This is a genomic window from Streptomyces sp. NPDC039430, assembly GCF_055639435.1.
The window spans coordinates 114,449-158,650 of sequence record NZ_JBVKAK010000018.1 but is presented as its reverse complement, the minus strand read 5'-3'; the positions used below and the strand labels follow the sequence as shown (position 1 = coordinate 158,650).

The following is a 44,202-nucleotide window of genomic DNA, read 5'->3' as shown; positions in this document are numbered from 1 at the left end:
GAGCTTGCGCGCTTCCGGACGGGGGGCCCTCCCCCCCCCCCCCCCACCCCCCTTCCAAAACCCAGGGGAGGCCCCCGCGCCACCGGTTGCCCCGGCCCCACTTCCGCTGGGTTCCGCCCGTGGCTCAGGCGGTGCTGTTACGGGGCGACTGGCGCGGTGCGCCGCCGGTGCGCGCCGCGGACGCGGAGCTGGTGCGCGCCGCGGACGCGGAGCCGCCGGAGGAGCGGCGGCCCTGGCCCGCCCGGCCACGGCCGCGGCTCTGCGAGGGACCGCGCTTGGCCCGCTCGGTGACCGGTGCGGTGATGGTGACCGGGACCCCCGAGGGCGCCTGGGCGCCCGTGATGCGGCTGAGTTCGGCCTCGCCCGAGCGGACCTGGGCGGTCTGCGGCGTGATGCCCGCGTCGGCCATCAGCCGGCTCATCTCGCGCCGCTGGTTCGGCAGGACGAGCGTGACGACACTGCCGGACTCGCCGGCCCGCGCGGTGCGTCCGCCGCGGTGCAGATAGTCCTTGTGGTCGCTGGGCGGGTCGACGTTGACGACGAGGTCGAGGTTGTCGATGTGAATGCCGCGGGCCGCGACATTGGTGGCCACCAGCACCGTGACATGGCCCGTCTTGAACTGCGCGAGGGTGCGGGTGCGCTGCGGCTGGGACTTGCCGCCGTGCAGCGCGGCGGCGCGTACGCCGCTGTTCAGCAGGTGCTCGGTGAGCCGGTCGACGGCGTGCTTGGTGTCCAGGAACATCAGCACCCGGCCGTCGCGCGCCGCGATCTCGGTCGTGGTGGCGTACTTGTCGGCGCCGTGCACGTGGAGTACGTGGTGCTCCATCGTGGTGACCGCGCCCGCGGACGGGTCGACGGAGTGGACCACCGGGTCGTGCAGGTAGCGGCGGACCAGGAGGTCGACGTTGCGGTCGAGGGTGGCGGAGAACAGCAGCCGCTGGCCCTCGGTGCGTACCTGGTCGAGCAGCGCGGTGACCTGCGGCATGAATCCCATGTCGGCCATCTGGTCGGCCTCGTCGAGCACCGTGATGGCGACCCGGTCCAGCCGGCAGTCGCCGCGGTCGATGAGGTCCTTGAGCCGTCCCGGGGTGGCGACGACGATCTCCGTACCACCGCGCAGCGCGCTGGACTGCCGGCCGATCGACATACCGCCGACGACCGTGGCCAGCCGCAGCTTCAACGACCGGGCGTACGGGGCGAGCGCGTCGGTGACCTGCTGGGCCAGCTCCCGCGTGGGGACGAGGATCAGGGCGAGCGGCTGCTTGGGCTGGGCGCGCTGTCCGGCGGTACGGGCCAGCAGCGCCAGGCCGAAGGCGAGGGTCTTGCCGGAGCCGGTACGTCCCCGGCCGAGAACGTCCCGGCCGGCCAGCGAGTTGGGCAGGGTGGCCGCCTGGATCGGGAACGGCACGCTGACCCCCAGACCGCTGAGCGTCTTGAGCAGCTCGGCCGGCATGTCCAGGTCGGCGAAGGCCGCGACGGGGGGCAGGGCCGGGGTGAGGGTGACGGGGAGGGCGAACTCGCCCTTCAGCGCGGCGGGGCGCCGCCCGTAGCCGCCACCGGAACGGCCCGGGGCGCCGGAGCGTCCCTGGGAACCCGAACGGCTGGCGGCACCCGAGCCGAAGCGGCTGCCCCGGCCGGAGCCCGCGGAGCCGCCCGCGCGGGTACGGGAGTAACGGTCGTTCGTGCGTGCTGCGCGGTTCATTCAGAACCTTTCTCGATGGGCACGTATCGAGAATTCTCGGCAGGAAAACCGCACGAAGAATCGCAAGAACGAGCCGATTACATACAGAGACCAGAGCCGCGCCGGGGCGTAGAACAGCCGGAACCGTGCGTCGCGTTCCGCACACCACCAGGGCAAGCGGAACAGGCTCTGTCGAAACGTGGAATCTTACGGGAAGACCACGGGAAAAATATAAAAACAACGAGCTGGGGCCCGCATTTCTAGGTGCGGACCCCAGCTACGTCATGAATTCAGCGTCAGGCGGGAACGATGTTCTCCGCCTGCGGGCCCTTCTGGCCCTGCGTGACGTCGAAGTTCACCTTCTGGCCTTCCTGCAGCTCACGGAAGCCCTGGGCGGCGATGTTCGAGTAGTGGGCGAAGACGTCGGCGCCGCCGCCATCCTGCTCGATGAAGCCGAAACCCTTTTCCGCGTTGAACCACTTGACGGTGCCACTGGCCATGTTGATCTCCTTCGGGGCATTTAGCCCGGAGGGCCGCACTGTGCGGACCCCACGTCGCCGCGATGATTACCCCGTCCGGAGAAATCCCGGAAATACAAAAGCGCACCCACCGGCACATAAAGCCGGTAAGAGCACTTGAAGTCTTTGGGAACCACAACTGCAACTGAGATCAACAGTAGCACGGCGCGAGCGGCCGGGTACGGCAGGCAATATCACTCCGTCCGCCGTGCCACAAATCTTCATCACGCATCCAGCCAATTTCTGCATCAGCGACCACAGATATTCAGGGGCCGCGGGCTCCGCCCGGACCGGCCGGGTGCACCGCAGCCCGTTCTGCCCGGCCGGCGGAGGCGGGGACGCCTGGCGGGAAATCCGGTGACGCGTACCGTGGGACGCGTGTGCTGGAGCGCGACAGCCGATCTCGTGGTGGGCGCCGGTATCACCGTGGTCGGCGTGGCCTGCGTGGCGCGGGTCCGCAGGGTCCGGGATCTGCCGCTCGCCGCACTGCCGTTGCTGCTGGGGGCGCATCAGATCATCGAATCGGTCGTGTGGCGCTCCGGCGGCGGCGCGGGCCCTGCCACCGTCGCCTGGGTCGTGATCGCCCTGCCGGTACTGGCGGTGTGGGTGCCGTTCGCCGTCCTGCTCGCCGCGCCGCCCCGGGCGCGGCGCCGGCTGGTGATTCCGGCCGTGATCGGGCTCGGCACCGCCGCGGTGCTGTCGTACTACCTCCTCCACCGGACGGCGAGGGCCGAGATCCGCGGCCACACCATGGGGTTCGCGCTCGACCTTCCGCACGTCCCGCTGCTGGTGCTGGCCTATGCCCTGGCCACCGTCGGGGCGCTGCTCATCGGCGGTGATCCGACGGTGCGGCTGCTCGGCGTGGTCGTCGCGTACGCGGCGGTGCTGTGCGTGACGCTCTGGCGGCTGGAGTTCATCTCCACCTGGTGCGGTCTCGCGGCGGTGGCGTCCGCCCTGGTCCTGGTGTGGGCGCGGCGCCTCCCGGCGGCGCCCCGGCCACGGACGGGGTGAGGTACGAACAAACAGCCGCCCTCGCCCACGCGGCGCCTCACCCCCACGCCCTGCCATCGGTCCCTAGCATGAACGGGAGCGGCTCCGGCGGCCGCCGCGTGGCCCGGGTCTCGGGAGGGGACGTCATGAGCAGCGGTACGCCCGACCCGTCCCTGACGGCCCGTACACCCCGCTTCACCGCCGACTTCTCCTCCACCGAGCAGTGGGTCGCGGGGCGCTCCTGGGCCTATCCCGGCGGCGGGCCGACCAACCCGGGGGACAACAAGCTCGATCATCTCGTGCCCGACGCGGAGTACAGCCGCGGCGGCACCTTCCGGGCGACGCTCCGTTCCGACGGCTACTGGAACACCGGGCTGCTCACCACGGAGGGCAGCCCCGGGGAGTTCACCGTCCGCACCGGAGACGTACTGGAGACGCGCGTGCGGCTGCCCACCGAGATCGGCGCGTGGCCCGCGATCTGGACCTGGCTGGACGGCGGGAACGAGATCGACGTCTTCGAGTACCACCCCGACAACCCCCAGTTGCTGGAGCTGTCGAACCGGGTGCGGGGCAGCGAGCACTACTGCACGGACCGGGCGATCCGCCCCGGTGCCCTGGTGAGGCTGAAGGTGGAGTTCCGGCCCAGGACGGTCGTCTGGTGGGTCAACGGCCGGCGCGTCTTCGCCGACGGCAGGGGCGTGGGCCGCGACTGGCGGGCCCACCTCATCGTCAATCTCTCCGTCAGCGCCGGTCGGTACCATCCCGCGCCGGGGCCGGGGGTGACCGCCATGTCGTACGGGGTCGACTATCTCCGGGTGTACGGCGCCCGCTCCTGAACCGCGGCGCCTCCTGAACGCCGGCGCCTCCCGCACATGGCCGGCTCCCGCACCGCCGCCCTCCGCACCGACATGCGGGCCGGGGGCCGGTGCGCGAGACTCGACAGCACCATGAACGAGGACGCTCAGGAGACGGACACCCCGGCCGGGGAACAGCGGGGCGAGGCGTACTTGCCGATCGCCGAGCACGGTCTGATCGGGGATCTGCGGACCGCGGCGCTGGTGGGCACCGACGGCCGGATCGACTGGTTCTGCGCCCCACGCTTCGACGCCCCCAGCGTCTTCGGATCCCTGCTGGACGCGGAGCGCGGCGGCTTCTGGGACATCCGGCCGGTGTGCCAGGTCTCCACCCACAACCAGTTCTACTTCCCCGACACGAACATCCTGATCACCCGGATGCTCACGGCCGACGGCATCGTGGAGGTCCAGGACTTCATGCCGATCGTGCGGGAGCAGGACCCGCACCACCGGCAGCGGCTGGTGCGGCGGGTGGTGAACGTACGTGGCCGGATGCGGCTGGGGGTACGGATCGCGCCGCGGCTGAACTACGGCCGGGACCGGCACCGGCTGGAGCGCATGCCCGACGGCGTACGGTTCGTCGGCGACGTCCTCGCGCTGTCGCTGCGGTCCTCCGTCGCGCTGGAACTCGACGACACCGACGCCTACGCGACGTTCGATCTCGACGAGGGCGACACGGCCCTGTTCGACCTCGAAACGGACTATGCCTCCGCGTATGCCGCCGCGGACGCGGAAATCGGCGCGAACACGGGGCCGGATCCGTGCGCGGTCGACGCCGAGGCGGCCGAGGCGCTCTTCGTGGCCACCGTGGCCTTCTGGCGCCGCTGGCTGCGGCAGTCCACGTACACCGGCCGCTGGCGGGAGATGGTCCACCGTTCGGCGCTGACCCTCAAGCTGCTGACGCATGAACCGACGGGTGCCATCGTCGCCGCGCCGACGCTCGGGCTTCCCGAACAGCTCGGCGGCGCCCGCAACTGGGACTACCGGTACGTATGGATCAGGGACGCGGCGTTCTCCCTGTACGCGCTGTTGCGGATGGGGTTCACCCAGGAGGCGCAGGGGTTCATCAGCTGGCTGGCCGAGCGGCTGCGGGACGCGACGGACGGCAGGGTGGGCCCGCTGCGCGTCGTGTACTCGATCGACGGCCAGGACCATCTCCCCGAGGAGGTGCTCGGGCATCTGGAGGGGTACCGGGGCTCGTATCCGGTGCGTACCGGCAACAACGCCAGCGACCAGCGCCAGCTGGACATCTACGGCGAACTGATCGACTCGATCTATCTGTTCAACAAGTACGGCGCGGGTATCTCGCACGAGAGCTGGACCGATCTGTGCGAGATCCTGGAGTGGCTGCTGAGGCACTGGGACTCCGCCGACCAGTCCATCTGGGAGACCAGGGCGGGCCAGCAGAACCACACGTACTCGCGGCTGATGTGCTGGGTCGCCGTCGAGCGCATGATCAGGATGGCGCGCCAGCGCGGACTGCCCGGCGATCTGGGCCGCTGGACGGCCGCCCGGGACGAGATCTACCACCAGATCATGGAGCGGGGCTGGGACCCGCGGACCCGTACCTTCGTCCAGCGGCTCTCCGCCGAGCCGGGCCGGCCTCCCGAGAGCATCCTGGACGCCTCGCTGCTGCTGATGCCCATGGTCAAGTTCATCTCGCCGGTCGATCCGCGGTTCCTGTCCACCGTCGAGGCGATCGCGGACCGGCTCGTGATGGACAACCTGGTGTTCCGGTACGACCCGTCGCAGGCCCCGGACGGGCTCGATGGTTCGGAGGGCACGTTCTCGATCTGCTCGTTCTGGTGGGTGGAGGCGCTCGCCCGCACCGGAGAGGTGGAGCAGGCGCGGCTGGCGCTGGAGAAGATGTTCACCTACGCCAACCATGTGGGCCTGTACGCCGAGCAGATCGGGCTGACCGGTGAGCATCTGGGCAACTTCCCGCAGGCGTTCACCCACCTCGCCCTGATCAGCTCGGCGATCAACCTCGACCGGGCGTTGGGCTGAGAGCCGGAAGGGAGCGGACAGGAATCATGCCGGCGTCACGTCACCCCGTGTCCGGGGCCCCCTGCTGGGTGAGTCTGATGGCCCGCGACCTGGAGGCCGCCCAGATCTTCTACGGAGCGGTCCTCGGCTGGACGTTCCGGCCCACGGCCCTGGGCGACGAGTTCAGCCTCGCGCTCGACGACGGCGCGGCGGTCGCCGGGATCGGGGCGCTGGCGCCGAGCCTCCAGGCCGCGGTCGCCTGGACCCCGTACTTCGCCGTCGACGACGCCGACCTGGTCGCGTCCCGTATCCGCGAGCGGGGCGCGACCGTGGCGGTGGGGCCGCTCCCCATGCACACGGGCCGCGCCACCCTCGCCGCCGATCCGGACGGCGCCGTGTTCGGCTTCTGGGAGGGCAGGACCGTCGCCGGGTGGTCCGTGGGGCGGGGCAGCGCGCCGGCACGGCTGGAGCTGCGGACCCGGGACGCGTTCGCCGCCGCCATCTTCTACGGGCAGGTCCTCGGCTGGGGCTCGGACGAGAAGGCGAGCTGCGAGGTCCACTACGAGGACGGTCAGGTACTGGTGCGCGACGGCACGCACACGGTCGCGGCGCTGCGCGGCGGAGCGGTCGAGAGCGCCCCGGACCCGCAGATCAGACCGCGCTGGCACGTGTACTTCCGGGCGGCCGACGTGAGCGCCGCCGCGCGGGCCGCCGCCGCGGCCGGCGGGGTCGTCGTCACGCCGCCGGGCCTCACCCCGGCCGGCGAGGAGGCCACCCTCCGTGACCCCGACGGCGGCCTCTTCACGATCGTCTCGGCGTGAGAGGGCCACGCTCGGGGGTCACTCGGCCAGGCGCGCGTTACGGCGGACCGAGGACCAGAAGGACCAGCCGATCAGGACGACGCCGACGAGTCCGGTGATGAGTTCGCTGATCTGGTACTGGATGGTGATCAGCAGGATCAGCGCCAGCGCGCCGATGGCGTAGTGCGCGCCGTGCTCCAGGTAGACGAAGTCGTCGAGTGTCCCCTGCCGGACCAGATAGACCGTGAGGGACCTGACGTACATCGCGCCGATACCGAGGCCGAGGGCCATCAGCACGATGTCGTTGGTGATCGCGAAGGCGCCGATGACCCCGTCGAACGAGAACGACGCGTCGATCACCTCCAGATACAGGAACATGAAGAACGCGGCGTTGCCGGTGAGCGCCACGGCCGAGCCGGACCCGCGCTTCCTGGCGGCGTCCTCGACCCGTTCCTCCTCGTCCTCGATGCGGTGCTCGAAGAAGCGGGAGAGCCCGCCGACGATCAGATACGTGATGAGCCCCGCGACGCCTGCCGTCAGCACCGTCTGGGCCTTGTCCGCGTGTGTGCCGCCGTGCTGGTGGGCATGGGTGGCGACCGTCATGGACGCGACGAGCAGCACGATCAGCGCGATGCAGACCGCGAGCATGTCGATCCGGCCGAGCTTCGCCAGTGGCCGCTCCAGCCAGGCCTGCCACTTGATCTCCCGGTCCTCGAAGATGAAGTTGAGGAAGATCATCAGCAGGAAGATCCCGCCGAAGGCGGCGATCGACGGATGAGCGTCCGTCACCAGCTGCTGGTACCTGTCCTTGTCGTTGATGGCCAGCTCCACCGCCTTGACCGGGCCGATCCTGGCGGTGAGGGAGACGATCAGGACGGGGAAGACGAGCCGCATGCCGAAGACGGCGATCAGCACCCCGACGGTGAGGAAGATCGTCTGCCAGAAGGCGCTCATCTTCTTCAGGATCCCGGCGTTGATCACCGCGTTGTCGAAGGAGAGCGAGATCTCCAGGACCGCGAGGATGGCGACGATCCACAGCGCGGCCCAACCGCCGTACAGCGCCCCGACGGCGAGACCCGCCGCGGTGACGACAAACGCCCATCTGAATGTCTTCAGAACCACTGGTCCTCCACTTCCCCTCCGTGAGGCCCGGTCAGCGTCTCACCGTGATGCCGGCTCTTCCGGGAAACACGCACGGCTGACAGACTCCTCCCGTGCCCGACTTCGACATGCTTGTCATCGGATCAGGACCGGGCGGCCAGAAGGCCGCCATCGCGGCGGCCAAGCTCGGCCGCCGGGTCGCCGTGGTCGACCGCCCCGACATGGTCGGTGGCGTCTCCATTCATACCGGAACCGTCCCCTCCAAGACCCTGCGCGAGGCGGTGCTCTATCTCACGGGGCTGGCCCAGCGGGATCTGTACGGTCAGAGCTACCGGCTCAAGGAAGAGATCACCGTCGCCGATCTGACGGCCAGGACGCAGCATGTCGTCGGCCTTGAGGTCGACGTCGTACGCAGTCAGCTGGCCAGGAACCAGATCACGCTGCTCGCGGGCACCGGCAGGTTCATGGACGACCACACGGTCGCCGTACGGGACGCCTCCGGCCAGGACCGGCTGCTGACCGCGGATCACATCGTGATCGCCACCGGCACCCGGCCGGCCCGCCCGGCGAGCGTCGAGTTCGACGACCGTACGGTCATGGACTCGGACAGTGTGCTCAGCATGGAGAAGGTGCCCCGGTCCATGGTGATCGTGGGCGCGGGCGTCATCGGCATGGAATACGCGTCGATGTTCGCCGCCCTCGGCAGCAAGATCACTGTGGTCGAACAGCGCGCCGGGATGCTGGACTTCTGTGATGTCGAGGTGGTCGAGGCCCTGAAGTACCGGTTGCGGGATCTGGCGGTGACGTTCCGCTTCGGTGAGACGGTGGCGGCGGTCGAGCGGCACGAGCAGGGCACGCTCACCGTTCTGGAGAGCGGCAAGAAGATCGCCGCCGACGCCGTGATGTACTCCGCCGGGCGCCAGGGGCTGACCGAGGAACTCGACCTCGGCAAGGCGGGGCTCTCCGCCGACGCGCGCGGACGGATCACGGTCGACGAGCACTACCGCACCGAGGTTCCGCACATCTACGCCGTCGGCGACGTCATAGGCTTCCCCGCCCTCGCCGCGACCTCGATGGAACAGGGCCGGGCCGCCGCGTACCACGCGTGTGACGAGCCGGTCAATCCGATGCACCATCTGCAGCCGATCGGTATCTACACCATCCCGGAGATCAGCTTCATCGGCCGGACCGAGGACCAGCTGACGAAGGAGCGCGTGCCGTTCGAGGTCGGGGTCTCCCGCTATCGCGAACTGGCCAGGGGCCAGATCGTGGGGGACGCGCACGGCGTGCTGAAGCTGCTGGTGTCCCCGGAGGACCGGCGACTGCTCGGAGTGCACTGCTTCGGTTCCGGGGCGACGGAGCTGATACACATCGGCCAGGCCGTGATGGGGTGCGGCGGCACCGTCGACTATCTGGTGGACGCGGTGTTCAACTATCCGACGCTGGCCGAGTCGTACAAGGTCGCCGCCCTCGATGTGACCAACAAGATCCGCGAGATCGACCGTATGAAGCGCTGAGCCCCCGGCCCCGGCCGGGCGGCGCGACGCCCCCCTTCCCTTTCGCGTCACACGGGGCGCACGGATTCATCCCCCGAAGCGCTTGGAAAAGCTTCCAATTCGATCAAAGGAACGGTCACCCCCCTTTCCCGCGACGCCTTTCCGCGAAGCGCCGGCCGCCGCGAGAGCACACCCCACCCGTATGAAGCCGGGTCTTTCGATCTTTGCCTTTTCTTTGCTCACGCGCCGATCGTCAACCCAGGAACGCCGAACGGAATACACGAGGCACTCGAAGCCCTTTCCCGCGCCCCCGGAATGAGAGGCTCCGAGAGGAAGACCGCCTCGCCAGACGGGCCGTGCGGCGCCTGGGCCGTCGGCGTCATCGCGACGATCATGCACAGAACAACACCGGCGTGCGCCTGTCAGGAAACGCGTATTCGCCACCGTCAGTGGCCGGGATATGACTTCATGTGACGCCGGGCGGATATACGATCCCCCAACAACGTCTGGTGAAGAGGTAGTTCAACCCATGATCAAGTCGCATGGCCGTGGTGGGACTGAGATACCCAGCCGACGGACACCCTCGCACCCGGCAGTCGTACCGGCTCCGCGCCACCCCCACTCCCCGTGACCACCGCCGGGTGAATCCTCCGCACCACATTCTCAGCCAACTCGAAGGTTCTCCATGGCACGTACCCCCGCGCCCTCTCCCCGAATCCGCAGGTCGCCGTGGCTCTGGTCGACGACTCTGATGGCCTCCCTCGCCGCGTTCGCCGTCGCGATCGTGCCCATAACGCGCCTCGGCGCCGGCCTGACCACGGCCTACGGCGTGGTCGCGCTGCTGGTCTTCATCTCCCTGTCGGTGCTGCGCGGACAGCACCGGCGCGCCGAGTCCGATGTGGTCCGCTACGGCGACGAGACACGGGAGCGGGAGGCGGAGACGGCCCGTCGCGACACCCGCTGGCGCTCCCATGTCCAGCACCAGTCCGAGCTGGTACGGGAGGAGGTCGAGCATCTCGTCAAGGAGAGGCTGCCCGCCGCGCTCGCCAGGACCGAGATCCCCGGACCGCTGCACGGCGCCGAACGGCTGGGCGAAGGGGTCACCGACTGGTTCGGCCGGCTGCTGGCCGAGGTCGCCGAGGCGGTGGACCACCGCGAGGAGTCGCAGCGGCTCGCGCTGGTCGAGCTGGCCAGCCGGGTGCAGACCTCGGCACACCGGATCCAGGCCGCGGTGACGGGGCTGGCGGACCGCTATCCCGGTGACGCCGATCTGCTGGAGACCACCATGCGGGTGGATCACGCGGCGACCCAGCAGGCCCGGCACGCGCAGAGCCTCAAGGTGCTCTGCGGCGAGTGGCCTGGGCAGCAGTGGCAGAAGCCGCTGGCGATGGTGGACGTGGTCAGGGCCGCGTCCGGACGGATCGTGGCGTACAAGCGCGTCGAGGTCACCGGCGACCCGGACGTCGGGGTCACCCCGTCGGTGGTCGAACCGCTGATCCATCTGCTGGCCGAACTGCTCGCCAACGCCACGGAGTACTCACCGCCGCGGACAGGTGTGCCCGTGACCGTGCGGACGGTGCAGCGCGGCGCGGTCATCGAGGTGGACGACGGCGGTCTCGGCATGGACGAGTACCGGCTGACCGAGGCGCGTGAGATCGTCTCCGGCTCCCGGCTGCTCGGGGTCGGCGAGGTCGGTGAGATCCCGCAGACCGGCTTCGCGGTCGTGGGCCGGTTCGCCGACCGGCACGGTTTCCAGGTCGACCTGGGCCCTTCGCCGTACGGCGGTGTCCGCGCCGTGGTGCTGGTGCCCACGGGGGTACTGGAGACCCTCGCCCCCGCCGGTACCACCGCCAAGCCCGTCCCTCCCGTACCCCAGGTACCCCACGTGCCCCAGCCCACCTCAGCGCCCGACGCGAGCGGCACCGCTGCGGAGCGGCCCGCCTCCGGAGCCACCGACGGCCGGCCGGCCGTCGCTCGGCCGCCCTTCCCCGAAGCCGCCGCTCCCGGAACCGCCGCTCCCGGAACCGTCGTCCCCGGCCCTGTCGTCCCCGGCGCCACCGCTCCGGAAGGCGTGACCGAGCCGGTCGTCTCCCGGCCCGCCACCCCCGAAACCGCCCCCGGAATCGCCGCTCCGGCGCCGGAGGTGTCGGTGCCCGCCGCACGCGACGCGACGGTCCGGGATACGCCGAAGTCCGGCGCGCCGGCCCTCCCGTCACGCAACGGCCGCCGGCTCCCCCAGCGCCGTTCACGTCGCGACGAATACGCGCCCGCGGCGGAGGCGGCCCCCACCGCCCTCACACCGCCGGGCACGCCGGAACAGGCCGGTGACTGGATGGAGCAGTTCTTCGAGGGCGGCCGGTCCGTCCCGACGTCCGGCTCCGGCCCGTACGAGGGCCAGGACGGCTCTTCCTCCCCCACCCCCGATTCACCGGAAGGACTGACGTGAGCATGAGTTACGTGGAGAACCCGGAGCAGCGAGGCTGGATGATCGCCGAGGTCGCCGCGGTTCCCGGGGTGCGCGAGGTGATCGTCTTCAGCGCCGACGGACTGCTGCTGGCCAGTTCCGAGGGGATGAACCGGGACTCCGCCGACCGGCTGTCGGCGAACTGCTCGGGCCTCCAGTCCCTGGCCCGCAGCCTGGGCCGGGAGTTCGGTGAGGAGGGCGGGGCCGTCCATCAGCAGATGGTGGAGTTCAACGGCGGGTTCCTGTTCATGCGCAGCGCCAACGGGGCCCATCTCGCGGTGGTGACGGGCCCCGTGGTGGACCCGAAGCTGGTCGCCCGTCAGATGCAGGCGCAGGTCATGAAGATCGGCGCCGGCAATCTGAGCAGCCCTCCGCGACAGGAGTCCGCGCGGTGAGTGAACCGGACGGTGAGTACGCGGCCAGTGCGTTACGTCCCTATGTGATTACCAAGGGACGCTCCAGGCCCTCTCGTAACACCATAGGAGTCGAGACCCTCCTCATCGCCGTCGATCCCCCGCGCGACGTTCCGGTCTCCGCGACGCGGGAGGAGCGCGCGCTCGTGCGGATGTGCGAGCGACTGCTGTCGCTGGTGGAGGCCGCCGCCCATCTCGAACTGCCGGTGAGTCTGGTGAAGGTGCTGGCATCCGATCTCGTCGACAGCGGCCATCTGTCCGCGCGCTCCGGCGTTCCGCAGGCCGTTCTGCCCGACTCGCAACTGCTTCAGGAGGTACTGGATGGTCTCCGTCGGCTCCGCTGACCGCTACTTGCCCGACACGGTCCAGCAGGCCGTCAAGATTCTCGTGGTGGGCGCCTTCGGTGTCGGGAAGACCACCCTGGTCGGCTCGGTCAGCGAGATCTCACCGCTGCGCACGGAGGAGGTGATGACCGAGGCGAGCGTCGGCGTGGACGATCTGGCCGGCATGAGCACCAAGACCACCACGACGGTCGCCATGGACTTCGGCCGGATCACCCTCAACTCCTGGCTGGTCCTCTATCTGTTCGGCACCCCCGGACAGCGGCGGTTCTGGGATCTGTGGGACGGCCTCGCCGAGGGCGCCCTCGGCGTGCTCGTCATCGTCGACACCAGACGGCTGGAGGACAGCTTCGACGTTCTGGAACAACTGGAGCTCCGGGGACTGCCGTTCGCCGTGGCGGTCAACCAGTTCCCGGACAGCGAGGTGTACGGGGTGGAGGAACTGCGCACCGCGCTCGACCTGTTGCCGGAGACACCCGTGGTGATGTGCGACGCGCGGGAGCGCGCCGCGTCGGTGGACGCGCTGATCAGCCTGGTCGAATTCGTGTCGAACGTCGGTACGGTACGTACCAAGGAGACCGCTTCATGAACCGCGCCTCCCCGCCCGCTCCGCCCCCGGCGCGCCCCCCGCCGCCCGGGTGTCCTGTGCCGGCCTCGCCGTGGACGACGCGCTCACCGTCGTCCCCTGAGAGGACCGTCCCCGACAGGACCGTCAGGGCCCGGTGCCGGGCCGGCGGATAACGGCCTCCTCATCGCGGCCGGCGCGCCTCCGTCACAGCCGGCCCGCCTCGACGATCCGCCGCAGGAAGCGTCTCGTACGCTCCTGCTCCGGATCCCCGAACACCTGCTGGGGCGTACCGCGCTCCAGCACCACCCCGTTGTCCAGGAAGCACACCTGGTCGGCCACCTCACGGGCGAAGCCCATCTCGTGGGTGGCCAGCACCATCGTCATCCCCTCGCCCTTCAGATCGCGTACGACCGAGAGCACCTCACCGACGAGTTCGGGGTCGAGCGCCGCCGTGATCTCGTCCAGGAGCAGCAGCCGCGGCCGTACCGCGAGCGCGCGTACGATCGCCGCGCGCTGCTGCTGACCACCACTGAGCCGGTCCGGGTACTCCCCCGCCTTGTCGCCGAGGCCGAGCCGTACCAGCAGCTCGCGCGCCCGCGCCTCCGCCTCCTCGCGGGGGACGCCGAGGACCCGGCGCGGCGCGAGTGTGATGTTCTGAAGGACCGTCATATGCGGGAAGAGGTTGTACGACTGGAACACCACCCCGATACGGCGGCGCACCGCGTCCGGATCGGTCCGCGGGTCGGTGATCTCCTCTCCGTCGAGGAAGATCGCGCCGTCGTCGATCTCCTCCAGCAGATTGGCGCACCTCAGCAGGGTCGACTTGCCGGATCCGGAGGCGCCGATCAGCGCGGTGACGGTGTGCGGGGCCACGTCGAGACTGACATCGCGCAGGACGACCCGGTCCCGCCCGAAGGTCTTGCGTACGGACTCCAGTCGCAGCACCGGACCATCGGCGCCGCCCGTCGCGCGAGTGCCGTCACCCGCCGCGCGCGTGGCTTCGGGGGCCGTGCCCGTGGGCTCCGTACCGGTGGATTCCGTACGGGTGTCGTCGGCCGTCATACGGTTCCTCCCTGGGCGCGCCGGCGGTCCATCCGGGCCGTGACCCAGTCCGTGAAGCGGGTCATCGGGATCGTCAGCGCGACGAAGACCAGGCCCGCGACCACGTAGGGCGTGTAGTTGAAGTACTTTCCGGCGATGATCTGCGCCGCGTAGACGGCGTCCACGGCACCGGCGATCGACACGAGACCGGTGTCCTTCTGCAACGACACCAGGTCGTTGAGCAGCGGCGGCACGACGCGCCGTACGGCCTGTGGGAGGACGACGTACCGCAGCGTCCTGGCGCTGGACAGCCCCAGCGAACGGGCCGCCGCCCGCTGGGAGGGGTGTACGGACTCGATGCCCGCCCGGAACACCTCGGCGACGTACGCGGAGTACGTCAGGACCAGCGCCGTCCCGCCCAGCAGCACGGGGTCCGTGGTGACGCCCTCCAGCCGCAGCGCCGGGACCCCGAAGACGACCATCAGCAGGCAGATGATCAGCGGCAGCCCGCGGAAGAAGTCGGTGTAGGCGGTGGCCAGGGCGCGCACGGGGAAGAAGACCGGGCCGCGCAGGGTGCGGGCGACGGCCAGCAGCAGCCCGAGCAGGAGGACACACACCCCGCAGACCGCCAGCAGCCGCAGATTGAGCAGCAGTCCGTCGAGCACCTCGGGCAGGGCCATCCGCGCGTACTCGGCGCTGAAGAAGGTCTCGCGGGTGCGCTGCCAGCCGGGCGAGCCGGTGACCACGAGGAACAGGACCGCGCCCGTCACCAGCGTGGAGAGCGCGGCGACGGCGGTGGCCCTGCGGGCACGGGCGCGTTTGTACCGCTCGCGCGCGATCCGTCGCGCCGAGGGCGTGTACGTGTCCTCCCCGGGGCCGGGCCGGCCGTCGTCCCGTTCCCCGGTCCCGCCGTGGCCCCGCTTCCCGCCCCCGCCTTCGTCCTTCGTCAGCCGGGTGGTGTCCGAGGAGGTCACTTGAGCACCGGGGCGTTCACGGCGTCGGAGAGCCACTGCTTCTCCAGCGCGGCGAGCGTGCCGTCCGCGCGCAGTCCGTCGACGGCGCGCGTGACGCAGGACGTGAGTGCGCTGCCCTTGTCGAGGACGAGTCCGAACCGCTCCGCCACGCCGGCCGAGTCCGCGAACTGGCCGACCACCTTCGCGTCCGGCACCTCCGCACCGGTGATGTAGAAGGCCGTGGGCAGATCGACGACGATCGCGTCGACCTGACCGTTGCGCAGCGCCGACTTGGCGAAGTCGTTCTTCTGGAAGACGGCGGGCTGCCGCGTCGGCTTGATGATCTGGTTGATCGTGTCGAGGCTCGTGGTGCCGACCTGCGCGCCGAGCCTGGCGTCCTTGAGGCCGGCCGCGGTCGTCGCCTTGGCGTACGGGGAGTCCTTCAGCGCGATGACGGCCTGCCGTACGTCGTAGTAGCCCGAGGAGAAGTCGACGGCCTTCTTGCGCTCGTCGCTGATGGAGACCTGGTTGATGTCGAAGTCGAAGTTCTTCTCGCCCGGTGCGAACGAGTTGTTGAACGGCACGGTCTGCCAGACGACCTGGTTCTTCTCGTACCCGAGGGCCTTGGCCACGGCGTAGGTCACCGCCGACTCGAAGCCCTTGCCGCTCGCCGGGTCGTCGTCCTGGAACCAGGGCGCGTACGCCGGCTTGTCCGTGCCCACCGTCAGCTTCCCCTTCGCTCGCGTGGCCAGTGCGCCCGGGTCGCAGGAGGACGCGGAGGACCCTGAGGACGACGCGTCGGCCCCGGTCGAGGTGTCCTGCGGGGCGCAGGCCGTGGCGGCGGCGATGACGAGGAGGGCGGGAAGCGCGGGGAGAAGGCTTCGGGCGGTGAGGTGCATGGCGGGAGAGTGGCACCGCGCGGGGGGCTCTGTCGAGATCAGGGCATTGCGATCGCATGAATTCCGCCGGTGGGCGGGTTCGTGTGGCCGGGATCCGCCCCTCACGTTCCCGGCGCCGCGCCGCGCCGCACGCCACCGCGCCCCGGCCGACTCGTGCCCGTATGCCAGGCGGTTCCTACGGCCCACTCGGCGCACGCGGCCCGCACACCCCGCGTGGCCCGCACGGCACCCGCCGTCCGGCGGATGATCTCCGCCGTCCGGCACCCCCGACGGGCTCGGGTCCGGATGCAGGATGGCCGCACCGGTCACAGGGGCGTGACCGCGACCCAGGGAGGTACCCATGAACGCCACTCCGTCCTCCGGTGCACCGTCCGGCCGGCCCGGTCCGCCACCGCCGCCGCCGTTCGATCCGGAGCTCGCCGCCGCGCTCGGCGTCATCGGTGAGCGCCTGGGCGCCCTGCTGAAGCTCGATGACATCCCCGCTGTGCGCGGGAGCGAGGTCATCGACCGGCTCTCGGACGAGGAGCTGCGGCAGGACGGCGCGTTCGAGATCGAGGAGCGCGCGGTACCCGGCCCGCCGGGCGAGCCGGACATCTCCCTGCTGATCGCGCGGCCGGCCGGAGCCGGCACGTCGCTGCCCGCGCTGTACAACATCCACGGTGGCGGGATGATCCTCGGCGACAACAGGTCGGGCATCCCGCCCTTCCTCGACCTGGCACGGGAACTCAACCTGGTGATCGTCTCGGTGGAGTACCGGCTGGCCCCAGAACATCCGCACCCGGCGCCGGTGGAGGACGCCTACGCGGGGCTCGTCTGGACCGCCGGCCACGCCGACGAGCTGGGCATCGACCCCGGCCGGATCATCGTCGCCGGCGGCAGCGCGGGCGGGGGTCTGGCCGCCGCGGTCGCACTGATGGCACGCGACCGGGGCGGCCCCGCGCTGGCCGGGCAGATGCTGATGTGCCCGATGCTCGACGACCGTAACGACACCGTCTCCAGTCATCAGATGGCCGGCCTCGGGGTATGGGACAGGGCGGCGAACCACACGGGATGGACCGCCCTTCTCGGGGACCGGCGCGGCGGCCCCGATGTCTCCCCGTACGCCGCGCCCGCCCGCGCCGAGGATCTGTCGGGGCTGCCCCCGGCGTTCATCGACGTCGGTTCCGCCGAGACCTTCCGGGACGAGGACGTCACGTACGCCAGCCGGCTGTGGCAGGCCGGTGGCCGGGCCGAGCTGCATGTGTGGCCCGGCGCCTTCCACGGGTTCGAGAGCCTGGCGCCGCAGGCGGCGATCTCGCAGGACGCGCGGAACGCTCAGCTGACGTGGCTGCGCAGACTGCTCGCCGCCGGCTGACCCCGCGCACCGGCCGCCGGGCCCACGGCCGGACCCGCCGGCGGGCAGGCGAACGGACCGAGATCTTCCGGAAAGAGCACAGGAGTGGTTGGCACCGGCCGTTCGGAGAAGCAGGATGAGGGTGTGAAGGAGCTCGCGGGCAGGCTTGCGGCGCTGGACCCCGACGCGGGCGCGGCCCTCCAGGTGATCGCGTACTTCGACCGGCTGATCGAGGGCCGCGCGGGCCTGGAGTCGCTGGTGCGCGGCGCGGCCGTGCTGTCGGGCTGTCCGGCCCGGCTGGTGGACGACGAGCGTGGCGTACGTATCCGGGTCGACGCCGACGGGATACGCCGGGACCGGGCCGGACCGGCGCTGTCGTCGTGGATGTCCGCCCCGCTGGTGCCCGGCGGCGCCCCGGCGGTCTGGCTGGAGAGCGCGGGACCGCCCGGCGGAGTCCACGGCATGGTGCTGGAACGGACCGTGGCCGCCGCCCGTGTGGTCCTCGACAGGACCCGCGGCCGGGCACCGCTGACGGGCCCGGCCGCCGATCCCGCCTCGGTGGAGGTGCTGCTGGACGCGTCGGCCCCTGAGCACGCCCGGTGGCAGGCGGCCGGCCGGCTCGGGCTGCGGAACGCGGCGCTGGCCCGGGTGGTGGCGCCCGCGGGCGCGGCGCCGGTGGTCGAGGCGGTGCGTACCCCGGAGGTCCCGCCGCCGGCCGACGGCCCGCGCGCGGGTGTCGGTCCCGCGGTGCCCGTGCTGGAACTGCCGGCGTCCGCGGCGGCCGCCAGGACCGCGCTCCGGTTCACCGCGGAGGGCACCGACCAGGATCCCGGGCCGAGGACGGTGTACGCGGACGAGCTGGGCGGTCTCGCCGTGCTGGCGGCCTCCGTGGGCCCGGACACGGAACCGATCCCCGACGTGCGCGCGCTCGACCGGGCCGTCGCCGCGACCCCCTGGGCGGCCTGCACACTCCACACGGTCGCGTACTCCACGAGCCTGCGGGCCGCCGCCGCGGAACTGAACATGCATCACTCCACGCTTCAGGACCGGCTGGCGCAGGCGGAGCACTGGCTCGGCTGGCCGGTGCACGATCCACGGGGACGGCTGCGGCTGCAACTGGCCCTCGCGCTGTGGCGGCTGGGCCGCAACCGCCACCTCTGAGGAGGCGGTCAGCGATGTGTGAGGCGGCATGTGGGGCTGTGTCGTTACCCTGGGTCCTGATGTTCACACCTCAGGGCCCGACCCTTCGCGAACTCGCCGTGCAGGCGTTCTCGTCCATCGAGCACGGTTACGACCTGCTGGCGCCGAAGTTCGACCACACGCCGTTCCGTACGCCCGGTCATCTGCTGGACGCCGTGGTGCGTACGGTCAGGCCGCTCGGACCGTTCGCCACGGGCCTCGACATCTGCTGCGGGACCGGGGCCGGAGTGGGGGTGCTGCGGCGGCTGTGCGACGAGCGGGTGACCGGTCTCGACTTCAGCGCGGGCATGCTCACCGCGGCCGCGGCCGCTTCCGCCTCCTCCGCCGGTTCCTCCGAGTTCACCTCGGCGGCCGTGGACTGGGTACGGGCCGACGCGCGCGCCCTGCCCTTCGCGCCGGTCTTCGATCTGGCCGTCAGCTTCGGGGCGTTCGGCCATTTCCTGCCCGCCGAGCGGCCCGTGCTGTTCGCGCAGGCACACGCCGTGCTGCGGCCGGGCGGTCTCTTCGTCTTTCCCGTTCCGGCCCCGCCCCGCGTCGGCTCCCCGCTCTACTGGGCGCTCTGGGGATTCGATACGGCGATGCGGCTGCGCAATCTGCTCTGGCAGCCGCGGTTCGTCATGTACTACCGCACGTTCAAGCTGTCCGGTGTACTGGACGAACTGGCCCGGACGGGGTTCACCACGGAACTGCTCCCGCTGACGGACCTCGGCCGGCGCCCCGACGGCAGCCCCCGCTGCGCCCTGGTGGTGGCACGCCGGAAGTGAGCCCGGATCCCTCGCGTGGGCCCCCGCGCGCCCTGCCGGATCCGGCCGGTCAGTCGTCCAGTGCCCGTCCCGGCCCCCGGGGTCCGGGACGTTCGTCGAGCACTTCGGGAAACTCCTGGTCCCGTGGCTGCGGCGGCTGCGGACCATGGCCGGTCATGATGATGGTCTGTTCGATGCGCACCACACGGTAGACATCACCGCCGATGATCACCTGGTCCTCGCCGCGTACGACCGCCTCGGCGGCCCGGGTGAAGCGCGGCCCCAGCTCGCCCGCGTCCAGGGCCCGTACCCGCAGCACATCACGGAGATCCGTCCTGGCCTCCGCCTCGGCGGGAACGGCCGGAAAGAGCTGCCGCCAGCCCCCGTCCTCGTGGAGCATCGCCGCATACGCCGTGTAGTGGGAGACCGATGTCCGCTCCCAGTCCGGACCGCTCACCGGGAACCTGCGCCGCAGCGCCTCCTCCCGCTGGCCCAGCTCCAGCAGCCGCCGGGCCGCCGCGTCATCGAATAACCCGCCCGCGGACTCGTCGTCCGCCGTCTCATCGTCCGCCGCATCGTCGGGGTTCGCGCTCACCTGAGTAGCGTGCCGCAAAACGGCGGTCACCGAGGTCGGGATAGGAGGATCTTCCGGAGTAAATCCCGCCATGTTTACGCGGTGCGGATCGGCCCGGGACCGCCGTCCGCCACTATCCGCGCCCGCCCGGGAAGTATCGTTCCAGCAGGTCGTTGCGGAAGACGCCCGCCGGATCCAGCTTCGCCGTCAGCGCCTCGAAGTCGGCGTACCGCTCGTACAGCCCGCCGAGCCGCTCCGGGCCCATCGTGAACAGTTTCCCCCAGTGCGGTCTGACCTCGAACGGCGCCAGCGCCTCCTCGATCGCGTCCAGCACGGGCGTGACGGCCGCGGTGTCCGGGTGCCAGGTGAAGTGGAAGGCCACGGTGTCCCGTCCATAGGCGGGACTGAGCCATAGTCCGTCGGACGCGACCGTCCGGATCTCACCGATCTGGAGGACCGGCGCGACGCGCTCCCTGATCCGGGCCAGCGCGTCGAAGGCCGCCCGTCCGTCCTCCCGTGCCACGAAGTACTCGCTCTGGAGCTCCTCGCCGCTGCTCGGAGTGAACTCGGGCCGGAAGTGCGGCAGCCGTTCGTGCCAGGGCCCGGGGACGCCGGACTGCTCGGTGCAGGTCGACGGGTCCATGCCGGGCACCGGGTGCCGGGGGCCGTCCGCGTGTACGGCACCGAACCGGCGGTCCGGCGCCTGCTCCGGATCGCCGTCGCCGACGCGCTGCTTGAGCCACATCAGCTCGATCCGGTCCGTACGCCAGCTGGTGAAGAGGCTCACGCTGTACGCGGCGGAGAGCACCTCGTCGAACCGCTCGCGCAGTCGCTCGTACGGGAGTCCCTCGTACACCCACTGCCGGACGTCGTACGCGGGTACGAGGTCCAGCGTCATACAGGTCACGACGCCGGCCGCGCCCAGGGCGACCACCGCGCCCGCGAAGTCCGCGTCGTCCCGGTCGAGGACGAGCAGTTCGCCGTCAGCCGTGACGAGTTCGAGCGCGCGTACCGCCGAGGCCAGGGTGCCGTTGCCCGCCCCGGATCCGTGCGTTCCGGTGGCGCAGGCACCGGCGACGGAAATGTGCGGGAGCGAGCCGAGGTTGTGCAGGGCCAGGCCCGCCCGGTGGACGGCTCCGGTGAACTCGGCGAACCGCAGACCCGCGCTGACCGTGACGGTGGCGGCCGCCTTGTCGATCTCCACGACCCGGGGCAGTCCCGCCACCGAGACCAGATCGCCGCGGGTGTCCGCGATGGTGTTGAACGAGTGGCCGCTGCCCAGCGCGCGCACGGATCCGCTCCCGGCGACGATCTCCCGCAGCCGCTCCACGGAGGACGGTGTGTGGACACGTGCCGCGTTGAAGGTGATATTGCCCGCCCAGTTCCGCATCACGGGAGGTATGGCCCGGTCACGGGGGACATCGGGGCTACCGGGCGGCTGGAGCACGGGGTTCTCCTTCTCTGCGGGCAGGGGCACCGCGGTCGGGCACTGCGGGTCGGTGTGGCGGTCCGGCGTGGCGGCCGTGCCCACCCCCGTACTTCTTACCTCATACGCCCGCGGCGCCGGCCCGCGTGGTGCGGGCAGGGCGGCCGGTGCACCGGGACTAGGGTGTCGATTTGTCGGCCCCGTGCGAGAAGGTGGCCCCGGGGGAAGACGCCGGACGCCGGACGCCGTGCGCCGGACGCCGGTGCGGAAAGCGCGAAGGAAAGCAGGTGCTCCCCCTGTGCCGGAAAGACTTCCCGTGGCGCCGCGGTGGGCCGTGGGGGCGCTGCTGACCATGACCTTCGCGACCGGTCTCGTGGACGCGGTGAGCTATCTGCGGCTGGACCATGTCTTCGTCGCCAACATGACCGGCAACGTCGCCTTTCTCGGGTTCTCCCTCGCCGAGTCGTACCGGCTGCCGGTGCTGGCACCGATCGTGGCCACGGCGGCCTTCGTGCTGGGGGCGTTTCTCGGCGGGCGGCTCAGCACGTTCCTCGGCGGCCGGCCGCGGTTCTGGCTCGTCTGCGCCTTCGCCTGCCAGGCAGCGGGACTCACACTGACGGCTCTGCTGCTCGCCACGGGGGTGCTCCGGCCCGAGGGCCGGACCACTCTCGTGATCCTCGCGCTGCTGGGTGGCTGCAGCGGGCTGCAGAACGCGACGGTACGCCTGCTCGCCCCCCGGGATCTGACGACGACCGTCCTCACCCAGACGCTCACCGGGCTCTCGGCGGAGAGCGTGCTCGGGGCCGGCATCGGCCGGAAACCACACCGCAAGATCGGCTCGCTGCTGACCCTCTTCGCCGGGGCGGCGGTCGGCGCGCTCCTGCTCCAGACGACTCTGGGGGGTGTGGTGGGACTGGCCGCCGTCCTGGTGGCCGGCGGCGCCTGTGCCTTCGCGCTGGCGCCGGAGCCGTCGCCGACGCCGGACGACTCCGCGGCCTGAGGGCGCCCGGCCCGCGCCACCTGCCGGTCAGCCGCGCTCCGCGGCGACGGTCAGCGACTCCTCGACCCGGCGCAGCGCTTCACGGACATTCTCCTCGGAGGTGGCCTCCCGCGCCTCGGCCGGGGTCATCCAGCGCAGCGGGGCGTCGGGGTTCTCGGGGCGTGCCGCGTCGGGGTCGGCCGTGGCCAGGAGGAACCGGAGGTCACCGTGTTCATGCGCGGCTTCACCGCCGCCCGCCGCGACCGGCACGATCACCACCTGTACGAGCCGTGCGAGCGACGGGTCCGGATACGGGACCAGGTCCCCGAGCCCGCTCTCCTCCTGGCCCTCCCGCAGCACGACCTCAAGCGGATCACTCTCCCCCGGATCGCCGTGGCCTCCGACCTGGAGCCATGAGCGCTGGCGGGCGTGCCAGCGCATCAGCACCCGTCCGCTCGCGGGGTGCACGATCAGCGCGGACGCCGTCACATGCAGCGGAATCGAACGCAGCCAGGGATCGTCCGCGCCCTCCGCGAGCGCGCGGACGCGAGCCACGTCGGCGGCCTCGCGCGGATCCCGTGCCCGGTACAGGGACAGCAGATCGAGGATCGGTCGCCCGACAGCGTGCATCGCGTTCTCCATGCCCGTCCTACCCGTCATGCGCGTCGTACTCGTCGCGTTCTTCGTATTCGCCGTACGCGTCCACTCGTGGAAACCGGCGCGGTCGTCGAGCACCGCGCCACCGGGGACGTTACGGATGACGGCGGCGGATGTCCTCCGAGTTCTCCGCACGCGGGGCTTCCCGCCCCGCGACGGCCACGGATCGCACGAATCCGATATGAGTCCCACGGATCCCACGGGTCCTATGAGTCCCCACGGTTACGCACCGCACAGCGTTGCGAGCCCTCCCCGGTTGCGACCCGGGGTGATCGATCGCATACGCTGCGCTACATGAACGGTGCGGCGTGGAGCGGGAGGAGCGGGCACGGGGCGATGTCTCGCGTCGTGCTGCTGACGGTGCTGGCCGCGCTCCTGCATGTGCTGGGCTGCGCGCACGGTCCGGTCTCCGCCGCTCCCCTCCCGAGCACGGCGACACCCACGGCGGCGGTCGCGGCGCAGTACCCCGCCCCCGGTCTCCCCGCGACGCCGGTGGCCGGCTGCGCCGGCCGGGTCAGCCATGGGGCGGCCGCCTGTACCGACGCGGACGAGCCGAGCCTCCTGCCGCCGCGCCCGGACGCCTCCCTCGTACCCCTCACGGTGGACGGACCGGACGCGGCGGACACCGCCGTACGGAACCCGGTGGGCGTACGCGCCCAAGCGGCGCGCGGGGACGCGCCCGGTGGCCGGGGCACGGAACAGCGGCGGCGCGCGGCGCTGGGTGTGTGGCGGAACTGACGAGCGCCCCAGGCCTCTGACGGCGCGCGAGCGGCTCCGCCCGCCCGTACCCGCCGGCGGCCCCCAGGCTCTCTGCCCGTTCACCCCCCTCACCACGGCCGGGGCGCGCCCACGCGCGGCCGGCCACTGGAGCTCTGCGCGATGGACCACTTCGGCATTTCCCCCGCCCCTCAGCCGGCCCACACCCCCGCGGCGCTGGTCGGCGACACCCCGACGCTGTGGATCGGCGCCCCGTTCACGGTCCCCGGCCGTGGCTTCTGGGCCAAGCTGGAGGGACACAACCCCGGCGGAATCAAGGACAGGACAGCCCTCTACATGGTGGCGCGCGCCCGGGAGCGCGGCGAACTGCCGTCCGGGGCACGGATCGTGGAATCCACCTCCGGCACGCTGGGCCTGGGGCTGGCACTGGCCGGGGTGACCTTCGGCCATCCCGTCACCGTCGTCACCGACCCGGGAATGGAACCGCTCGTGGCCGGGCTGCTGACGGCGTACGGCGCGGACATCGAGCTGGTACGGACGCCCCATCCGGTGGGTGGCTGGCAGGAGGCCCGGCGGCGCCGGGTGACGGAGCTGCTCGCCGCGTATCCGGACGCGTGGTGCCCGGATCAGTACCACAACCCCGACAATGTGGCCGCCTACCGTCCGCTGGCCCAGGAGCTGGTGTCCCAATTGGGCCGGATCGACACGCTGGTGGCGAGCGTCGGTACGGGCGGACACTCCGCCGGCATCGCCAGTGTGCTGCGCCATCACTTCCCCGCTCTGCGGGTGGTGGGCGTCGACACCACCGGCTCGACCATCTTCGGCCAGCCCGCGGCGCCCCGGCTGATGCGCGGTCTGGGCAGCAGCATCCATCCCCGCAATGTCGCGTACGGCCTCTTCGACGAAGTGCACTGGGTGGCCGCCCCGGAAGCGGTCTGGGCCGCGCGTTCGCTGGCGCGGGCGCGCTACGCGACGGGCGGCTGGAGTGTCGGGGCCGTCGCCCTGGTCTCGCGCTGGCTGGCCGCCGTACGGCCGCCCGGTGAGCGGATCGTGGCGGTCTTCCCTGACGGACCGCAGCGTTATGTGGGGACCGTCTTCGACGACGCGTACTGCCGTGAGCACGGGTTGCTGGGCCACCGGCCCGCCGACCATCCTCGGGAGATCGCGCATCCCGGCGAACGCGCCGTCACCCGCTGGACGCGCTGCACCACGGTGGTGGACCCGCTCGCCGCGACCGGTCCGGAAGCGGGCGACGGCGGCCTGGCGGAGGTGGCCCGGTGAAGGGATCCGTGACCGCCCCCGGCCCGCGCGCCCGGACGACGGGCCTGTGGGCCACCACCCGGTCCTTTCCGCCCGCGGCACGCCTGCTGATGGCGAACCAGTTCGCCATCAACCTCGCCTTCTACATGCTCATGCCCTATCTCGCGGCGCATCTGGCCGGTGGGCTCGGGCTGGCCGCCTGGGCGGTCGGTCTGGTCCTCGGCGTACGCACGCTCTCGCAGCAGGGGATGTTCCTGATCGGCGGCGCCCTCGCCGACCGCTTCGGCTACAAGGCGCCGATCATGGCCGGCTGTCTGCTGCGCACGGGCGGTTTCGCGCTGCTGGGCTGGGTGGACCAACTGCCCGCGCTGATCGTGGCGTCGGCGGCGACCGGGTTCGCGGGCGCGCTGTTCAATCCGGCGGTACGGGCGTATCTGGCGGCGGAGGCGGGCGAGCGGCGGGTCGAGGCCTTCGCGGTCTTCAACGTCTATTACCAGGCCGGGATGTTGCTGGGGCCGCCGGTGGGTCTCGTCCTGCTCGCCGCGGACTTCCGGCTGGTGTGTGTGGTCGCCGCGGTGATCTTCGCCGCGCTGACCGTGCTCCAGTGGCGCGCGCTGCCCGCCCGGGGCGGCGGGGAGAGCACGGGCGACCGGTCCTCAGGGGTGGGCGCGCGGTGGCGCACGGTGCTGGCCAACCGGCCGTTCCTGCTGTTCTCGGTGGCGATGATCGGCTCGTACGTACTGACGTTCCAGGTCTATCTGGCCCTGCCCTTGGCCGCCGCCGACGCGCTGGGGCCGGCCGCGGAGAAGGCCACGGGCGCCCTGTTCGTGATCTCGGCCGCCGTCGCGGTGGTGGGGCAGACCCGGCTGACGCGCTGGGCCACGCGGCGCTGGAGTGCGCCGGGAGCGCTGACGCGGGGACTGACCGTCATGGGGCTGGCGTTCATCCCGCCGGCCCTGGTCCCCGCCGGTGACGAACGTACGACACGGCTGTGGATGCTCGCGGCGCTGGTGGCGGCGGTGGTCGCGCTGGCCGTCGGGAGCGCGGTGGTCTATCCGTTCGAGATGGACACGGTCGTCGCGCTGTCGGGCGGCCGGCTGGTCGCCACCCACTACGGCCTCTACAACACCGTCTCCGGACTGGGGATCACGCTCGGCAATCTGGGCACAGGCGCGCTGTGGGATGTGGCACAGCGCCACGATCTCCGCTGGCTGCCCTGGGCGATGCTGGCCGGTACGGGCCTGACCTGCGCCGGAGCGGTGTTCGCGCTGACGCGGGGTGGCCGGCTGACCGCCCCGGTGACCCGGCCGGTACCCGGCTGATTCCTCCTTCGAGCGCCGCCCGCCCGGTACCGGGCCCGCACCAGGGCATAGCATCGTTTGCCGAAATGGACATATCTTGGTGGGGATTCGCCGCGCTCGCCGCGGCGGCGGCGCTCGTCGGTTTCTCGAAGACCGCGGTGAGCGGCGCGAATACGGTCAGTCTGGCCGTATTCGCGGCCGTGCTGCCGGCGCGTGAGTCGACAGGCGTACTGCTGCCGATCCTGATCGTCGGCGATGTGGTGGCCGTGCTCACCTACCGGCGGCATGCCCACTGGCCGACCCTGTGGCGGCTGTTTCCCGCGGTCGCCGCGGGGGTGGTGGCGGGCACCGTCTTCCTGCTCTGGGCCGATGACGCCGCCGTCCGTACCTCGATCGGCGCGATCCTGCTGCTGATGGCGGGCGTCACGATCTGGCGGCGGCGCTACGGAGCGGACAGCGCTGACAGCTCGGAGAGCGCGGCGGAGAAGACGGAAGCGGCCGCCGGGAAGGGCGGCTCACGAGCGTCGTCCGCCGGTCGCGTCAAGGCGCGTTCGTACGGCGTGCTCGGCGGATTCACCACCATGGTCGCCAACGCGGGCGGCCCCGTCATGTCGCTCTATCTGCTCTCCGCCGGCTTCCGGAAGCTCGGCTTCCTCGGCACCTCCGCGTGGTTCTTCCTGATCGTCAATACCTCCAAGCTGCCCTTCAGCGTGGGACTCGGCCTGATCGACGGCCGGTCCCTGCTGCTGGACGCCGCCCTCGTGCTCTTCGTCTTCCCTGGCGCCCTCATCGGCAAGGCGTGCGTGGACCGGATCGACCAACGGCTCTTCGAGCGGCTGGTGATCGGCGCGACCGTCCTCGGTGGCCTGCAACTTCTGCTGCGCTGAACCGCGCCTCCGCCCTGTCCGACGGGCACGGAGAACATGTACGGCCATTCCGATAGGGGTGGTTTACGGTGCCTCCATGGACGCGGATCATGAAGATCACCCACGCTCCGGCGGTGCGCACGGCAGACATCGGACGACGCGCGAGCGATGGTCCGCCTTCACCGCCTCGCCCTTCCTCCCCGCGATCGTCCTGACCTTCATCCTCGCCGCGGCCGCCGGGCTCTTCGCGGGGTCCTACACGTACAACATGGCGAATCCGACGCCCCATCGGATCCCCGCCGCCGTGGTGGGACCCGCCGGCACGGCACACGCCACCGCGTTCGTGGACGGCATGGAGAAGGCCCTGAACGGCGCCCTCGAACTCCATCGCTATCCGAGCGACACGGCGGCGCGGCGCGGGGTGGAGGAGCAGGAGATTTTCGCGATTCTGACATTCCGTACGGACCGTGCCGACTTCGCGGTGGCCGGCGCGGCGGGAGCCTCCGTCGCGCAACTGCTCACGGAGACCGCCCTGCCCGTGGCCAGGGCCGTCGGGCTCCCGGTACGGATCAGCGACGTCAAACCGCTCCAGAAGGGTGATCCGCGCGGGCTCGCGCTCTTCTACATCTCACTCGCCGCCGTGATCATCGGCTTCGTCGGGGCGATTCAACTGAGCGTCCACGCGCGTGAGCTCAACCCCTGGGAACGGATCGCCTTCACCGTGGCGTACTCCCTGCTCGGCGCCTTCGCGATCGCCTCGGTGGTCGACTGGTGGCTCGGCGCGCTCGATCTTCCGTTCGTGGAGTCCTGGCTGATCCTGGCGTTCACCATGTTCACGTCCGGGATGGTCTTCACCATGTTCAACACCCTCATGGGCCGGTGGGCGATGCTGCCGACCTGGGGGCTGATGGTGCTGCTCGGCAATCCCTCCTCCGGCGGGGCCGTCTCCTGGCCGCTGCTGCCCTCCGTGCTCGGGCACATCGGACGGTGGCTGCCACCAGGCGCCTCGATCAACGCCAACCACACCGCGGTGTACTTCGGCAACGCCCAGCATGTGTTCCCCTTCGCCGTCCTGGCGGGCTGGGCGTTCGTGTCCATCACCGTGTTCTGGCTCTGGCGTCACCGGCACCCGGGCGGCCGGGAGCGCACACCGGCGCACGCCGGCGCGGGCCCAGCGGTCCCGTGATCGGATCTCGCCGGACCAGCACAACCGCCGGGGCCGTTCGGGTGTCATCTCAGGCGAGCGGTACAGCACGACCACGGCCGGCCCGACCGGTGTCCGGCGCCGTGCCGCTCACCACCGACCTACCGAAACGGGGAAACCAGCCATGCGTATCCGTCCTGCCCTCGTCGCCCCCGCGGCGGCCGCCCTCACCGTGCTCCTGCTCGCCACCGGCGCCTCGGCGGCCGTCCCCGCGCCCGCCGGGGTCTTCGCACCCGCGGCCCTCGCCACCTGCCGCGAGGCCGCGGTCAAGGTGGCCGCGACCGCGTCCGGCACGCCCGACCAGGTCCGGATCAGCGTCACCAACAGGAGCGGCCGTGCCTGCGCCGTGGACCGCGTCCCGACCGTCACCTTCGGAGACCTGGACGGAACGGCCCAGCCCGTGCCGCCCGTGGAGAGCGCGCCGTACAGGCTCGCCGCCGGCGCTACCGCGTACGCCCTGGTGCGCACCATCGACCCCGCCGCCGAGGACTCCCGTACGGTCGCGTATCTGACCGTCGCGGGCGACCCCTCGCACCACGGCACGCGGTTCGGCGCCGCCTCCCTGGGATCACCCGCGGGCATCCGCGTCTGGGAGCCGGTCACCACGCTCTGGCAGCCCACCCGCGCCGGGGCGGACGCCGCGCCGCCCGCCGCCCGGCGCTGAGTCGCCGCGGGGCACGCGGGCCGGCGGGCCCCCAAAGCCCCTGCCCCGTCGGGGAAGTGGTGCCGGGCCTGGCAGAGTAGGGGCGCGGAACGGGGGCAGCAGGTAGTGGCAGCGGAGAGCGACAAGAGTCGGGGCGAGGGTGGAGTGAACGGTGTGGAGCGGGACAAGATCGACTCACAGACGGTGGCCGGAGGTCCCTGCTGGGTGACACTGCTCTCCCGCGAACTGCCGGCCGCCCAGGCCTTCTACAGCGATGTGCTGGGCTGGACCTACCGGCCGGCCGGGCTCGGGGACGACTTCTGCGTCGCCCTGTCCGACGGAATGCCGGTCGCGGGCATCGGCGCGCTGGCGGCCTCCCTCCAGGTAGCCGTCTCCTGGACGCCGTACTTCGCGGTGGCCGATGTGGACGAGGCCGCGGCCCGGATCAGGGAGCGCGGCGCGACCGTCGCGGTGGGCCCGCTGGCCTTCCACTCGGGCCGGGCCGCGCTGGCCGCGGACCCCGACGGCGCGGCGTTCGGCATCTGGGAGGGCGCGGTGCGCTCCGACTGGACCGTGGGGCGCGGCAGCGCCCCGGCCTGGCTGGAGCTGCGTACCCGCGACACCGACGACGCGGCCAGGTTCTACAGCCAGGTCCTCGGCTGGGCGCCGGAGACCGAGGGCGGTTTCACTCTTGCCCGTGAAGACGATCACGCGGTGCTGCGGCAGGACGAGCACGTGGTCGCCAGGATCCGCGGCGGCGCCGTGGAGGCCACGCCCGATCCGCGGATCCGCCCGCGCTGGCATGTGTATTTCCGGGTGCCGGAAGTGTCCGGTTCGGTGGCGGCGGCGCTCAAGGGCGGAGGCGCGCTGCTCTCGCCGCAGGACGAGTCCGGGGCATCGGACGAGGCGACGCTGCGCGATCCCGACGGCGCGCTGTTCACCGTCACGTCCGGCTGACGGAGCGGGGCGGCGGACTGACAGAACGCCGGGGCGTGCGGCGTGGACCGTCCGGCGGGCGGGGTTCGGCATGGACTGTCCGGCGGGCGCGGTGCGGCGCTCCGGCCCGTCAGGCGGACCGTACCGGCGGCACGCCCTCGACCTCGAAGACGACCTCGTCCTCGTAACACCACCACCAGCCCTCACCCGGCTCGTACGAACGGATGAGCGGGTGCCCGGACGCGTTGTGGTGCGCGGTGGCGTGCTTGTTCTTGGAGGAGTCGCAGCAGCCGATGTGGCCGCAGCCCTGGCATTCCCGCAGATGCACCCAGGTGTCGCCCAGAGCGACACAGTCGGTGCAGCTGTCCGGGCTGTCCGGGGTCACCGGCCCCACATCCGCGAGATGACTGCAGATGAACCCTCCCACGCCCTCTCCGCTCTCCGTCATCACGCCGCCGCCCGTCCGACCGCACAGGTCACTCGCACAGGTCACTTCGAGTCAGTCGCCTTTTTTCACCGTACGGCCGGTGCTTCGCCACCGCCAGCAGGAGGGGAACCGGGGGTGACGGCGGCGGTGGGGGTCAGGGCTTGTAGACCTTCCCCGGTTCGGCGCGTCCCGGCGCCAGCAGCTGGGGCACCGTGACGAACGTGTAGCCGCGCTTCTTCAGCTCCTCGATGATCCCGGGGACGGCGGGCACGGTGCCGTCGTAGATGTCGTGCAGCAGGATGATGCCGTCACGGTCCGCCTGGTCGAGGATGCGCTTCCTGATGAGCTCGGAGTCCGTCGTCGAGTAGTCCTTGGCGGTGGCGCTCCACATGATCTGTGCGAGGCCGAGCTCCCGGCTCACCTTCGTGACCTCGTCGTCGGTACGGCCCTGCGGCGGGCGCATCAGCGTGGGCGCGTGGCCGGTGATCTCCGCTATGGCGTCCTGCGTACGCGAGAGCTCCTCGCGGACGGCCTCGGGGTCCTGGTCCGTCAGGATTCTGTGCGACCAGGTGTGGTTGGCCACCTCGTGGCCCTCGGCCGCGATACGGCGCACGAGGCCGGGGTGTTTGACGACGTGGTTCTCGCCGAGCAGGAAGAAGGTCGCGGGGACCTTCTCCCTCTTGAGGATGTCGAGCAGCTCGGGGGTGTGCTCGGACGGTCCCGCGTCGAAGGTGAGGGCTATACAGCGCTCCTTCGCGCAGTCGACCGCACCGGCCGAGACCTTCGCCCCGTTCTTGGCGTCGCCTCTGGCGTCGGCGGGCGAGTTGGCGTCGTACGAGGAGCAGCCGCTCAGCAGCAGACCGAGCGAGACGACCGCCGCCAGGGCGCCGGCTGCCTTCAGACCGAGCGCCGACGTGTTTTTTGGCATGACAAATCCCTCTTCCGATGGCTGGGTGGCCGGTGGGAGGGAGGGCCGCGGTCGCGCAGCGCTGAAGCCCGCACCGGGCCTGGGTGTGAGCCGGCGCGCGGAACGGCGCGCCGGGTGATGTGGGTTCGGCCGCGGCCCCGGAGGGCCCGGCGGGCCGGCTATGCCATGCGGAACACGCCGGACACACCGGACACGCGACGTGCGCGGCGGGACTCCACCGCGGACGGCGGGCAGGGCGAAGCGGGGTTCACTGGCCCCGACTGGGCATGGCCGAATGACATACCCGCACTATACATAGCGCGTATACATGCAGTGCATAGTGGGACGGTCTTCTTTCCGGGGAGAGCCAGGAGAGGCACCCACACCCGCACGACCTGCGCCAACGCACCCCGGACCAGCATTCCGTACGGAATTCAACATCGCGCGTACGCACTCCCGTCGCCGAGCCGTCATCCCAGTAATCGAACATCTGACCCCGCTGGGCATCACAGGCATCGGCAAGGAGCAGCAATGGGCCACGACCATCACCACCCGCACGACCACGCACACGACCACACACACCACGTCCCGGCCGAAACCGGCCCCCTGCCTCCGGCGCTCGACGCCGATGTGCCGGACAGTGAGCTGTCGCCCAGCCAGCAGTCCCGCCGCTCGATGCTGCGCCGCGCCGGTCTGCTCGGCGCCGGTCTGGCCGGAGCGAGCGTGCTGGGCGGGGCCACCGCCGCCGCCGCGCACGCGGTCGGTTCCGGCGGCTCCTCCTCGTCCGGCCGGGGCGGTGGCAACGGTTTCCTGTGGCTGGCGGGCGACCACCACATCCACACGCAGTACAGTAGCGACGGCAAGTACCGCGTCGTCGACCAGGTGCGCCAGGGCACGGCGCACGGTCTCGACTGGATGGTCATCACCGACCACGGCAGCGCGGCGCACGCCAAGATCGGTGTGGAGAAGGTCAACCCGGACATCAAGGAAGCCCGCGAGACCTACAAGGACCAGCTCGTCTTCCAGGGCCTTGAGTGGAACATCCCGGGCGCCGAGCACGCCACGGTCTTCGTCCACCCGGGCCGCAACGAGGTGGAGGTGCTGAAGAGGTTCGAGACCGACTACGACGGCAGCCTGCACCCCAGTTCCTCCAACGCCACGAACGAGGCACTGGCCATCTCGGGGCTCCAGTTCCTCGCCGACCAGGTGCGCCGGCGCAAGGTCGACGACGCGGTGATGCTCGCCAACCACCCGGCCCGCAACGGCATCGACTCGCCCCACGAGATACGCGGCTGGCGCGACGCCACCTCGGCCGGCCACCCCATCGCCATCGGTATGGAGGGCGCGCCCGGCCACCAGGCGGCGGGACTGCCCAAGCCGGTCGGCAGCGGCGGTGGCCGCGGTTACTACGAGAACAGCCCGAGCGCCAACTCCTTCGCCGCCTACCCGCCGGAGAGCTACCGCACCTGGGGCGGCTTCGACTGGATGACCTCCACGGTCGGCGGTCTCTGGGACAGCCTGCTGGCCGAGGGCAAGCCGTGGTGGATCACCGCCAACTCGGACTCGCACAGCGTGTACGCCGAGCCGTCCGTGATCGGGCCCGACGACGACTTCAACGCCAACGGCAAGCACTCCGACCCCGTGTACGGAACCGGCCTCGACCTCGGGAAGGGCGACTACTGGCCGGGCCACTACAGCCGTACGCATGTCGGCGCGGACCGGTTCTCGTACGCGGCGGTCATGGACGGGATGCGGGCCGGCCGGATCTGGGTCGACCACGGCGGTCTGATCAGCGGTCTGGACGCCCGGCTCAAGGGCGGCGGCCGCTGGGCCACGCTCGGCGGCGCGCTGCACGTCAAGCGTGGTACGGACGTCGAGCTGTCCATCGACATCGCCCTGGCCAACGGCGCCAACTGGGCGCAGTTCGTGCCGAAGCTGGCCCGGGTCGATGTCATCCAGGGCCAGGTCACCGGCCCTGTCCACGACAAGGACACCTTCACCGCGCCGACCGCCAGGGTCGCGAAGTCGTTCGAGGTCGACAAGTCGACGGGCACCGTGCGGCTGACGTACAAGCTCGGCCGGGTCTCAGGACCGCTCTACGTCCGGCTGCGCGGCACGGACGGCAACCGCACCGCCGTGGGGCCGAACGGCGCGTCCGTCGACCCCGTGGGCCCGGCGATGGACGTGCTGGGCGACGCCGACCCGTGGAAGGACCTGTGGTTCTACTCGAACCCCATCTGGGTGCTTCCGTCCTGACCGCACCCCCGGGAACAATCGGCGGAGGTCCGCCGTTGGACCCAGTGAGGGTGTGGATGGAACTGAGTCCCCGGGCCCCATATGAGAATCGCCCATGGGGAAGATCGTTCGGCTGAAGCCCCATGGAGCCCATCGCCGCGAGGCGACCGCCATCCACGCTCTCCTCCATGACGACCCCGACCGGCGTCCCCCGTCCGGTCGGGGTCTTCTGTCGGTCCGGGCGCGGGTGCCGGTACGGGCGCGAGAGCGGGGCGGAAGGGGACGGCGGCGGGGATGACGAGCGGCGACGAGGGTACGGAGCGGCCCGGTGGCTTCGAGGCCGCGACGGGCGACGGCCCGGTGTGCGCGACGACGCCCCAGGCGCGTACGGCCGAGGTCCTGGTCGCGTTCGAGGGGTTGCTCCAGATCCGCCGGCTGACACACACCGGGGCCGGGGATCCTGCGGCCGTTCCGGCCCCGTGGGAGCGGCGGCGGCCGGTGCGCGCCGTCGCGCTCGCGCTGGAGGCCGCCGGTCTGCCGGCGTCCGCGGTCGACGGCTCGGGAGAGCGGGTCGCGACGGGGTATCGCGTACGCGCGGGTGATCCCGCCGCCACCGTACGGGCCGGTGGGACGCCCGCGGCCGTACGGGTGGAGTGGCTCGGCCCGCACGGCGGCGGGGCCGCCCAGGACGAGGAGCGGGCTCTGACGGAGTGCGCCGCCGTCCTGACGCGCCTGGGGTGGGAGGCCCTGCTCTACCGCGGGCCGCGTCGGCGGCGCTTCCTGGAGGTCGAACCGGCCTCCTGAGCCGCGTCCCGAGCCCCTTCGCGAGCCGCTTCGCCAGTCCACTTCGCCTGTCCACTTCCCCGGCTCGCTTCCCGACCGCGCCCGCGGGGTGGCGGACACGAACGGGAACACCCCGCGCACCGTCATATCGCTCCGGTGCCCGGGGTGTTCCTGTGCTTCGGCCCGTCCTCAGGTCCGCCCGGAGGTCAGGACCCGGTCTTCGCTCAGGGGTAGCTGACGAGATTGGCCACGTTGGTGGCCGAGTTCGACGGTCCTCCCCTGTCGTTGATGACATGCCGGATGGTGCCCGTACCGCCCAGTGACACCGTCACCATGTTGCGGAAGCGGACATTGGCGTTGTTGGGCACCTCGAACGCGTGCTCCGCGGTCACACTGTTGTTGACGTTGAAGAAGCAGTAGCTGCCGAGGCCGTACGCCTGATGGCTGGTCACCGAGTCGGCCACCTTGTAGGCGGCGTATCCCTGTGTCGCGCCGTTCATCCAGGCCGCCTGGTTGGGCGGGTCGTACGGCATCTCGTTCTGGTAGAAGTACGTTCTGCCGCCGTTGCCGTTCCAGATCGTCTGATGCTTCTGATAGTGCTCGACGAACAGGCCGTACATCGTGACGTCGGCGCCGTTCACGACCAGACCGGTGTCCGCCGTGTTGGTGTTCCAGCCGACCCCGCTGCCGTGGTCCGCGCGCCAGATCCACATATGGTCGCCGATCACATTGCGGCTGTTGACGACCAGGCTGGTGGTCGCCTTGCCGACGCCCGCGCCGCCGATGCGGAAGAACACATCGTGCAGCGAGGTGGGGTTGGCGGCGTGGCTCGCGTTCGAGCCGTCGGCGCCCACCTCCATCAGCCGCTGGGAGTTGACCGTGCCCGCGTCGATGAGCACACCCGCCACCTTGACGCCGTCCACATCGGCGACCGACACCGCGGTGATGCCGTTGTCCGGGATGAGGGTGGCGAGGCCGAGCCCGAGGACGACGGTGTCGGGGCGGGTGATCCTCAGCGTCTGGCTGAGGTGGTAGACGCCGGGGGTGACGAGCAGGTTCTTGCCCGCCGCCAGCGCGGCGTTCATGTCCGCGGCCGTCGCGCCGGGCTTGGCGATGTAGAACTGGTCCAGCGGGAGCGACGTACCCGCCGGAGCACCGCCCGACCAGGTCGTGCCCTTCGAGTTGGCGCGCAGCGCGGGCACGAACACCTTGTAGGCGCCGGCCGCGTCGACGTACAGGAAGGGCTTCTCCCGCACCTGCGGCGTCTGGTCGACCGTGGTGTAGGGCGGGTTGGGGAAGCTGTTCGCGGGCGCGTTCTGGGCGCCGACGAACACCATGTTCCAGTTGGACCCCGTCCAGCTGCCCCATTCGGTGTTCCGGGACAGCCACTGCTGCTGCGAACCGGACCTGACCTGGCCGTCGACCTTCGAGTCGGCCATGAATCCGCCACTGGCCCAGCCGCCGTCGTCCAGGGCGAGGTTGCCTCGGACATGCATCCGGCGGTACGGGGCGGCCTGCGAGACGGCCCAGCGGTCGGTGCCGGTGGTGGGGGTGACGGAGAGGTTCTCGGCGCTGCGCCAGAAGTTCTGGGTCGCGTTCTGCGGCGGGAACCAGTCGGCCTCGACATGGACGGCGCCACGGATGTTGACGTCGTCCGGCGAGAGCCCGAGGCCGGCCACCTGCGTGTAGAAGCCGACGTTCACATCGGCGTCGTAGGTGCCGGGCTTGAACAGGAAGGCCGCGCGCTGGGCGCCGAACTGATTGGTCTCCTGCTGCCGGAAGGTCGCGTTCACCCGGTTCTGGATCGAGGAGGCCGACATCGACGGATCGAAGACGACGACGTTGGGACCGAGATCCGGGGTGCCGGGCGGCGCCGGCGGATCAGCGGCCTGGACCCGGAAGGACTGGGCGGCGGATCCGTTGCAGGTGTACTGCTGGAGCTGGACGCTGTCGGCGGTCGAGGCGCTCGGTACGTCGAGGCACTTGCCGCTGTTGCGGTTGACGAAGTGGTAGGCGCCGTCGGCCTCCTCCACCGGCTGCCACTGCTGGTTGTTGCCTCCGCTGTACGTCCAGAGCTGGATCGTGGCGGCGTCGGCCGCCGAGACGTCGGTGACGTCCCAGACCTGGCTGTCGGCGTTGCGGTTGCCCGCCCTGACGTAGCCGGCGCTGGTCGCCGTCAGCGACCAGTTCTGCGCGAGGCTGCCGTTGCAGGCGTACTGCTGCACCGCGGTGCCGTTGCCGGTCGCCGCGGCGCGGGCGTCCACGCACTTGCCGTTGCCCTTGTTGCTGATCGTGGCCCAGCCGGTGGGCAGGGCCGCCGCCGCGGTGGTGCCCGCGGCGGCCTCCTGCTGGGGCAGACCGATCAGGGAGGCGCAGAGGGCCACCACGGTCAGCAGCAGGGTGAGCGGGAAGAGCCGGCGGCGGGGCTGCCCGCCGCCGTAGAGGTGTTGGTTCATGGAGACTCCTCGCCCGGTCAGCCGGTGTACTGGGCGAAGACGCGGGTGAAGTCCCACGCCTGCTGGCTCACGCCGGAGCAGGTGTCGGCTCCGCCGCCCGTGCAGGGCCGGTCGCGGTTGACCGACCAGAAGGTCAGCCGGGCCAGATGGTGCTGCTGCGCGTAGGCGAGGATGGTGCGGAAGTCCGCGACGGTCACCGTCTCGTTGTTGTCGGTGATGCCGTTCATCGACGAGATGCCGATGCTGCGGTACGTCTGGTCGTCGCTGTACCCGTACGCGTTCTTGACCGCGTTCTTGAGGCCCTCGGCGGCGCGGGTGGTGAGCGTGCCCATGTTCTGTCCGGCTCCGCCGAAGTTGAACGGCATGATCGTCCAGCTGTCGACGGTGAGTCCGGCGGCGGCGGCGCGGTTGATCAGGCTGGTGTCCGGACCGTTCTGGCCGGTGCCGAAGGTGACATAGACCTTGATGCCGGGGTTGTTGGCCCTGATGGTCTTGAGCGCGTCCACGGTGCGCTGCTGGACGGTGGGGCTGTCGTACGCGGCGGCCTCGATGTCGATGTCGATCGCCTTGAGGCCGTAGGCGTTGATGACCTTCTGGTAGGCCGCGGCCAGTTCACCCGCGCTGGAGCAGGAGCTCTCCAGCTTGTTGCCGCTCCAGCCGCCGAAGGACGGGATGACGTCGCCGCCCGCGCCGCGCACGGTGTTGATGGTCTGCTGGTCCACACCACCGGTCAGCGGCCGTCCGCCGTCCCACTGGGGGTTGCAGTAGCCGTTGCTGAGCACGAACGCCAGGGTGAACCACTTCACGCCGGTCGCGTTCATGACGGTGGTCGGGTTCGGCGGGCTGCCCCAGCCGTTGTAGATGTACGGTGCGACCGCCATGGGTCCGCTGGGCGGGGGGTTGCCGCCGCCGCCCGAGGGCGCGGTCCACTTCTGGTTGGCCGTTCCGGTGCAGGTCCAGATCTGCAGCCGGGTGCCGTTGGCGGAGCTGTTGCCCGTCGCGTCCACGCACTTGTTCGCCTGGGTGTTGACGATGTCGCGGGCCGCGGAGACGGACCACTTCTGATTGGCGGCTCCCGTGCAGTCCCACAGCTGGAGCTGCGCGCCGTTCGTGGTGCTGTTGTCCTTGACGTCGAGGCACTTGCCGAGGGCCCTGATCGAGCCGTCGGAGGCGACGTCCCACTGCTGGGCGGCCGAGCCGTTGCAGTCGTAGAGCTGTACGGCCGCGCCGTTGGCGGAGCTGCCGGACGCCACGTCCACGCACTTGCCGCCCAGGCCCGTGATCGTGCCGACGGCGGCGACCGCCGCGGTGGCGGTGGTGGGCGCGGTGACGAGCGACGCGCCGAGCGCGAGGGGCAGCGCGGCCAGCAGGGCGAAGGATCTGAGGGGCTTGCGGAGGGTGCGTACCGTCGTCATGCGCGGTTCACCGTCCACTTCTGGTTCGCGGCGCCCGTGCAGGTCCAGATCTGCAGCCGGGTGCCGTTGGCGGAGCTGTTGCCCGTCGCGTCCACGCACTTGTTGGCCTGGATGTTCACGATGTCGCGGGCGTCCGGGACGGCCCAGCGCTGATTGGGACTGCCGGTGCAGTCCCACAGCTGGAGCTGTGCACCGTCCGCCGTGCTGTTGTCCTTCACGTCCAGGCACTTGCCGAGCGCGCGGAGCGAGCCGTCGGAGGCGACGGTCCACTGCTGGGCGGCCGAGCCGTTGCAGTCGTAGAGCTGTACGGGCGTGCCGTTGGCGGAGCTGGCGGACGCCACGTCCACGCACTTGCCGCCGAGTCCGGTGATCGTGCCCCCGGTGCCGGAGCCGCCGTCGATCGTGCTCACGCGTACGTAGTCGACCACGAGCTGGGACGGGAACGGCGTGCTGCCGTTGGGGTCACCGGGCCAGTAGCCGCCGACCGCGAGGTTCAGGATGATGAAGAAGGGCTTGTTGAACACCCAGGCACGGCCGCCGAGATCGGCCGGCGTGCGGCGCTGGTAGACGTTGCCGTCGACGCTCCAGGTGATGGCGTTGGGCGACCAGTCGATGGCGAAGGTGTGGAAGGCGTCGGCGAACGCCTGGCCGTTCGGCAGGGTGTAGCCGGCGCCGATGCCGCCCGAGCCGGAGTAGCCGGGGCCGTGCAGGGTGCCATGGACCGTGCCGGGCTCGAAGCCGACGTTCTCCATGATGTCGATCTCACCGCTGTTGGGCCAGCCGACGTTGCCGATGTCGTTCCCGAGCATCCAGAACGCGGGCCACATGCCCTGGCCGCGCGGCACCTTCAGCCGGGCCTCGACCCGTCCGTAGGTCGAGGTGAACTTGCCGGACGTGTTGAGCCGGGCCGAGGTGTACTCGCACCGGCCGTACCAGCACTGGTAGTTGCCGGGGTTGTCCTTGCGTGCGGTGATGACCAGGTTGCCCTGGCCGTCGAGCGCGGCGTTGTTGTTGCCCGCCGTGTAGTACTGCCGTTCGTGGTTGTTGACGTTGTCGCCGGTCTCGATCTGCCACTTGCCGCCGTCGACGGCCGATCCCGCGGGGCCGTTGAAGTCGTCGGAGAACGTGACCGCCGCCGCCCCGACCTCGGCGGCCGACGGTTCGGGGACGGGGGCCGCGGCGGCGGGCACCGCCGCCGCCAGGCTGGAACAGCAGAGAAGAGCGAGCGCGTAGAGCGCGATTCGGCGTCCCATGGGGATTCGCACAGGTCATCACATCACTTCGAGTGGGGGGTCATGCGCATGACATCGCACGCCCGGGAGCTTCGGGGAGAGCCGCCTCGGACGCTTATTTCAATACTTGATTTAAGGGAGGGTACGAGGGGCCGTCAAGAAGCTGGTATGGACCAAAGTTGACCAGATTCACGTCCAGCGCACATCTATATGAACGCAGACCCCCCACAACCAGGCGGGATGCCGTCGAGGAGTGAAGCCAAAACTTGACCTGCACATGACCGACACCGGGCGTTCACACGAGGACACATGCCCTGTGGAAGGCTCCCGCTGAACCGTTACTTCACGACCACGCGCCGCGCCGCCCCCCACCCAGTGGCCGTGCGCCGCGGTGGTCCAGCCGGAGAGGACAGCTTCCCCATGTCCCGTCGCCAACGTCCCACCCGACGTGCCCTGTTGGCTCTCTGCGCCGCCACCGCGGTGCTCGCCACCACCGCGGCCGCCGCACCCGCCGTCGCCTCCCAGGAGAGCGCGCCCGCCGCCGCGCCCGCCGCCGCGGCCACCGCCGCGCTCGACGACACGTACTACCAGGGCGCCATCGGCAAGACCGGCAGCGCGCTCAAGTCGTCGCTGCACTCGATCATCAAGAACCAGACGAAGATCACCTATGCCCAGGTCTGGACGGCGCTCAAGGCCACGGACCAGGATCCCAAGAACTCGTCGAACGTGATCGAGCTGTACACCGGCCGGTCCATCTCCAAGTCGAACAACGGCGGCAACTCGGGCCAGTGGAACCGCGAGCACGTCTGGGCCAAGTCCCACGGCGACTTCGGCGAGGCGACCGGCCCCGGCACCGATGTCCACCATCTGCGCCCGGAGGACGTCAGCGTCAACTCCATACGCGGGAACAAGGACTTCGACAACGGCGGCAGCGCGGTCTCCGGCGCACCCGGCAACTACACGGACTCCGACTCCTTCGAGCCGCGTGACGCGGTGAAGGGCGATGTCGCCCGGATGATCCTGTACATGGCCGTACGGTACGAGGGCGACGACTCCTGGCCCGACCTCGAACCCAACGAGCGGGTCAACAACGGATCGAGCCCGGCGATAGGGAAGCTGTCCGTACTCAAGCAGTGGAACGACGAGGACCCGCCGGACGCCTTCGAGCAGCGCCGTAACCAGGTCATATACGACCAGTTCCAGCACAACCGCAACCCGTTCATCGACCACCCGGAATGGGTGGAGTCCATCTGGTGACCGGGCGGGCCGTCCGGTGATCACGGCGCGGCCTGCCCGCGCCTGATCGTCCGCGGTGCCAGACTGTGCCGCGTTAACTCCAAGCGCCCCCAGCGGGGAATGCTGGCCGAGCCCCCGGGACACGCTTCGCCCGGGGGCTTCGGCTTGCGCCGGTACGCGCGCCCCGGCGCATGGCCCGGTGTGCGGCCCGCCGTCCGGCGCCGGGACCGGTACCGCTACGGGGTCAGCAGGCCGCGGTACCAGTCCAGCGTGGTGTCGATGGTCTCGGACAACGGCGTGGGCCGGACCCCGAACGTCCGCTCGAAGGCCGACGAGTCCATGATCTGCGCCTCGGTGTGCTGGTAGAACATCTCCTCGTACTCCCGCATGAAGACCTCGTCGAACGGCCCGACAGGTCGCGGCGCGTCGAGCACGACCGTCCTGAGCGCACCGCCCACCCGCCGCTCGATCATCGCGTGGATCTCGCGGGTGGTGACGGCGGGCGCGGTGGGCAGATGCCAGACCCGCCCGTCGCCCTCCGGACGCTCGCCGAGCGTGGCCAGTCCCGTCGCCACGTCACCGATGTTCGTATAGCTGTGCGGCAGGTCGATGTCGCCCATGGCGAGTACCTCACCGCCCGTCAGGGCTGCCGGGAAGGCGGCCCCGCCCAGCGTCGAGTTGAGCACGCCGGGACCGACGAAGTCGGCCGACCGGGCGAGCACGGCGCGGACCCGCCCCTCGCGGTGCGCGGCGAGGTAGTCCTCGTCGAGCCGCGCCCGCATCCGGCCCTTGCGTGACGTCGCCCGCCAGGGCGTGTCCTCGGTCATGACCTCGCCGCGCGTCTCGCCGTACGGATAGAGGGTGTCCAGCACCACCAGGCGCGCGCCGGCGGTCTCCACCGCGCCCAGTACGGCCCGCTGGATCCGGGGCATCACCTCGACCTGGAGGTGATAGGCGACGTTCACGCAGTGGTATACGACGGCGGCGCCTTCCACCGCGGCCAGGGCCCCTTCGGGGGTGGACACATCGGCCGCGAACCGCTCCACCCCTTCGAGGGGATCTCCCGCCCCCGCGCGGTCCACGAGTCGTACGGGGTGGCCGCGGCGGGCGAGTTCGACGGCGAGGGTGGTGCCGGCGGGGCCCGCCCCCAGCACGGTGTGGAGGTCGCGGTCGGCAGCGGACATGACGAGTCCCTTTCGTTCGGAGTACGAGGGCGGCGACGCCCCCTTCGAGCTATGGTCGCTCACTTTTGTTATTGACCATAACTCTCGCGATGGTGAATCACAAGCGACTCGTTCCGCGCCCCACCCCGAGGCGCTACGGCCTGTAACCTTCACGAGGCACCGTCACGCACACAGGAGGACGCCATGGCCGGCGCGGCACAGACCCCCCGGGCGCGCTACCGCGAACAGACCCGCGCGGAGATCAAGTCGGCGGCGCTCCAGCAGCTCGCCGAGGGCGGCGTACAGGCCGTGGCGCTGACCCGGATCGCCAAGGAGATGGGACTCTCGGGGCCCGCGCTGTACCGGTACTTCGCCGGCCGTGACGATCTGCTCAGCGCGCTGATCCGGGACGCGTACGACGATGTGGCGCGGACCATGGCACGCGCGGCGGCCGGCGCGCCGCCCGGGAGCGCCCGCGCGGCCCTGCATGTGCTGGCCGGCACCTACCGCGACTGGGCCGTCGCCGAGCCGCACCGCTATCTGCTGATCCAGGGGACGCCGGTCCCCGGCTACGCGGCCCCGCCCGACACCCTGCTGCGCGCGCGGGCCGCGCTCGGCCCGTTCCTGCGGGTGTTCGCGGGCGCCGAACCCACGGAAGCGGTACGGCCGGTGGTCGCCGAGATGGACGCGTGGGCCGGGGGCGACGACACGGTGGGCGACTGGCTGACGGAGTACACGGGCACGGCCGCGCCGGCCGCGGGAGCCGGTGCGGCGCTCGCCGGAACCGTTCTGGCCTGGTCCCAGCTGCACGGCACGGTGAGCCTGGAGGTCTCCGGTCTGTACGGGGGGATGGGGCACAGGGCGAGCACTCTGCTCACGGCCCAGATGGACACGCTGGCCGACGCCTTCCGGCTGTCGTAGCCACCGGCCCCTGCCCGAAGCCCGACAGGAGCCCCCCTCACCTCACTTCCTGGACAGGTGTCTATGATTCATGGACACCTGTCCAGCAGTACCCGATCCACAGGAGACCCCGATCATGCAGACCGCCGCGAATGTCCTGGTCGGCCTGGTGGCCGCGTTCCACGTCTATGTGATGGTGCTGGAGATGTTCCTGTGGGAGCGGAAGCCGGGCCGTGCGCTGTCCGGCTTCGACGCCGACATGGCCCGCGCGACCGCGACCCTCGCCGCCAACCAGGGCCTCTACAACGGCTTCCTGGCCGCGGGGCTGATATGGGGGCTGATCGCCGCGGACCCGATGGGGTACCGCGTACAGCTCTTCTTCCTGATCTGCGTGGTCGTGGCCGGTGTGTACGGCGGGGCCACCGCGAACCGGCGCATCCTGTTCGCGCAGGCGCTGCCGGGCGCGCTCGCCCTGGCCGCGGTGCTGGCGGCGGGATGACCGACGCACCGGCGGGACCGCCCGCGAGCGGGCCGGCGGGCGATCCCCGGACGGCCAGGACCCGGGCGAGGCTCCGGCAGGCCCTGCTCGACGCCTGCGCGGAGCGCCCGTTCGAGGAGGTCGGCGTCGCCTCCCTGGTACGCCGGGCCGGCATGGGCAGGGCCACGTTCTATCTGCACTACCCCGACCTTCAGGCGCTGGCGGTCGACGCGTGCGCGGAGGTGGTCAGGGACGCGGTGGACGCCCTGCACGCCTGGCGCGGCACCCCCGATCCGCGCGTCCCACCGCCCGCGCTGACCTCGTTCTTCACCGGCCTCACTCCACATGCCGCGCTCTACCGGACGCTGCTGCGTCCGGGCGGGAGCGGCCCGCTCGGCGAACTGCTCCACCGTGAACTGCGGGAGCGCAGCCGCGTCGAGCGGACCCTGGCCGGGGCGCCCGCCGCCGGGCTGATCGCGTCGGCGGTGGCCGCCGCCTTCGCCGGGGTGCTGGCGGACTGGCTGCACGGGCTGATCGAGGACACGCCGGAGGGCATCGCGACACACGTCTGGCGGCTGCTGGTGGCGCTTCACCGTACGCCGGTCACCTGAGGTACCGGCCGGCGAGGGCTGAGGAGTACGGCGCGGGGCCAATCACGGCCGAGGGTGCGCGAGTCCGCGGTCGCGCGAAGGCGAGGGTGCATGAATGCGAGACGTACCGCCTGCGGCATATGCCAAAGGCACGATCGACCCGAGTGTTGCCAAACGCCTTACGTGCCCAGGGCGCCTGTGCGACAGTCATAACGGTCCCCCCACCGACAGGCCGCGCCGCCCCGTATCGGAGTACGAGATGCCGTCCCCTCTGTTCGCGGACCGCCCCGCCCCGGGTCCCACCGAGCCGGGAACGGTGGACGCGCTCATCACCCGGACCCGCCGGCTGCGCGGTGACGTGGCCGCCGTACGCCGGGACACCGAGGTCGACGACGACGGCAACACGCTAGGGCGCTGGCAGCGGGCGCTCTGCGAT

The 44,202-nt window shown here is 71.1% G+C and carries 42 protein-coding genes (1 of these 42 running past the window's edge); 27 read left to right on the top strand and 15 right to left on the bottom strand.

Annotated elements, in window-relative coordinates:
* Positions 1-124 precede the first annotated feature (124 nt).
* Positions 125-1,702 carry a DEAD/DEAH box helicase gene (locus tag ACZ7LS_RS31855; RefSeq protein WP_385132807.1) on the bottom strand — a complete coding sequence of 526 codons (1,578 nt, stop codon included), beginning with the start codon at positions 1,700-1,702 and terminating at the stop codon, positions 125-127.
* Positions 1,703-1,977: 275 nt separating this feature from the next.
* Complete coding sequence (locus ACZ7LS_RS31850; RefSeq protein WP_014061102.1) at positions 1,978-2,181, bottom strand: cold-shock protein; 204 nt, start codon at positions 2,179-2,181, stop codon at positions 1,978-1,980.
* A 396-nt stretch (positions 2,182-2,577) separates the two neighbouring features.
* Between ACZ7LS_RS31850 and ACZ7LS_RS31845 the strand changes: the two genes are divergently transcribed.
* From ACZ7LS_RS31845 to ACZ7LS_RS31830, 4 genes are all read left to right on the top strand, one after another.
* Positions 2,578-3,210, top strand: a complete 633-nt coding sequence (locus ACZ7LS_RS31845) for a DUF6629 family protein (RefSeq protein ID WP_382526764.1) — start codon at positions 2,578-2,580, stop codon at positions 3,208-3,210.
* Positions 3,211-3,335: 125 nt separating this feature from the next.
* Positions 3,336-4,025 (top strand): glycoside hydrolase family 16 protein, encoded by a 690-nt coding sequence (locus tag ACZ7LS_RS31840; RefSeq protein ID WP_385132811.1) that lies wholly within the window; start codon positions 3,336-3,338, stop codon positions 4,023-4,025.
* Between the two features lie 111 nt (positions 4,026-4,136).
* Complete coding sequence (locus tag ACZ7LS_RS31835) at positions 4,137-6,050, top strand: glycoside hydrolase family 15 protein (RefSeq protein ID WP_385132967.1); 1,914 nt, start codon at positions 4,137-4,139, stop codon at positions 6,048-6,050.
* A 77-nt stretch (positions 6,051-6,127) separates the two neighbouring features.
* Positions 6,128-6,850, top strand: a complete 723-nt coding sequence (locus ACZ7LS_RS31830; protein WP_382526998.1) for a VOC family protein — start codon at positions 6,128-6,130, stop codon at positions 6,848-6,850.
* An 18-nt stretch (positions 6,851-6,868) separates the two neighbouring features.
* Here the strand turns inward: ACZ7LS_RS31830 and ACZ7LS_RS31825 are convergent, their stop codons facing one another.
* Positions 6,869-7,951, bottom strand: a complete 1,083-nt coding sequence (locus ACZ7LS_RS31825; RefSeq protein ID WP_385132814.1) for a DUF475 domain-containing protein — start codon at positions 7,949-7,951, stop codon at positions 6,869-6,871.
* 92 nt (positions 7,952-8,043) lie between these two features.
* Between ACZ7LS_RS31825 and sthA the strand changes: the two genes are divergently transcribed.
* The 5 genes from sthA to ACZ7LS_RS31800 all read left to right on the top strand — a co-directional run bounded on the left by sthA (position 8,044) and on the right by ACZ7LS_RS31800 (position 13,233).
* Complete coding sequence (sthA, locus tag ACZ7LS_RS31820) at positions 8,044-9,447, top strand: Si-specific NAD(P)(+) transhydrogenase (RefSeq protein WP_382526774.1); 1,404 nt, start codon at positions 8,044-8,046, stop codon at positions 9,445-9,447.
* Between the two features lie 664 nt (positions 9,448-10,111).
* Complete coding sequence (locus ACZ7LS_RS31815; RefSeq protein ID WP_385132817.1) at positions 10,112-11,872, top strand: sensor histidine kinase; 1,761 nt, start codon at positions 10,112-10,114, stop codon at positions 11,870-11,872.
* 2 nt (positions 11,873-11,874) lie between these two features.
* Positions 11,875-12,285, top strand: a complete 411-nt coding sequence (locus ACZ7LS_RS31810; RefSeq protein WP_129767523.1) for a roadblock/LC7 domain-containing protein — start codon at positions 11,875-11,877, stop codon at positions 12,283-12,285.
* A complete protein-coding gene (locus ACZ7LS_RS31805; RefSeq protein WP_030353841.1) occupies positions 12,282-12,647 on the top strand; it encodes a DUF742 domain-containing protein in 366 nt (121 codons plus the stop codon). The genes ACZ7LS_RS31810 and ACZ7LS_RS31805 overlap by 4 nt, the downstream gene beginning before the upstream one ends.
* Positions 12,625-13,233, top strand: coding sequence for a GTP-binding protein (locus ACZ7LS_RS31800; protein ID WP_382668805.1), 609 nt, complete (start codon positions 12,625-12,627; stop codon positions 13,231-13,233). Before ACZ7LS_RS31805 ends, ACZ7LS_RS31800 begins: the two co-directional genes overlap by 23 nt.
* A 183-nt stretch (positions 13,234-13,416) precedes the next feature.
* On the opposite strand, the gene ACZ7LS_RS31795 is transcribed toward ACZ7LS_RS31800, so the two are convergent.
* The 3 genes from ACZ7LS_RS31795 to ACZ7LS_RS31785 form a co-directional block, all read right to left on the bottom strand.
* Complete coding sequence (locus ACZ7LS_RS31795; protein WP_382874836.1) at positions 13,417-14,274, bottom strand: amino acid ABC transporter ATP-binding protein; 858 nt, start codon at positions 14,272-14,274, stop codon at positions 13,417-13,419.
* Positions 14,271-15,092, bottom strand: coding sequence for an amino acid ABC transporter permease (locus ACZ7LS_RS31790; protein WP_385132972.1), 822 nt, complete (start codon positions 15,090-15,092; stop codon positions 14,271-14,273). The genes ACZ7LS_RS31795 and ACZ7LS_RS31790 overlap by 4 nt, the downstream gene beginning before the upstream one ends.
* Before the next feature lie 131 nt (positions 15,093-15,223).
* Positions 15,224-16,105, bottom strand: coding sequence for an ABC transporter substrate-binding protein (locus ACZ7LS_RS31785; RefSeq protein ID WP_382526786.1), 882 nt, complete (start codon positions 16,103-16,105; stop codon positions 15,224-15,226).
* A 340-nt stretch (positions 16,106-16,445) separates the two neighbouring features.
* On the opposite strand from ACZ7LS_RS31785, the gene ACZ7LS_RS31780 reads away from it, so the two are divergent.
* The 3 genes from ACZ7LS_RS31780 (at position 16,446) to ACZ7LS_RS31770 (ending at position 19,402) form a co-directional block, all read left to right on the top strand.
* A complete protein-coding gene (locus ACZ7LS_RS31780; RefSeq protein WP_382526789.1) occupies positions 16,446-17,459 on the top strand; it encodes an alpha/beta hydrolase in 1,014 nt (337 codons plus the stop codon).
* A gap of 123 nt (positions 17,460-17,582) precedes the next feature.
* Positions 17,583-18,599 carry a helix-turn-helix domain-containing protein gene (locus tag ACZ7LS_RS31775; RefSeq protein ID WP_382526792.1) on the top strand — a complete coding sequence of 339 codons (1,017 nt, stop codon included), beginning with the start codon at positions 17,583-17,585 and terminating at the stop codon, positions 18,597-18,599.
* Positions 18,600-18,658: 59 nt separating this feature from the next.
* Complete coding sequence (locus tag ACZ7LS_RS31770; RefSeq protein ID WP_382526793.1) at positions 18,659-19,402, top strand: class I SAM-dependent methyltransferase; 744 nt, start codon at positions 18,659-18,661, stop codon at positions 19,400-19,402.
* 49 nt (positions 19,403-19,451) lie between these two features.
* Here the strand turns inward: ACZ7LS_RS31770 and ACZ7LS_RS31765 are convergent, their stop codons facing one another.
* Together ACZ7LS_RS31765 and ACZ7LS_RS31760 are read right to left on the bottom strand one after the other, a co-directional pair.
* A complete protein-coding gene (locus ACZ7LS_RS31765) occupies positions 19,452-19,976 on the bottom strand; it encodes a DUF5954 family protein (RefSeq protein ID WP_382526796.1) in 525 nt (174 codons plus the stop codon).
* Positions 19,977-20,088: 112 nt separating this feature from the next.
* Entirely contained in the window at positions 20,089-21,345 is a 1,257-nt protein-coding gene (locus ACZ7LS_RS31760; RefSeq protein WP_385132974.1) for an FAD-binding protein, read from the bottom strand.
* A 334-nt stretch (positions 21,346-21,679) separates the two neighbouring features.
* Between ACZ7LS_RS31760 and ACZ7LS_RS31755 the strand changes: the two genes are divergently transcribed.
* Positions 21,680-22,381, top strand: a complete 702-nt coding sequence (locus tag ACZ7LS_RS31755) for a YoaK family protein (RefSeq protein ID WP_385132823.1) — start codon at positions 21,680-21,682, stop codon at positions 22,379-22,381.
* A 27-nt stretch (positions 22,382-22,408) separates the two neighbouring features.
* On the opposite strand, the gene ACZ7LS_RS31750 is transcribed toward ACZ7LS_RS31755, so the two are convergent.
* Complete coding sequence (locus tag ACZ7LS_RS31750) at positions 22,409-23,152, bottom strand: NUDIX hydrolase (protein WP_385132826.1); 744 nt, start codon at positions 23,150-23,152, stop codon at positions 22,409-22,411.
* A 201-nt stretch (positions 23,153-23,353) separates the two neighbouring features.
* On the opposite strand from ACZ7LS_RS31750, the gene ACZ7LS_RS31745 reads away from it, so the two are divergent.
* From ACZ7LS_RS31745 to ACZ7LS_RS31715, 7 genes are all read left to right on the top strand, one after another.
* Complete coding sequence (locus ACZ7LS_RS31745) at positions 23,354-23,755, top strand: hypothetical protein (protein ID WP_382668789.1); 402 nt, start codon at positions 23,354-23,356, stop codon at positions 23,753-23,755.
* 141 nt (positions 23,756-23,896) lie between these two features.
* Positions 23,897-25,015: a PLP-dependent cysteine synthase family protein gene (locus ACZ7LS_RS31740; protein ID WP_382526807.1), complete on the top strand. Its 1,119-nt coding sequence runs from the start codon at positions 23,897-23,899 to the stop codon at positions 25,013-25,015.
* Positions 25,016-25,104: 89 nt separating this feature from the next.
* Complete coding sequence (locus ACZ7LS_RS31735) at positions 25,105-26,316, top strand: MFS transporter (protein ID WP_385132977.1); 1,212 nt, start codon at positions 25,105-25,107, stop codon at positions 26,314-26,316.
* Between the two features lie 65 nt (positions 26,317-26,381).
* Positions 26,382-27,182: a sulfite exporter TauE/SafE family protein gene (locus ACZ7LS_RS31730; RefSeq protein ID WP_382876085.1), complete on the top strand. Its 801-nt coding sequence runs from the start codon at positions 26,382-26,384 to the stop codon at positions 27,180-27,182.
* A gap of 76 nt (positions 27,183-27,258) precedes the next feature.
* Entirely contained in the window at positions 27,259-28,347 is a 1,089-nt protein-coding gene (locus tag ACZ7LS_RS31725; protein ID WP_385132830.1) for an ABC-2 transporter permease, read from the top strand.
* A 142-nt stretch (positions 28,348-28,489) separates the two neighbouring features.
* Positions 28,490-29,029, top strand: coding sequence for a DUF4232 domain-containing protein (locus ACZ7LS_RS31720; RefSeq protein ID WP_385132833.1), 540 nt, complete (start codon positions 28,490-28,492; stop codon positions 29,027-29,029).
* Positions 29,030-29,182: 153 nt separating this feature from the next.
* A complete protein-coding gene (locus ACZ7LS_RS31715; protein ID WP_382526817.1) occupies positions 29,183-29,965 on the top strand; it encodes a VOC family protein in 783 nt (260 codons plus the stop codon).
* A gap of 109 nt (positions 29,966-30,074) precedes the next feature.
* Here the strand turns inward: ACZ7LS_RS31715 and ACZ7LS_RS31710 are convergent, their stop codons facing one another.
* A complete protein-coding gene (locus ACZ7LS_RS31710; protein WP_382526820.1) occupies positions 30,075-30,371 on the bottom strand; it encodes a UBP-type zinc finger domain-containing protein in 297 nt (98 codons plus the stop codon).
* Between the two features lie 154 nt (positions 30,372-30,525).
* Positions 30,526-31,299, bottom strand: a complete 774-nt coding sequence (locus tag ACZ7LS_RS31705; protein WP_382526823.1) for a polysaccharide deacetylase family protein — start codon at positions 31,297-31,299, stop codon at positions 30,526-30,528.
* A 510-nt stretch (positions 31,300-31,809) separates the two neighbouring features.
* On the opposite strand from ACZ7LS_RS31705, the gene ACZ7LS_RS31700 reads away from it, so the two are divergent.
* Together ACZ7LS_RS31700 and ACZ7LS_RS31695 are read left to right on the top strand one after the other, a co-directional pair.
* Entirely contained in the window at positions 31,810-33,534 is a 1,725-nt protein-coding gene (locus ACZ7LS_RS31700) for a PHP domain-containing protein (RefSeq protein ID WP_382526826.1), read from the top strand.
* A gap of 273 nt (positions 33,535-33,807) precedes the next feature.
* A complete protein-coding gene (locus ACZ7LS_RS31695; RefSeq protein WP_385132838.1) occupies positions 33,808-34,317 on the top strand; it encodes a hypothetical protein in 510 nt (169 codons plus the stop codon).
* Between the two features lie 203 nt (positions 34,318-34,520).
* Here the strand turns inward: ACZ7LS_RS31695 and ACZ7LS_RS31690 are convergent, their stop codons facing one another.
* The 3 genes from ACZ7LS_RS31690 to ACZ7LS_RS31680 are packed head-to-tail and all read right to left on the bottom strand — an operon-like array spanning position 34,521 to position 39,432.
* Complete coding sequence (locus ACZ7LS_RS31690) at positions 34,521-36,752, bottom strand: RICIN domain-containing protein (RefSeq protein ID WP_385132840.1); 2,232 nt, start codon at positions 36,750-36,752, stop codon at positions 34,521-34,523.
* A gap of 17 nt (positions 36,753-36,769) precedes the next feature.
* Positions 36,770-38,167 carry a ricin-type beta-trefoil lectin domain protein gene (locus ACZ7LS_RS31685; RefSeq protein WP_385132842.1) on the bottom strand — a complete coding sequence of 466 codons (1,398 nt, stop codon included), beginning with the start codon at positions 38,165-38,167 and terminating at the stop codon, positions 36,770-36,772.
* A complete protein-coding gene (locus tag ACZ7LS_RS31680; protein WP_382526837.1) occupies positions 38,164-39,432 on the bottom strand; it encodes a ricin-type beta-trefoil lectin domain protein in 1,269 nt (422 codons plus the stop codon). Before ACZ7LS_RS31680 ends, ACZ7LS_RS31685 begins: the two co-directional genes overlap by 4 nt.
* A 387-nt stretch (positions 39,433-39,819) precedes the next feature.
* Between ACZ7LS_RS31680 and ACZ7LS_RS31675 the strand changes: the two genes are divergently transcribed.
* Complete coding sequence (locus tag ACZ7LS_RS31675) at positions 39,820-40,656, top strand: endonuclease I family protein (RefSeq protein ID WP_382526840.1); 837 nt, start codon at positions 39,820-39,822, stop codon at positions 40,654-40,656.
* Positions 40,657-40,871: 215 nt separating this feature from the next.
* On the opposite strand, the gene ACZ7LS_RS31670 is transcribed toward ACZ7LS_RS31675, so the two are convergent.
* Complete coding sequence (locus ACZ7LS_RS31670; protein ID WP_385132846.1) at positions 40,872-41,819, bottom strand: NAD-dependent epimerase/dehydratase family protein; 948 nt, start codon at positions 41,817-41,819, stop codon at positions 40,872-40,874.
* Positions 41,820-42,002: 183 nt separating this feature from the next.
* On the opposite strand from ACZ7LS_RS31670, the gene ACZ7LS_RS31665 reads away from it, so the two are divergent.
* The 4 genes from ACZ7LS_RS31665 to ACZ7LS_RS31650 all read left to right on the top strand — a co-directional run.
* On the top strand, positions 42,003-42,719 hold the full coding sequence (locus tag ACZ7LS_RS31665; protein ID WP_382668753.1) for a TetR/AcrR family transcriptional regulator: 717 nt from the start codon (positions 42,003-42,005) through the stop codon (positions 42,717-42,719).
* A 115-nt stretch (positions 42,720-42,834) separates the two neighbouring features.
* A complete protein-coding gene (locus ACZ7LS_RS31660; RefSeq protein ID WP_382879440.1) occupies positions 42,835-43,197 on the top strand; it encodes a DUF1304 domain-containing protein in 363 nt (120 codons plus the stop codon).
* Positions 43,194-43,787 carry a TetR/AcrR family transcriptional regulator gene (locus ACZ7LS_RS31655; RefSeq protein WP_385132850.1) on the top strand — a complete coding sequence of 198 codons (594 nt, stop codon included), beginning with the start codon at positions 43,194-43,196 and terminating at the stop codon, positions 43,785-43,787. The genes ACZ7LS_RS31660 and ACZ7LS_RS31655 overlap by 4 nt, the downstream gene beginning before the upstream one ends.
* 238 nt (positions 43,788-44,025) lie before the next feature.
* Positions 44,026-44,202, top strand: the start of a protein-coding gene (locus ACZ7LS_RS31650; RefSeq protein WP_385132853.1) for a PP2C family protein-serine/threonine phosphatase. 1,242 nt of this gene lie beyond the right edge of the window; 177 of the gene's 1,419 nt are visible here — the first part of the coding sequence; its start codon is at positions 44,026-44,028; the stop codon falls past the right edge of the window.

What these genes read in the sequence shown, in the direction of transcription:
- ACZ7LS_RS31855 (WP_385132807.1), bottom strand. Translation starts at nt 1,702, where the DNA reads ATGAACCGCGCAGCACGCACGAACGACCGTTACTCCCGTACCCGCGCG.
- ACZ7LS_RS31850 (WP_014061102.1), bottom strand. Translation starts at nt 2,181, where the DNA reads ATGGCCAGTGGCACCGTCAAGTGGTTCAACGCGGAAAAGGGTTTCGGC.
- ACZ7LS_RS31840 (WP_385132811.1), top strand. Translation starts at nt 3,336, where the DNA reads ATGAGCAGCGGTACGCCCGACCCGTCCCTGACGGCCCGTACACCCCGC.
- ACZ7LS_RS31835 (WP_385132967.1), top strand. Translation starts at nt 4,137, where the DNA reads ATGAACGAGGACGCTCAGGAGACGGACACCCCGGCCGGGGAACAGCGG.
- ACZ7LS_RS31830 (WP_382526998.1), top strand. Translation starts at nt 6,128, where the DNA reads ATGGCCCGCGACCTGGAGGCCGCCCAGATCTTCTACGGAGCGGTCCTC.
- ACZ7LS_RS31815 (WP_385132817.1), top strand. Translation starts at nt 10,112, where the DNA reads ATGGCACGTACCCCCGCGCCCTCTCCCCGAATCCGCAGGTCGCCGTGG.
- ACZ7LS_RS31810 (WP_129767523.1), top strand. Translation starts at nt 11,875, where the DNA reads ATGAGTTACGTGGAGAACCCGGAGCAGCGAGGCTGGATGATCGCCGAG.
- ACZ7LS_RS31800 (WP_382668805.1), top strand. Translation starts at nt 12,625, where the DNA reads ATGGTCTCCGTCGGCTCCGCTGACCGCTACTTGCCCGACACGGTCCAG.
- ACZ7LS_RS31795 (WP_382874836.1), bottom strand. Translation starts at nt 14,274, where the DNA reads ATGACGGCCGACGACACCCGTACGGAATCCACCGGTACGGAGCCCACG.
- ACZ7LS_RS31785 (WP_382526786.1), bottom strand. Translation starts at nt 16,105, where the DNA reads ATGCACCTCACCGCCCGAAGCCTTCTCCCCGCGCTTCCCGCCCTCCTC.
- ACZ7LS_RS31780 (WP_382526789.1), top strand. Translation starts at nt 16,446, where the DNA reads ATGAACGCCACTCCGTCCTCCGGTGCACCGTCCGGCCGGCCCGGTCCG.
- ACZ7LS_RS31770 (WP_382526793.1), top strand. Translation starts at nt 18,659, where the DNA reads ATGTTCACACCTCAGGGCCCGACCCTTCGCGAACTCGCCGTGCAGGCG.
- ACZ7LS_RS31760 (WP_385132974.1), bottom strand. Translation starts at nt 21,345, where the DNA reads ATGCGGAACTGGGCGGGCAATATCACCTTCAACGCGGCACGTGTCCAC.
- ACZ7LS_RS31745 (WP_382668789.1), top strand. Translation starts at nt 23,354, where the DNA reads ATGTCTCGCGTCGTGCTGCTGACGGTGCTGGCCGCGCTCCTGCATGTG.
- ACZ7LS_RS31740 (WP_382526807.1), top strand. Translation starts at nt 23,897, where the DNA reads ATGGACCACTTCGGCATTTCCCCCGCCCCTCAGCCGGCCCACACCCCC.
- ACZ7LS_RS31735 (WP_385132977.1), top strand. Translation starts at nt 25,105, where the DNA reads ATGGCGAACCAGTTCGCCATCAACCTCGCCTTCTACATGCTCATGCCC.
- ACZ7LS_RS31730 (WP_382876085.1), top strand. Translation starts at nt 26,382, where the DNA reads ATGGACATATCTTGGTGGGGATTCGCCGCGCTCGCCGCGGCGGCGGCG.
- ACZ7LS_RS31725 (WP_385132830.1), top strand. Translation starts at nt 27,259, where the DNA reads ATGGACGCGGATCATGAAGATCACCCACGCTCCGGCGGTGCGCACGGC.
- ACZ7LS_RS31720 (WP_385132833.1), top strand. Translation starts at nt 28,490, where the DNA reads ATGCGTATCCGTCCTGCCCTCGTCGCCCCCGCGGCGGCCGCCCTCACC.
- ACZ7LS_RS31705 (WP_382526823.1), bottom strand. Translation starts at nt 31,299, where the DNA reads ATGCCAAAAAACACGTCGGCGCTCGGTCTGAAGGCAGCCGGCGCCCTG.
- ACZ7LS_RS31700 (WP_382526826.1), top strand. Translation starts at nt 31,810, where the DNA reads ATGGGCCACGACCATCACCACCCGCACGACCACGCACACGACCACACA.
- ACZ7LS_RS31695 (WP_385132838.1), top strand. Translation starts at nt 33,808, where the DNA reads ATGACGAGCGGCGACGAGGGTACGGAGCGGCCCGGTGGCTTCGAGGCC.
- ACZ7LS_RS31690 (WP_385132840.1), bottom strand. Translation starts at nt 36,752, where the DNA reads ATGAACCAACACCTCTACGGCGGCGGGCAGCCCCGCCGCCGGCTCTTC.
- ACZ7LS_RS31685 (WP_385132842.1), bottom strand. Translation starts at nt 38,167, where the DNA reads ATGACGACGGTACGCACCCTCCGCAAGCCCCTCAGATCCTTCGCCCTG.
- ACZ7LS_RS31675 (WP_382526840.1), top strand. Translation starts at nt 39,820, where the DNA reads ATGTCCCGTCGCCAACGTCCCACCCGACGTGCCCTGTTGGCTCTCTGC.
- ACZ7LS_RS31670 (WP_385132846.1), bottom strand. Translation starts at nt 41,819, where the DNA reads ATGTCCGCTGCCGACCGCGACCTCCACACCGTGCTGGGGGCGGGCCCC.
- ACZ7LS_RS31665 (WP_382668753.1), top strand. Translation starts at nt 42,003, where the DNA reads ATGGCCGGCGCGGCACAGACCCCCCGGGCGCGCTACCGCGAACAGACC.
- ACZ7LS_RS31660 (WP_382879440.1), top strand. Translation starts at nt 42,835, where the DNA reads ATGCAGACCGCCGCGAATGTCCTGGTCGGCCTGGTGGCCGCGTTCCAC.
- ACZ7LS_RS31655 (WP_385132850.1), top strand. Translation starts at nt 43,194, where the DNA reads ATGACCGACGCACCGGCGGGACCGCCCGCGAGCGGGCCGGCGGGCGAT.